This is a genomic window from Pseudomonas sp. SORT22 (assembly GCF_018417635.1).
Lineage (GTDB): Bacteria > Pseudomonadota > Gammaproteobacteria > Pseudomonadales > Pseudomonadaceae > Aquipseudomonas.
This window is the reverse complement of sequence record NZ_CP071007.1, coordinates 618,835-675,966: the sequence shown is the minus strand read 5'-3', so window position 1 is coordinate 675,966 and position 57,132 is coordinate 618,835. Positions and strand designations below refer to the sequence as shown.

Here is a 57,132-nt window from a genome sequence, read left to right as displayed (position 1 = left end):
AACAATGCATCGGCCAAAAGGCCGCGTTCACTGTCGTATAATGCGACGCCGGTTTCGTCGCAGGATGTTTCCAATCCCAGTACTAGCATGGGTCCGTGCCTTGTTGAGGCTGAATTCGAAGGCGCGCATGATAGTCCCCGCTCCCGACGCCGACCAGCGGTTTTCGATCAGAGGCTTTGCATTCCGGTCGGCTAAGGGTTAACATCCGCAACCCTTAAAAACCGACGTTCTCCAGCGCACATTTTTGCCACGAGTTCGTTGACCCCGGTAATGAATGAAGGTAGCTCTGGATGCCAGCCGTCAAAGTTAAAGAGAATGAACCCTTCGACGTAGCTCTGCGTCGTTTCAAGCGCTCCTGCGAAAAAGCCGGTGTTCTGGCTGAAGTTCGTAGCCGCGAATTTTACGAGAAGCCGACTTCTGAGCGTAAGCGCAAAGCAGCAGCCGCTGTTAAACGTCACGCCAAGAAAGTTCAGCGCGAACAGCGCCGCGCCGTTCGTCTGTACTAATACAGACGTCCGTCGCAAGCTTCTGCCTCGCCCGGCCCACAGCCGGGCTGCCGGCAGTTGTTGCTTGATCCTTTGGCCTTCGGGCCCAAGGCGTCCTGTTGCCCTGCAGCATGGACAACCTGCCTGAATCGTCAGAACTGGCCGCAACGCCAGCTGTGCACGTCCTTCCTGACGAGCCTTTACCGGCTGCAGACGAGCACGTCTTTCCGTATTTTGTGTTACGCCATTCGACATCGCTCGAACGCGCAGCCGTTCCCGCCGCATTAGCGATTACACTTGCTTATCGCCTGATGATGAGAGTGCCATGGCCGGGCTGATTCCCCAGAGTTTTATCGACGACCTGCTCAACCGTACCGACATCGTCGATGTGGTGAGTTCGCGCGTGCAGCTGAAAAAAGCTGGCAAGAACCTCACGGCCTGCTGCCCGTTCCACAAAGAAAAGACCCCGTCCTTCAGCGTCAGCCCCGACAAACAGTTCTATTACTGCTTTGGCTGCGGCGCGGGCGGCAACGCCCTTGGCTTCATCATGGACCACGACAACCTGGATTTCCCCCAGGCCGTCGAGGAACTGGCCAAGGCCGCCGGCATGGAGATCCCCCGCGAAGAAAGCGGGCGTGGTCACAAACCCCGGCAACCAGTCGATTCACCGCTGTACCCGCTGCTTGAAGCCGCCGCCGAATTTTATCGCCAGGCGCTGCGCAGCCATCCGACGCGCAAATCCGCGGTCGACTACCTCAAGGGCCGCGGCCTGTCCGGCGAGATCGCCCGCGACTTCGGCCTGGGCTTTGCCCCGCCCGGCTGGGACAACCTGTTCAAACACTTGAGCAGCGATACCTTGCAGCAAAAGGCCATGATTGATGCCGGCCTGCTGATCGAGAACGCCGAGTCCGGCAAGCGCTACGACCGCTTCCGTGACCGGGTGATGTTTCCGATCCGCGACAGCCGTGGCCGGGTCATCGCCTTCGGCGGCCGGGTTCTGGGCGACGACAAGCCCAAGTACCTCAACTCCCCGGAAACCCCGGTGTTCCACAAGGGCCAGGAGCTGTACGGGCTGTACGAGGCGCGCAAGTTCAACCGCAACCTCGACGAGATCATCGTGGTCGAAGGCTACATGGACGTCATAGCCCTCGCGCAGCAAGGCTTGCGCAACGCGGTGGCAACCCTGGGCACGGCCACCAGCGAAGAGCACCTCAAGCGTCTGTTTCGCGTGGTGCCGAGCGTGCTGTTCTGTTTTGACGGCGACCAGGCCGGCCGCAATGCTGCCTGGCGCGCCCTGGAAGCAACGCTTTCGAGCCTGCAGGACGGGCGCAAGGCGCGCTTTCTGTTTTTGCCCGAAGGCGAAGACCCCGACACCCTGGTACGCGCCGAAGGCACCGATGCCTTCCGCGCGCGCATCAATCAGCATGCGCAGCCGCTGGCCGATTATTTTTTCCAGCAGTTGACCGAGGAAGCTGACCCGCGCTCGCTCGAGGGCAAGGCACACATGGCCACCCTCGCTGCACCGTTGATCGAAAAAGTGCCCGGGGCGAATCTTCGCGCCTTGATGCGCAATCGCCTCAAGGAAATCACCGGCCTGGACAACCAGCAGGTCGAACAACTGGCGCACACTGCACCGGCGGAAGCTCCACCCAGTTACGACCCGGGCATCGATTACGACGCGATTCCCGACTACACACCGGATTACGCTGATTTTCACCAGCCCGAGTACGCCGCGCCACAACAGCAGTGGACACCGAACAAGGGCGGCAAGAAAAAGTGGGACGGCAAACCCTGGGACAAGAAGGGCAAGCCCTGGGAGCGCAATGGCCAGCGCCAGGATGCGCCACCACGGGTGCCGACCTCGGTAGAACCGCCGACCTTGAGCGCCCTGCGCACCTTGCTGCATCACCCGCAACTGGCGAAAAAGGTCGAAGATGCCAGCCAGCTGGCGGCCGAAGAACACGTCTATGCCCAGCTGCTGGTAGCCCTGCTCGAGGCGTTGCAAAAGAATCCTGAGCTACGCTCACTACAGCTGATCGCCCGCTGGCATGGCACTGAACAGGGCCGCCTGCTAAGGGCATTGGCAGAAAAGGAATGGCTGATCGATGCCGATAACCTTGAACAACAGTTTTTCGACACCATAACTAGCTTGTCCGCTCGCCAACGCGAGCGCAGCCTGGAACATCTGCTCAGGAAAGCACGTCAAAGTGACTTGAGCGCAGAGGAAAAAAATCAGCTGCGTGACCTGTTAAGCCGTAATGTTCCCGCACAAACCCCGACCTCAACTGGCGCGTGAGGTCCTAGCTCGGGTATAATCCTCGGCTTGTTTTTTGCCCGCCAAGACCTTCAGTGGATAGGGTGTTATGTCCGGAAAAGCGCAACAGCAGTCTCGCATCAAAGAGTTGATCACCCGCGGTCGTGAGCAGGGCTACCTGACTTACGCGGAGGTCAACGACCACCTGCCAGAGGATATTTCAGATCCGGAGCAGGTGGAAGACATCATCCGCATGATCAACGACATGGGGATCAACGTATTCGAGAGTGCTCCGGATGCGGATGCCCTTTTGTTGGCCGAAGCCGACACCGACGAAGCCGCAGCTGAAGAAGCCGCCGCAGCGTTGGCGGCTGTGGAAACCGATATTGGTCGCACGACTGACCCGGTGCGCATGTACATGCGTGAAATGGGTACCGTCGAGCTTCTGACCCGCGAAGGCGAAATCGAAATCGCCAAGCGGATCGAAGAAGGTATTCGTGAAGTCATGGGTGCTATCGCCCACTTCCCGGGTACGGTCGAGCACATCCTCTCCGAGTACGATCGCGTCACCACCGAAGGTGGCCGCCTGTCCGACGTTCTCAGCGGTTACATCGACCCGGACGACGGCATCGCGCCGCCGGCCGAAGTGCCGCCGCCGATCGACCCGAAAGCCCCGGCCAAGGCCGATGCTGACGACGACGAGGAAGAGAAAGAGGAAAGCAGCGACGAAGAGGAAGAAGTCGAAAGCGGTCCGGATCCGGTCGTCGCGCAACAGCGCTTCGGTGCCGTCCAGGATCAGCTCAACGCTACCCTCAAGGTGCTGAAGAAGAACGGCCGCAGCCACAAGGACAGCCTCAAGGCGATGCTTGATCTGGCCGAGCTGTTCATGCCGATCAAGCTGGTACCGAAGCAGTTCGAAGCCCTGGTTGAGCGCGTTCGTAGCGCCCTGGACCGCCTGCGTCAGCAAGAACGCGCCATCATGCAACTGTGCGTCCGTGACGCGCGCATGCCACGTGCCGACTTCCTGCGCCTGTTCCCGAGCAACGAAATCGACCAGACCTGGGCCAGCGACCTGGCCAAGCGCAGCACCAAATGGGCGGCTGCCCTGGGTGAGAAAAGCGACGCCATCGTGGCCTGCCAGCAGAAGCTGATCGACCTCGAAAGCGAAACCGGCCTGACCATCGCCGAGATCAAGGACATCAACCGTCGCATGTCGATCGGTGAAGCCAAGGCTCGTCGCGCCAAGAAAGAAATGGTCGAGGCCAACCTGCGTCTGGTTATCTCGATCGCCAAGAAGTACACCAACCGCGGCCTGCAGTTCCTCGACCTGATCCAGGAAGGCAACATCGGCCTGATGAAGGCGGTGGACAAGTTCGAATACCGTCGTGGTTACAAGTTCTCGACCTATGCCACCTGGTGGATTCGCCAGGCGATCACCCGTTCGATCGCCGACCAGGCCCGCACCATCCGTATTCCGGTGCACATGATCGAGACGATCAACAAGCTCAACCGTATTTCCCGGCAGATGTTGCAGGAAATGGGTCGCGAACCGACCCCGGAAGAGCTGGGTGAGCGCATGGAAATGCCTGAGGACAAGATCCGCAAGGTATTGAAGATCGCCAAAGAGCCGATCTCCATGGAAACCCCGATCGGTGACGACGAAGATTCGCACCTGGGTGACTTCATCGAAGACTCGACCATGCAGTCGCCAATCGATGTGGCCACGGTCGAAAGCCTCAAGGAAGCGACCCGTGACGTGCTCTCCGGTCTGACCGCACGCGAAGCCAAGGTGCTGCGCATGCGTTTCGGTATCGACATGAACACCGATCACACCCTCGAAGAGGTCGGCAAACAATTCGACGTGACCCGCGAGCGGATCCGTCAGATTGAAGCCAAGGCGCTGCGCAAGCTGCGCCATCCGACACGAAGCGAGCATCTGCGCTCCTTCCTCGACGAGTGATGACAAACCCCGGCCCAGGCCGGGGTTTTTCTTTTCCGGCGAACGGCGCTTTTCAGCCTTTGCCCACTACCCCGCCGCTGAAATGCCCGTCTACACTCGAATCAATCCACCTGTGTGACGAGGCCGTTATGCCCCGAATGCCGGCCCTTCTGTTGGCTCTCCTGCTCGTCTGGAGTGCAACTGCCGGCGCCTTGACCCTGACTGAGGAAGAACAAGCCTGGCTCAGCGCACACCCGCAGCTGCGCCTGGGCGTCGATGCATCCTGGCCACCTTTTGAATACCGGGACCAGGACGGTCGCTACCAGGGATTGGCCGCCGACTACATTGCCCTTATCCAGGACCGCCTGGACGTGCAGTTCAAGCCGATCGAGCCGATCAGCTGGACTGCCGTGCTCGAGCAGGCCCGGCAGAACAAGCTCGACCTGCTGCCCGGTATCATGTCCACCCCAGAGCGCCAGAGCTTTCTGGCCTTCACCCGCCCGTACCTGGATTTTCCGATCGTCATCCTCGCCCATGATGGCGGGCCGCAGCCACGGACCATCAAGGATCTCTACGGCCTGAAGATCGCCGTGGTGGAAAACTACGCGCCCCACGAGCTGTTGCGCACCCACCACCCGGACCTCAACCTGGTGGCCCTGCCCAATGTCAGCTCGGCGCTGCAGGCCCTGGCCACCGATGAAGTGGACGCCGTGGTGGGCGACCTTGCCTCGAGCATCTGGAGCCTGCGTCAGCTCAAGCTCGAAGGCCTGTACGTCAGCGGCGAAACGCCCTACCGCTATCAGCTGGCCATGGCAGTGCCACGGGAACAGAAGATCCTCGTCGGCATTCTCGACAAGGTCATGGCCGACATGAGCCCCGGCGAAATCAGCAATATCCAGGAGCGCTGGGTCGGCAAAGTGCTTGACCACCGCACGCTGTGGTACGACCTGCTGATCTACGGCCTGCCCGCCCTGCTGCTGATGATCGCCATCCTTGCTGCGGTGATCCGCGTCAACCGCCGCCTGAGCTCGGAGATTTCCCGGCGCATCGCCCTTGAGCAGGAACTGCGCAGCAGCGAATACCACTACCGCGGCCTGGTCGAAAGCCTTTCGGCCATTGCCTGGGAAGCCGACGCCAACGACTTCACCTACAGCTACGTCTCGCCCCATGCCGAAGACCTGCTCGGCTACCCGTTGAACCAGTGGCTGCGCCCGGGCTTCTGGCGCAGCATCATCCACCCCGACGACGCCCTCTGGGCCCAGGCCTATTGCGACAGCGAAACCGCCGCCGGCCGCGATCACAGCCTTGATTACCGCGTAATCCGCGCCGACGGCCGCAGCCTGTGGGTGCGCGATATCGTCAGCCTCATCGAACACGGGCACAAACCAGTGATGCGTGGGCTGATGATCGACATCAGCGAAACCAAGAACGCCGAAGAAGCCCTGCGCCTGTCGGAGCAGAAGTTCGCCTCGGTGTTTCAGCAGTGCCCGGATATCCTGGTGATCGCCCGGATGAGCGACGGCTGCCTGCTGGAAGTCAATGAGGCCTTTGAAGAACAGATCGGCCTGAGCCCGGCGCAAGTGCTGGGCCGCACCGCCACCGAGCTGAACATCTGGGGCATCGACGGCGTTGGCCCGGACCTGCTCAAGCGCTTGCAGGCAGGCAGCATCCGCAACCTGGAAATGCTCTTCCGGCGCAGCAACGGCCAGCTGTTCACCGGCCTGACTTCCGCCGAGACCTTCCAGCTCGACAGCACGCCGGCGCTGGTAGTGGCAGTACGCGACATCAGCCAGCTGAAAGAAACCCAGGAGCAGCTGCAGACCTCCGAAGAGAAGTTCGCCAAGGCCTTCCACGCCTCCCCCGACGGCCTGTTGCTGTCGCGCCAGAGTGACGGTTTGCTGATCGAAGTAAACGAAGGCTTCTGCCGCCTGACCGGCTACGACACCCACATGTCGCTGGACCACACCTCGCTGGACCTGGGTATCTGGGTCGACCTCAACGAGCGCCGGCGGCTGCTGGACATGCTCCAGCGCGACGGCTTCGTGCGTGATTTCAGCTGCCATATCCGCCGCAGCGACGGCCAGATCCGCCTCTGCGAACTGTCAGCCAGGCCGCTGCCGATTGCCGGGGTCGATTGCATGCTGACCATCGCCCGCGACATCACCGAGCGCCATCTGATGCAGGAAAAACTGCAACTGGCCGCCACCGTATTCGAGAACACCGCCGAAGGCGTGTTGATCACCGACATCGACCAGCGCATCAGTGCGGTCAACCGCGCCTTCAGCGAAATCACCGGCTACAGCGAGTTTGAAGCGCTGGGTCAGACCCCACGGCTGCTCGCCTCCGGCCAGCACGATAGCGCCTTCTATGTCGCCATGTGGCACCAACTGACGGCTGAGGGCCATTGGCAGGGCGAAATCCACAACCGGCGCAAGAACGGCGAGGTTTACCCCAGTTGGCTGACCATCAGCGCGGTGCGCAACAGCGAGCGCGCCATCACCCACTTTGTCGCGGTGTTCGCCGATATCTCCAGCCTCAAGCACGCCCAGGCCAAGCTCGATTACCAGGCCCATCACGACCCGCTGACCGGCCTGCCCAATCGCACCCTGTTCGAAAGCCGCCTTCAGGCCGCGCTCAACTGTTCCCAGGCCTCCAAGCGCCAAGGCGCGGTGCTGTTTCTCGATCTCGATCGCTTCAAGCACATCAACGACAGCCTCGGCCATCCGGTCGGCGACCTGTTGCTTAAAGGCATCGCCCAGCGGCTCAAGGAACAGGTGCGCGACATCGATACCGTCGCACGCCTGGGCGGCGACGAGTTCATCATCCTGCTGCCCGGCCTGCACCAGCCCAGTGATGCCGAGCACATCGCGCACAAACTGCTGGCCTGCTTCGGCGCACCGTTCCAGGCTGGCGAACATGAGTTCTTTACCAGCGCCAGCATCGGCACCAGCCTTTATCCACAGGACGGCACCGACGTCGCCTCGCTGATCCGCAACGCCGACGCCGCCATGTACCGCTCCAAGGCCAAGGGGCGCAACCGGGTCGAGTCCTACACCCGCGACCTCACCGCCCAGGCCAGCGAGCGCATCGCCCTGGAGCACGAACTGCGCCGGGCCATCGAGCGCAATGAACTGAGCCTGTGCTACCAGCCCAAGTTCAGCCTCAAGACCCAGAGCCTGGTCGGCGCCGAAGCGCTGATCCGCTGGACCAACCCGACGTTCGGCGACGTCCCGCCGGAGCACTTCATTGCACTGGCCGAAGAGAACGGCATGATCCTGCAACTGGGCGACTGGGTACTGGAACAAGCCTGCCGGCAAATGCAGGTCTGGAAGCATAACTACCTGGCGTTCGGCCCGCTGTCGGTCAACCTCGCCGGCGCTCAGTTGCGCCAGCCAAGCCTGGTCAAACGCATCGAACAACTGCTCAAGACCCACCAGCTCAAGGCCGGTGACCTGCAGTTGGAAATCACCGAGAACTTCATCATGAGCCAGGCCGAAGAAGCCCTGGCCATCCTCCATCAACTCAAGCACCTGGGCGTGCAACTGGCGATCGACGACTTCGGCACCGGCTACTCGTCGCTGAGCTACCTCAAGCGCCTGCCGCTGGATATCCTCAAGATCGACCAGTCGTTCATCCGCGGCCTGCCCGACGATCCTCATGATGCGGCCATTGCCCGCGCCATCATCGCCCTGGGCCGCAGCATGCAACTGACCATCATCGCCGAAGGGGTGGAAAGCCAGGCTCAGCAGCAGTTCCTCGCTGCCGAAGGCTGCGAGCAGATCCAGGGCTACATCGTCAGCCTGCCGCTGCCGCCCGAAGAATTTGCCGCGAGTTTCCTTCGCATAGCACTTTCAGATCTTTCGGATAGCACAGCCCGGAAACCCTCGTTATAATCCGCGTCCACTGGGGCCTATAGCTCAGTTGGTTAGAGCAGGGGACTCATAATCCCTTGGTCGCAGGTTCGAGTCCTGCTGGGCCCACCAAATAAAAAACCGCGCATGGCGCGGTTTTTTTGTGCCCGCTGTCAGCTGCGCAATTCTGCCGCCCACAAGCCCGGGGTCTTGCCGTAGTGGCGCTGGAACAAGGCGATGAACGCCGACACCGAGTCGTAGCCCAGCTCATTGGCCAGCGCCGTGACGCTCATGCCTTGCGCCAGCAACGGCAAGGCCGCCAACAGGCGCAAGCGTTGGCGCCATTCCCTGAACGACAACTGCGTCTGGGCCTGGAACAACCGCACCAGGGTGCGCCGCGAAGCCCCCACCTGCTGCGCCCAGTCTTCAATGCTGCGGTTGTCGGCCGGGTTGGCCTGCAAGGCTTCGCTGATTCGGCGCAGGCGCGGATCACTGGGCAGCGGCAGGCCGAACGGCGCTTCGGGCAGTTCGCGCAACTCATCGACCAGCACCTGCAACAGCCGCGCCTGGGCGCCTTGGGCAGGGTATTGCGGTGCAAAGCTGTTGGCCTTGGCGATCAGCTCGCGTACCAGCGGCGTGACTTGCACCACACCGCAAGGACGCTGGTAGCCATTGAGCAGCGAGTCATCCAGGTACAGCCCGCGAAACTCGATGGTCTGGTCGCTGTAGGCGGTGTGCTCGACCCCCGCCGGTATCCACAACGCACATTGCGGCGGCAGCAGGTAGCTGTGCTGCTCGGTGACCACTTGCATGATCCCGGCGCTGGCGTAGGTGAACTGCACCCAGGGGTGTCTGTGCAATTGCACGCGATGGCCGGCCGGAATGGCAAACATGCGCCGGTAAACCGGCCCCGGCAGTTGCTGGAAGTCCGGCAACGGCGGTACTTCACTGCTTTGTCTCATTGGCGGCAATGCCTGTCTCCTTTGCTCAAGTGAGCCGACGAAGGCCGATGGTAGCCTGCGCCCGGCTTCGTTGAACAACCCAAGGAGAGACCGATGAGCAGCCATGTGCGTGAAAACCGTTTGAGCGTGCCCGCCATCCAGCAACGCAAGGGCGCTGGCAACCTGGTGGTGCTGACCGCCTACAGCATGCCGATGGCGCGTTGGGTAGATGCCGAAGCCGACGTGATTATCGTCGGCGACTCGGTGGGCATGGTGCTATATGGCCTGCCCAGCACTTTGGGAGTCAGCCTGGAGATGATGATTGCCCATGGCCAGGCAGTGATGCGCGGCTCCCAGCGCGCTTGCGTGGTCATCGACCTGCCCTTTGGCAGCTATCAGGCCTCACCCGAACAGGCCTTCCTCAGCGCCGCCCGGCTGCTGCGCGAGACAGGTGCCCAGGGCGTCAAGCTTGAGGGCGGTGAAGAGCTGGCCGAGACCGTGGAATTCCTCACCCGCCGTGGGATTCCGGTCATGGCCCATGTCGGCCTGATGCCGCAACAGGTCAACTGCCTGGGAGGTTTCAAGGCCCAGGGCCGCGACGACCAGGGCGCCGCCAAAGTGCGCCAGGACGCCCTGGCCATGCAGGCCGCCGGTGCCTTTTCGGTGGTGCTCGAAGGCATCGCCGAACCCCTGGCACGCCGCGTGAGCGAAGAGCTGACAATCCCCACCATCGGCATCGGCGCTTCGCCTGCCTGCGATGGCCAGGTGCTGGTCACCGAGGACCTGCTGGGTTTGTTCGGTGAATACCAACCGCGCTTCGTCAAACGCTTTGCCGACCTTCAGCCGCAGATTGCCCAGGCATTGGCCGCCTATGCCCGGGAAGTACGCGACGGCAGCTTCCCCCAGGCCGAGCACTGCTTCAAGGCGCGCTGAGCACAGACGCCTTGCCCCAGGGTGAGGGCAATGGATAGGCTATCGCGCTTATTCCATGAGCCGCGCAAAGCGGCTCTTGCCAGAGAGTGCCCATGTCCGACAGCCGCCCCGTCGCCCTCGACGAAATCGATCGCCAGCTGATCTCGCTGCTGCAGATCAACGCCCGTGAAAGCGTCGCCACGCTCGCCCGGCAACTGGGTATCGCGCGCACCACGGTAACTTCGCGCCTGGCCCGTCTGGAAAAGACCAAGGTCATCAGCGGCTACGGCGTGCGCCTGGGTCAGCGCCTGATCGATGGTGGCCTGCAGGCCTATGTCGGGATCAAGGTACAACCGCGTTCGGGCAAGGACGTGGTGCGGCGCCTGAGCGCCATGGGCCAGGTGCAGCAGTTGTGCGCGGTCAGCGGCGAATTCGACTACGTCGCCTGGCTGCGCAGCGACTCGCCCGAGCAACTGGACCAGTTGCTCGACCAGATCGGCAGCGTTGAAGGCGTGGAAAAAACCACCACCTCGATCATCCTCAGCAGCAAGGTGGATCGCGGGCAGCCGGTTTGAAGCCGGCGCCCACAGAAGTCAATATGAATGACAGATACGTCATATCGACCAACAAGCCGACCAAACGACGACACTCTGCATCTTAATTACGTAACCCCCGCCCCCTAAAATGACCGCCAGTGTTTTTTCTATACTCAAGCTCCGCACCCCGCGCAGCGCCTGGCAAGGTCACTTATGAACAAGAACAATCGTCACCCCGCCGACGGCAAGAAACCCATCACCATTTTCGGCCCGGATTTTCCTTTTGCCTTTGACGACTGGATCGAGCACCCGGCCGGCTTGGGTAGCATCCCGGCGGCGCGCCATGGAGAGGAAGTGGCGATTGTCGGTGCCGGTATCGCCGGGCTGGTGGCGGCCTACGAGTTGATGAAGCTGGGCCTCAAGCCTGTGGTCTACGAAGCTTCGAAAATGGGTGGGCGCCTGCGCTCGCAAGCCTTCGAAGGCAGTGACGGGATCATCGCCGAGCTGGGTGGCATGCGCTTTCCGGTGTCGTCGACGGCGTTCTACCACTATGTCGACAAGCTCGGCCTTGAAACCAAGCCCTTCCCCAACCCGCTGACCCCGGCCTCGGGCAGCACAGTGATCGACCTCGAAGGCCAGACCCACTACGCGGAAAAACTCTCCGATTTGCCCAAGTTGTTCCAGGAGGTTGCCGACGCCTGGGCCGATGCCCTGGAAGACGGCGCCCGCTTCGGCGACATCCAGCAAGCCATCCGCGACCGCGATGTGCCGCGCCTCAAGGAGCTGTGGAACACCCTGGTACCGCTGTGGGACGACCGCACCTTCTACGACTTCGTCGCCACCTCAAAAGCCTTCGCCAAACTCAGCTTCCTGCACCGCGAGGTGTTCGGCCAGGTCGGTTTCGGCACCGGTGGCTGGGACTCGGACTTCCCCAATTCGATGCTGGAAATCTTCCGCGTGGTGATGACCAACTGCGACGATCACCAGCACCTGGTAGTTGGCGGCGTCGAGCAAGTGCCGCTGGGCATCTGGCGCCATGTGCCGGAGCGTTGCGCGCACTGGCCGGCCGGCACCAGCCTCAGCTCGCTACACCGCGGCGCGCCACGTGCCGGGGTGAAAAGCATTGCCCGCGACAGCGACGGGCGCCTGGCGGTAACCGACACCTGGGGCGACACCCGCCACTACGCCGCGGTGCTGACCACCTGCCAGAGCTGGCTGCTGACCACCCAGATCGAGTGCGAAGAATCGCTGTTCTCGCAGAAGATGTGGATGGCCCTGGACCGTACCCGCTACATGCAGTCGTCGAAGACCTTCGTCATGGTCGACCGGCCGTTCTGGAAGGACAAGGATCCAGATACCGGCCGCGACCTGATGAGCATGACCCTGACCGACCGCCTGACCCGCGGCACCTACCTGTTCGACAACGGCGACGACAAGCCGGGGGTGATCTGCCTGTCGTACTCGTGGATGAGCGATGCGCTGAAAATGCTCCCGCACCCAGTGGAAAAGCGCGTCAAGCTGGCCCTCGATGCGCTGAAGAAGATCTACCCGAAAGTCGATATCGCCGGGCACATCATCGGCGACCCGATCACCGTGTCGTGGGAAGCCGATCCGCACTTCCTCGGCGCCTTCAAGGGCGCCCTGCCCGGCCATTACCGCTACAACCAGCGCATGTACGCGCACTTCATGCAGCAGGACATGCCGGCCGAGCAGCGCGGCATCTTCATTGCCGGTGACGATGTGTCGTGGACCCCGGCCTGGGTCGAAGGCGCGGTGCAAACGTCGCTCAATGCGGTGTGGGGTATCATCAATCACTTCGGTGGCCAGACCCACCCGGACAACCCAGGCCCGGGCGACGTGTTCAATGAAATCGGCCCGATCGCCCTGGCCGACTGACGGGAGAATCGCCATGCGCATCGCCCTGTTCCAAGGCGAACCGCAACCGCTGGACCTGTCCGGCAACCTCGAGCGCCTGCACCAGCAGGCGCAACTGGCCACTGCCCGCGGCGCCGAACTGCTGGTATGCCCGGAGATGTTCCTGAGCGGCTACAACATCGGCAGCGAAGCCGTCGCGCGCCTGGCCGAAGCCGAAGACGGCCCCTCGGCCATGGCCGTGGTGGAGATCGCCCAGAGCAACCGCATCGCCATTGCCTACGGCTACCCGGAGCTGGCCGAGGACGGGCAGATCTTCAACAGCGTGCAGTTGATCGACGCCCACGGCAGCAGCCTGTGCAACTACCGCAAGACCCACCTGTTCGGTGGCCTCGACCGGGCGATGTTCAGCCCGGGGCCCGATCACTTTCCGGTGGTCGAGCTCAACGGCTGGCGCCTGGGCTTTTTGATCTGCTACGACATCGAGTTCCCGGAAAACGCCCGGCGCCTGGCCCTGGCCGGTGCCGAACTGATCCTGGTGCCGACGGCGAACATGGTGCCCTTCGACTTCATTGCCCAGGTCACCGTGCGCGCCCGCGCCTACGAGAACCAGTGCTACCTGGCGTACGCCAACTACTGCGGCAGCGAAGGCGAAATCCACTACTGCGGGCAGAGCAGCATCGTCGGCCCGGATGGCAGCATCCTGGCCATGGCCGGTCGTGACAGCGCGCTGCTGAGCGCCGACCTCGACCTGCAGCGAGTGCAGCAAGGGCGGGCCAACAACCCTTACCTGCACGACCTGCGCCCCGAGCTCTACAGCACGCCGCGGCAATAATCCGCTAGCATGACGGTTCGCCTGTACCCGGAGTCGTCATGCCCAGCGCCCTGCACAACCTGACCCTCGCCAATGGCCTGCAGGTCACCCTGCGCCATGCACCGCAGCTAAAACGCTGCGCGGCGGCTGTGCGGGTAGCGGCCGGCAGCCATGACGCGCCACCGGCGTGGCCGGGGCTGGCACACTTTCTCGAGCATCTGTTCTTCCTCGGCAATCAACGCTTCGCCCTGGACGACGGCCTGATGCGCTATGTGCAGCACCACGGCGGGCAGGTCAACGCCAGCACCCGTGAACGCAGCACCGAGTTCTTTTTCGAAGTACCGCCCGCGGCTTTTGCCGGGGGGCTTGAGCGACTGTGCCAGATGCTCGCACAGCCGCAGTTCGACCTTGAGCGGCAAGTGCGCGAACGGGAAGTGATCCATGCCGAGTTCATTGCCTGGTCGCGCAATCCACAAGCGCAGCACCAGTTTGCCTTGCTTCAGGCTGCGGGCAGCGAACATCCGCTGAGCGCGTTCCAGGCTGGCAACCGCTACAGCCTGCAGGTTCAAAATCCGGCGTTCCAGGCGGCGTTGCGCGGCTTTCACCAGCGCTTCTACCAGGCCGGGCAAATCACCTTGAGCCTGAGCGGGCCACAAAGCCTCGACGAACTGCAGGCGTTGGCGAATCGCTTCGGCCAGGTGTTCAGTCGCGGGGCAAAAGTGCAGCAATCGCTACCACCGAGCTTCTATAGCCGGGCTGCGCTGTTGATGCACAACGAACGGCAACTGGATGTGCTGTACCCGTGCGAGCAACTCCCCACAGGTTTTGAGCAGGCAGTCGATTTTCTCGCTACCTGGCTGAGCGACATCCGGCCCGGCGGCTTGCCGGCGACCTTGCGCGCGCGGGGCTGGCTGGCGCACTTCGCGTTTTCCTCGCTGTACAGCTTTGCCGGCCAGACGCTGCTGCATGCGGGCTTCAAACTCAACGACACGGCTGATGCCACGCAGGTCCAGGCGCTGTTGACTGACTGGCTGGGGTTTTTCCGCACGGCGGACCTGAGCAGCATCAATCAGGAATACGCCCGCTTGCAGCGTTGTCGCGAACTTGCCGCCAGCGCGCTGGAGCTGGCACGCCAGGACAGCACCGGGCAACGCTTCGACGCGCTGGACGCGCAAGGCTTGGCTGCGCTTGAACAGTTGCTCGAAACAATGCTCGCCGGCCAGGTAAAACCGCCTACCCACGCCTGGCAGTTGCCCGCTGCAAATCCGTTGCTGAGCGTGAAGGCGCAGACCCTCTCGGTCAGCGCCGTTCCCGAAGGCCTGACTGTCTCTCCCCTGCTACCGCCGTCGCGCGAGCATGGTGTGGTCTACCTGCGCTGGCAGCTCACCTCAGCCTTGCGTGGGCGCCTGTGGCAGGTACTTGATCGGGCGCTGCAAGCCCTGAGTGAACAGGCTGCGCAGGCTGGGGTGCAAGTGCAATTGAGCGCCTGCGACAAATACTGGCAGTTGCGCTGCGCCGGCAATGGCACCGTGGTGGGCGCAGTGATTGAACAGGCATTGGCCATCCTGCGGCAGCCGCCCAGCCAGAGCTGGACAACTGGCGCTGCCGAGCGGCCTGATACCATGCCGATCCGCGCGCTGCTCAGGCAGTTGCCGGAGCAACTACTAGGCCGCCGCGTCGACGAGCCCTTGCCGGCCTGCATAATCAGCCAGAGCGATCTGGATGCGTTGTGGGAGCATTCAACCTGGACTGGACTTTCGACCGGCTTCAGTGCCAGCCAGCAATCGGCGCTGAACCAGGCCCTAAGCGCAATGCCAGGGTGCGCTGGCAGGCATCTGCCGACCACAATCGAACCTGTGCGGCGCTGGCAAACGCTACCGCCAGCGGCCAGTGAACAGGCCTTGCTGCTGTTCTGCCCGATCGAGGACCAAGCCGCAGGCCGGCTGTTTGCCCAGCAGCTACAAGGGCCTTTCTATCAGCGCCTGCGGGTCGAACTGAACCTGGGCTACGCGGTATTCAGCGCCTTCCGACAGATCGAGGGCTGCAACGGCCTGTTGCTTGGCGTGCAGTCGCCATCGGCCAGCCATACCGAGATCATCGGGCACATCCAGGCATTGCTCGATAACCTGCCCGCCACACTGAGCTGCAACCCTGCAGATAAACAGGCCCTCGCCGCCCAGTTCGACGAAGCGGCGATGACCAACAACGAGGTTGCCGAATGGGCCTGGCAGGCGCATCTGGCCGGCCATCGCCAGCCGCGGCTGAGCGATCTGCAAGCGGCGATCCTGGCGGTCGAAACGCCGCAGCTGAAGCACCTGGCCCGCCAGGTAAGCCAGGCCGAACACGGCTGGCTGTGCCTGGCCAACGGCCCGGCGCCCAGCGAAAACTGGCACTGATGCAGGCGATCCTTACCGTCCCGGTAACGGCGTTTATCTTAGATTTAACCATTCGGTCCGTATTTTTTTAGTAAGATAGCGCAATCTTGGCTATGGAACCCCTCACCTGGAGGGTGGACTAAATAAGTAGCTGACAACCCCCAGACCTATCCGGAAGGAGTAATCCCATGTGGACCAAACCTGCTTACACTGACCTGCGTATCGGCTTTGAAGTGACCATGTATTTCGCAAGCCGCTGAACCTGCTTGCGGTACAACGCCTCGGCCCGCCGGGGCGTTTTTATTTCAGGACGCGGCAGGAGTGGCCATGTACATCCAGATTCTAGGTTCCGCCGCCGGTGGCGGTTTTCCCCAGTGGAACTGCAACTGCGCCAACTGCAAAGGCTTTCGCGACGGCAGCCTGCGCGCCACGGCGCGCACCCAGTCATCGATTGCCCTGTCTGACGACGGCATCCACTGGGTGCTGTGCAACGCCTCGCCGGACATCCGCGCACAGCTGCAAAGCTTTGCCCCGATGCAGCCGGCCCGGGCCCTGCGCGACACCGGCATCAATGCCATCGTCCTGCTCGACAGCCAGATCGACCACACCACCGGCCTGCTCAGCCTGCGCGAAGGCTGCCCGCACCAGGTCTGGTGCACCGACATGGTCCATCAGGACCTGAGCACTGGTTTCCCGCTGTTCACCATGCTCAGCCACTGGAACGGTGGCCTGCAGTGGCAGCGCATCGAGCTCGAAGGCAGCTTCGTCATCGATGCCTGCCCGAACCTGCGCTTCACCCCCTTCCCGCTGCGTAGCGCCGCACCGCCCTACTCACCGCACCGCTTCGACCCACACCCGGGTGACAACCTCGGGCTGATGGTCGAAGACCTGCGCACCGGCGGCAAGCTGTTCTACGCCCCGGGCCTGGGCCAGGTCGACGGCAAATTGTTGCAGATGATGAGCGACGCCGACTGCCTGCTGGTCGACGGCACCCTCTGGGAGGATGATGAAATGCAGCGCCGCGGTGTCGGCACCCGCACCGGCCGCGAGATGGGCCACCTGGCGCAGAACGGCCCGGGCGGCATGCTCGAGGTACTGGAAGGCTTCCCGCGTCAGCGCAAGGTGCTTATCCACATCAACAACACCAACCCGATTCTCGATGAGGATTCGGCCGAACGCGCCGAATGCGTACGCCGCGGCGTCGAAGTGGCCTTCGACGGCATGAGCATCACCCTCTAGGAGCCGACATGAGCGACGCCAAACCGCTGTCCCCCGCCGAATTCGAACAGGCCCTGCGCGCCAAGGGCGCCTATTACCACATTCATCACCCCTACCATGTGGCGATGTATGAAGGCCGCGCGAGCCGCGAGCAGATCCAGGGCTGGGTGGCCAACCGTTTCTATTACCAGGTCAACATCCCGATGAAAGACGCCGCGATCCTGGCCAACTGCCCGGACCGCGAAATCCGCCGCGAGTGGATTCAGCGCCTGCTCGACCATGACGGCGCCCCTGGCGAAGACGGCGGCATCGAAGCCTGGCTGCGCCTGGGCCAGGCGGTCGGCCTCGATCCGCAGCAGCTGCGTTCCCAGGAACTGGTGCTGCCTGGCGTGCGTTTTGCCGTGGATGCCTACGTCAACTTCGCCCGCCGCGCCAGTTGGCAAGAGGCCGCCAGCAGCTCGCTGACCGAGCTGTTCGCCCCGCAGATCCATCAGTCGCGGCTCGACAGCTGGCCGCAGCACTACCCATGGATCGACCCGGCCGGCTATGAGTACTTCCGCACTCGCCTGGGCCAGGCCCGGCGTGACGTCGAGCATGGGCTGGCGATTACCCTGCAGCACTACACTACAGTTGAAGGCCAGCAGCGCATGCTGGAGATCCTGCAGTTCAAGCTGGACATCCTCTGGAGCATGCTCGATGCCATGAGCATGGCTTACGAACTGAACCGCCCGCCCTATCACAGTGTCACCAGCGAAAGGGTCTGGCACAAAGGAATCGCCCTATGAGTTTTAATCGCGCGCAAGTTCCGGCCTGGCGCCCGGGCTATCGCTTCCAGTACGAGCCGGCGCAAAAGGGCCATGTGCTGTTGTACCCGGAAGGGATGATCAAGCTCAACGACAGCGCTGCGCTGATCGGCGGGCTGATCGACGGCCAGCGCGATGTCGCTGCGATCATCGCCGAGCTGGACAAGCAGTTCCCTGGCGTACCTGAGCTCGGTGACGACATCGAGCAGTTCATGGAGGTGGCCCGTGCCGAACACTGGATCAGCCTTGCCTGAATTGCCGGCAAAACCTGACGTCGGCCTGCCGCTGTGGCTGCTCGCCGAGCTGACCTACCGTTGCCCGCTGCAGTGCCCGTACTGCTCCAACCCCCTGGACTTCGCCGCCCAGGGCCAGGAGCTGAGCACCGCGCAGTGGTTCAAGGTGATGGCCGAAGCGCGGGAGATGGGCGCCGCGCAACTGGGCTTTTCCGGCGGTGAGCCGCTGGTGCGCCAGGACCTGGCCGAACTGATCGGCGAGGGCCGGCGCCTGGGTTACTACACCAACCTGATCACCTCCGGCATCGGCCTCACCGAACAGAAGATCGCCACCTTCAAAGAGGCCGGGCTGGACCATATCCAGATCAGCTTCCAGGCCAGCGACGAGCAGGTGAACAACCTGCTGGCCGGCTCGAAGAAGGCCTTCGCGCAAAAGCTGGAAATGGCCCGCGCGGTAAAAGCCCATGGCTACCCGATGGTGCTGAACTTCGTCACCCATCGGCACAATATCGACAAGATCGACCGCATCATCGAGCTGTGCGTGGCCCTGGAAGCCGACTTCGTCGAGCTGGCCACTTGTCAGTTCTATGGCTGGGCGCACCTGAACCGCGTCGGCCTGCTGCCGACCCGCGCCCAGCTCGAACGCGCCGAGCGCATCACCAACGAGTACCGGGCCAAACTGCAAGCCGCCGGCAACCCGTGCAAGCTGATCTTCGTCACCCCGGACTATTACGAAGAGCGCCCCAAGGCCTGCATGAACGGCTGGGGCAGCGTGTTTCTCACCGTCACCCCGGACGGCACCGCCCTGCCCTGCCATGGCGCCCGGCAGTTACCGGTGCAGTTTCCCAATGTGCGCGACCACAGCATGCAGCACATCTGGTACGACTCGTTCGGGTTCAATCGCTTTCGCGGTTATGACTGGATGCCCGAGCCGTGCCGTTCCTGCGACGAAAAGGAGAAAGACTTCGGCGGCTGCCGCTGCCAGGCCTTCATGCTCACCGGCGACGCCAGCAATGCCGACCCGGTTTGCGCCAAGTCGGCCGAGCACGGCATCATCCTCAAGGCGCGTGAAGACGCCGAGCATGCCCATCAGACCATCGACGAGCTGACCTTCCGTAATGAGCGAAACTCCCGTGTCATTGTCCGCGGCTGAGCGCTTCAGCGCCGAACAGGCGGTCGCCGCCGGTACCGACTTTGCCGAGCTGCGGGTTGCCGCCCAAGGCCTGTTCTGGAACGAGTTTCGCCCCAGCGACGGCGCCTGCCGGATCTGGCTCTGGCGCGATGGCCAGGCCCGCTGCCTGACGCCCAATGGCTTCAGCGTGCGCAGCCGGGTGTATGAGTACGGTGGCGGCAGCTTCTGCCTGAGCGACGATGGCTTGGTGTTCGTCAACGAGGCCGACCAGCAGCTCTATTGCCAGGACCTTGACGGCGGATTACCGCAACCTCTAACTGCGGGCGTGAAACGTTACGGCGACCTGCGCTGGGCCAATGGCCAGGTGCTGGCAGTGGAAGAAAGCCATGGCCCCGGAGCGGTCGAGCATCGCCTGGTGGCCATCGTCAAGGGTAGCCGTGAAGTACTGGCCGAAGGCGCCGACTTCTACGCCGCGCCCACCCTCAGCGCCGATGGCTCGCGCCTGGCCTGGATAGAATGGAGCCGCCCCGAGCAACCATGGACCGCAACCCGCTTGCTGTGTTGCCAGCGCCAGGCCGATGGCCGCTGGAGCACACCGCGCTGTATCGCCGGTGAACAAGGCCCGCAACAATCCCTGCAGCAACCGCACTTTGATACCGGCGGCCGCCTGTATTGCCTGTCCGACCGCAACGGCTACTGGCAGCCCTGGGGCGAAACCGTCGCAGGCTGGAGCGCATTGCCGGCCGCCGCTGCCGACCACGCCGGCGCGCCCTGGCAACTGGGCGCCAGCACCTGGCTGGCGCTGGATCAGCAACACTACCTGGCCAGCTGGTTCGAAAACGGCTTCAGTCGTTTAGGCATCTGTCATGCCGACGGTTCGGTAGAAGACTACAGCGCGAACTACAACCGCTTCCGCTGCCTAGACCTCGACGAGCAGCACATCTATGCCATTGCCGCGTCGGCCATCAGCCCACCTGCGGTTATCGCCATCAACCGCCAGAGTCATCAGGTGCAGGTGTTGGCAGGCGGTGCCTTGCCGCTGCCGGCCGAACGCATCAGCCGCCCGCAGGCCCTGCGCTACCCCAGTGGCGATGGTTTCGCTCATGGTTTCTTCTACCCGGCCATGAACGGTGAGGCGCAGCCGCCACTGCTGGTGTTCATCCATGGCGGGCCGACCTCGGCCTGCTACCCGGTGCTCGACCCGCGCATCCAGTACTGGGCCCAGCGCGGTTTTGCCGTGGCCGACCTCAATTACCGAGGCAGCAGCAGCTATGGCCGCGACTATCGCCAGGCCCTGCACCTGCGCTGGGGCGAGATTGACGTCGAAGATGCCTGCGCCGTGGTCAGGCACCTGGCCGAACGCAAGCTGATCGACCCGCAGCGCGCGTTCATCCGTGGCGGCAGCGCTGGCGGCTACACCACCCTCTGCGCCCTGGCGTTCCATGATGTATTCCGCGCCGGTGCCAGCCTCTACGGCGTCAGCGACCCGCAGGCGCTGGCCCGCGCCACGCACAAATTCGAAGGCGATTACCTGGACTGGCTGATCGGCGACCCGGTAGCCGACGCCGAACGTTACCAGCAGCGCACGCCGTTGCTGCACGCCGCCAACATCAAGGTGCCGGTGATCTTCTTCCAGGGTGAGCTGGATGCCGTGGTGGTGCCGGAACAGACCCGTTCGATGCTGGATGCATTGAAAGCCAACGGCATTCGCGCCGAAGGGCATTTCTACCCATCGGAGCGTCACGGTTTTCGTACCGCGAGCAACCTGGCGCATGCGCTGGAAGAGGAATGGAAGTTCTATCGGCGGGTGCTGGAGGGCAGTTAGATCGCTATCGCGACCCGACTTGACCCGCGATTGGCCTCACCGCTTGGCGATGATATACACCGCATGCACGATGCCCGGAATGTACCCCAGCAACGTCAGCAGGATGTTCAGCCAGAAGGCGCCGCCGAAGCCGACCTGCAGGAACACACCCAGCGGCGGCAGGAGAATGGCGATGATGATGCGAATAAAATCCATTGGGCAGCTCCCTTCAAAGATGTACTAGAACTGACTCTAGCGCGGCACCAGGGTTCCACTCGTTGGCAGCAGACAAAAAAACGCCCCAAGCCAAAAACAACAGGCCCGGGGCGATGCGCAGGAACGCGAGACGGTTCGGAAAATTCGTTAACGCGATGTATTGATCAGGCCGTGGCCTCGCGTCGCTGGTTCTGCTGCGCGGCATGCACGCGGGCAAAGGCCCGGGCCAGGCGCAACAGCATTTCGTCGATGTTGCCCTTGCTCACCGTCAGTGCCGGCGAAAAGCGCAACACGTCGGCTTGCGGGGCATTGAGCAGCAGGCCTTCGTGCAAGGCAGCCTGGACCAGCTCGCCCGCATTGTCTTCACTCAGTTGCAGCGCCCAGAGCAGCCCCTGGCCACGCACCTCGACCTGGCCATAGCGGCCGGCCAACCGGCTCAGGCCATCGCGCAGGTGCCGCCCGGAATCCTGCACATGCTCGAAGAAGCCCGCCTCCAGCACGGTCTGCAGTACCGCCAGGCCTGCCGCAGTCATCAGTGCATTGCCATGGTGGCTGCCCTCCAGCTCGCCGGGCGCGGCGCAGCAGGCACTGCCACGGGCCAGCAGGGCCGCCAAGGGCACGCCGCCACCCAGGCCCTTGCCGAGGGTGAGGATATCGGCACGTACGCCGTACAGCTGTTCGGCGAGCATCGCCCCGCAGCGGCCGACGCCGGTCTGCACTTCATCGAGAATCAGCAGGATGCCCAGCTCGCGGCACAGCCGCTCGACGCCCTGCAGGTACGCCTGGGTCGCCGGAATCACCCCGGCTTCGCCCTGGATCGGTTCGAGCATGATCGCCACGGTGCGCGAGTCGACCGCCGCGTGCAGCGCTTCAAGGTCGTTGAACGGCACCTTGCTGAAGCCCGGCAACCCCGGCTCGCAGCGATTGCACGGCGACGGGTCGGAAGCCGACAGCGCGCCCAGGCTGCGGCCATGGCAGCTCTGGCTGGCGGTGATGATGTGGAAGGCGCCGTTGCGATGCAACTGGCCCCATTTGCGCGCCAGCTTGATCGCCCCTTCACAGGCTTCGGCACCGCTGTTGAGAAGATAGGCCTGATCGCTGCCGGTGCTTTCGCACAGTTGGTTGACCAGATTCAACAGGCCGCGGTTATGAAAACCGGCACCCGGATTGATCAGCGCCTGGGCCTGGCTGCCCAAGGCTTTGACCAGCACACTGGGGCTGTGGCCGAGGCTGTTGACTGCACAGCCCTGGGTGAAGTCCAGGTAAGCGTGGCCTTCACTGTCCCATAACCACGAACCCTGGCCGCGAACGAACACCTGGGGCGCTCGCGCTACCGCCGGCATCAGGCATTCCCGCGACAGATCTTCTACCGGTTGCGCAGCGAGCTTGCGCTCGGCCACGGCCGGAGCCGGGCGGCGCAGGTTGAACAGGTTCATGCGCGCAGCCCCTCGAGCGGCAGACCAAGCAAACGCGCGCTCCAGTCTTCGACCTGACCGGTGCGCATGCGCTTGATGGCGATATCGCGCCAGCGAGACGAGAGGGCCGGACAATCCACCAGCTTTTTCAAACCTGCATGCTCCAGAGGTTCACGGTAAAAAGTGCGTAGCGCCCAAGCCACGGTCAGGCCCGGATAACTGCGTTGAATCAGTTCAAAAGGCTCGTCGGCGCTGACGAAACCAGGCCTGAGCACCCGGTAGAACCAGCCACAGCGGCCACTGTCCTGGGCCTGTTGCGGCAGGTTCGGCAAACCCCAGCGATGGCTCAGGCGATAGCACGGCGAACGCGGCTGGCTGATCTGCAACAGCGCCCCGCCCCAGCGGAACATGTCGCCCAGGCAGACCTGATGTTCATCCAGGCCGTGGGTCGAGAGGTTTTCGCCAAAACCCGGGGCGCGCCAGTCGATCTGTGGATAACGTTGCCGCCACCAGGCGTAATGCTCGGCCGGGTAGTGGTGCAAGGCCCGTTCGGGGCCGGTATGAAAGCGTGGGTCGCCGTGTTCGTCGCTACCCAACCCTTGCGGCCATAACCACAAGCGTCTTGCAACCTCCTGCTTATCGATATCAGTCAACAAGCCATGCCCGAGGTTTTTTGCCTTGCCTATGTAAACGCCATCCACATACACGGTATTCATCGCGCCTTCTGGCCCTGTAAACCTTGTGAATACGGGATAGACTAGGCTTCCTGGCGGCTAACGGCCATTTGGTTTTTCGAGCATTTTTGATAAGTATCAGTTATGGATTTTCGCCAACTGCGTTATTTCGTCGCGGTGTATGAAGAGGGCCACGTCGGCCGGGCCGCCGAGCGCCTGTCGCTGTCGCAACCGGCGCTGTCACAGCAGATCCGCCAGCTTGAACAGAACCTCGATGTCAGCCTGTTCGAGCGCGGCAACAAGCGCCTGCTGCCGACCCTGGCCGCGCACACCCTGTACAACCACGCCCTGCCCTTGCTCGATGGCCTGCAGCGGGCCCGTGAGGCCCTGCGCAATTTCAAGGGCCAGTCGTTGCGCACCTTGGCCATCGGCGTGCTGCAAACCGTGCGGCCAAGCCTGGTGCCGCAACTGCTAGACCGGGTGCGCAAGGCGCAGCCGCACCTGGTGGTGCAGATCTATGAGCTGTCGGGGCTGGAGATCGAGCGGCGCCTGCTCAATGGCAGCCTGGACATCGGCATCAGCTACCTGCCGCCGCGCCAGCCCGGCCTGCATGGGCTGTTACTGTACGAAGACGAGCTGCAACTGGTCATCCCCAACACCCACCCCTTGCGCGAATTCAAGAAGGTATCGCTCAAGCAGGCCGCCGAATTGCCGATGCTGCTGCTCGGCGAAGAATTTCAGGTGCGGCAGATCTGGCAGTCGCAACTGGCCAACCTCGGCCGGCGCCCGCAAGTGCAGGCGGAAATGAACAACATGGGCGGGATTCTCGACAGCCTCGCGCACACCTCGCTGGCAACGGTACTGCCCGGGCGCGCCAAGGAAGTGGTCGAAGATGACCAGGACTTGTTGTGGAAGCCATTGAGCGAACCACGGGTGCCGCTGAAGATCGGCCTGGTGTTTCGCGATGCGCAGCGCCAGCAAGCCTCGGTGGAGTTGCTGCGCAACCTGCTGGAAGAAGAAGCCGACCCGCGCCAGATCGGCGTGTCGCCGCTGGATGTACTGGGCTGAGGTCAAATCGCAGGCAAAAGAAAACCCCGCCGAAGCGGGGCTTTGCAGACTGTTTCCCTGACATCCTTTTCGCCCCGCCATCCTGGCAGGAATCCTTCGTGTCCGTGTTCTGTACTTTGCGCTTCCTGCGCTACGTCCATGTGAGAAGATTAACTGTGGATCCAATCTTCCGATAGAGGCGAAAAGTCACCACGTCATGTAAGAGAATGCTTACAAACAACTATTACGCTTAAAACTGCGCCGCATCCAGCAGGTACAGCGACTCGCTACCGGCTTTGACCGAAGCGCTCAGCGAGTGAATCCGCGGCAGCAGACGGGCGAAATAGAAGCGTGCGGTGCCCAGCTTGCTGGCGTAAAAATCGTCCTCGCCTTGCTTGGCCAGGGCGGTCCGGGCCATCAACGCCCACATGTAGGCATAAGCGGTATAGCCAAACGCCTGCAGGTATTCAACAGACGCCGCGCCGATTTCATTCGGGTTGCTCTTGGCCCGGTCGAGTACCCAGGCGGTCAGGTCGTCGAGGTTGTCGAGGGCGGCATTCAGCGGTTTGACGAATTCGCCCAGCTCGCTGCCAGCACTGGCGGTGAAGTGGCGGATCTCGTCGGCGAACAACTTGTACAGCGCGCCGCCGCTACCAACCACCTTACGCCCCATCAGGTCGAGGGCCTGGATGCCGTTGGTGCCTTCGTAGATCTGGGTGATGCGCACATCGCGCACCAGTTGCTCCTGGCCCCATTCACGAATGTAACCGTGGCCACCGAACACTTGCTGGCCATGCACCGCCGACTCCAGGCCGAGGTCGGTGAGAAATGCCTTGGCCACCGGCGTCAGCAAGGCCACCAGATCTTCACCGCGCTTGCGGGTCTGGGCGTCTTCGCTGAACTTGGCGGTATCGAGCTGCATCGCCACATAGGTGGAGAACGCACGCCCCCCTTCGTTGAGGGCCTTCATGGTCAGCAGCATGCGCCGCACATCAGGGTGGACGATGATCGGGTCGGCGACCTTGTCCTTGGCTTGCGGGCCGGTTGGCGAGCGGCTCTGCAGGCGGTCGCGGGCATATTCGATGGCGTTCTGGTAGGAGCGCTCGGCCGAGGCCAGGCCCTGGATACCAACGCCCAGGCGCTCGTAGTTCATCATGGTGAACATCGCCGCCAGGCCCTTGTTCGGCTCGCCGACCAGGTAACCGACCGCTTCATCGAAGTTCATCACACAGGTGGCCGAGGCCTGGATGCCCATCTTGTGCTCGATCGAGCCGCAAGTGGCCGGGTTGCGCGCGCCCAGGCTGCCATCGGCATTGACCAGGACCTTCGGTACCAGGAACAGGGAAATGCCCTTCGGCCCGGCAGGGGCGTCCGGCAACTTGGCCAGCACCAGGTGGATGATGTTCTCGGTGAGGTCGTGCTCGCCACCGGTGATGAAGATCTTCGTGCCGCTGACCTTGTAGCTGCCGTCCGCCTGAGGCTCGGCCTTGGTGCGGATGATGCCCAGGTCGGTGCCGGCGTGCGGCTCGGTCAGGCACATGGAGCCGGCCCAGATACCGGCGTACATGTTCGGCAGGTACTTTTCCTTGAGCTCTTCACTGGCGTGGGCGTTGATCGACAGGCAGGCACCGGCAGTCAGCATCGGGTACAGGCCGAACGCCAGGCTGGACGAGTTGACCATCTCCTCGACCTGGGCCGAGATCACCTTGGGCATGCCCATGCCGCCGTAGGCCGGGTCGCCACCGACGCCCACCCAGCCGCCTTCGGCGTAGGTCTGGTAGGCCTCGATGAAACCGGCCGGGGTGCTCACCGCACCGTTGTCCCAGTGGCAGCCTTCTTCATCGGCGCTGCGGCTCAGCGGCGCGATGCTCTTGCTGGTGACCTTGCCGGCTTCTTCGAGCACTGCCAGCGCGGTTTCTTCGTCGACCACTTCGGCCAGGCCCGGCAACTGCGCCCAAAGCTTGGACACCTCGAAGACTTCATTGAGGACGAAGCGCATATCGCGCAGGGGCGCTTTATAGTCAGCCATGGCTACCTCTCACACTAGAGTCGGGGACGGCCCGCAGGCCGCATCACTGTTATGCAAGCAGTGTAACCGAACAACTTTTGTGACACATAGGGTCATCTGGCGACTGTATAGTCTATTTCGGTCACACCATGCGTACGGCACCACGCTTGGCCTGTACACCGTAGGCGACGACACAGTTACGCCCGGCACCTTTGGCGCTGTACAAGGCCTGGTCGGCGGACTTGAGCACTTCGTCGGGTGAGCGATGATCGGCCAGACGCTCGCTGACGCCGATACTGATGGTCACCGAAACGCTTGAGGCCGCCGACGCACCACGGCGCTGGCGCCCTTGCTGGTCGTCCTGGGGGCGGCTGTCCTGATTGCGCAACTGGATGTTGTAGTTAGCGATCACCTCGCGCACGGCCTCAAGGTGCGGCATGCACTCCTCGATGCTCTTGCCGGCGAACACCACGGCAAATTCCTCACCGCCATAGCGATAGGCCCGACCACCGCCGGTAACTTTGGACAGCTTGCTGGCCACCAGGCGCAACACCTGGTCACCGACGTCGTGGCCATGGGTGTCGTTGAATTTCTTGAAGTGGTCGACGTCGGTCATCGCCAGCACATAGTTGCGCCCCAGGCGCTGCATGCGTTCGTTGAGCGCGCGGCGGCCGGGCAAGCCGGTCAGCTCATCGCGGAAGGCCATCTGATAAGCCTCGTGGGACACCGCTGCGGCAATCATCAGCATCACCTGGCTGCACATGATGTTCAGGGTGAACGGCAGGATGAAAGTCTTGGGCAGCATCCAGAAGATACCGATCAGGCCGATCAACTGCGCGGCATGCAACGGCCGTGGCTGGCGCAGGTACTGCACCACCAACAGGATGAAGGCGCAGAAGAACACCGGGTAGGCCAGCTGGATCAGGCTCATCCACTGGCCGTGCAGCGATGGCCAGCGGATCTCCGCCAGCCAGCTCAGCAGCGCCTGCGGGAAACTCTGCTCCAGGCCCAGGGCGACGCTGCCCACGGCCAGCAGTACGGCGAAGCGCGCGACCATGTCCTGGAACAGGTGGGTACGCTCCTGCCAGGCGCCATACAGGGCAAACATCAGCGGCAACAGCAGGCAAACCAGGTGGAACACCACCGCCGCGTCTTCGCGCACGCGACCGTTGTCGCGGTAGAAGTCGGTCTGGGTGTCGAGGAGAAAGTAGGCGATGTACACCGTGAGCATCAGAAACAGTTCGCGCTGACGACGGTACACGGCGCAATAGGCGCCGCCGAGCAACAGGACCAGAGTAGGCAGGACATTGAACAGTGAGGTGAAAAAGACGCTGAGGTCTCTCACATAAGCGGCCGCGAGCCCCGACACCAGCAAACAGACTGATGGCAGGAAGTGGCTCAGGCGTACAGCGGATAAACGAAACAAGGGTAATCTCCGACCCGGCAGATCAATAATGGCATTGTGCCTTAATGTATCGGCAGCGCACATGAATAGATGAATGCACTTGGTCGGTGGGAGCAGGCTTGCCTCGCGATAGCATTCTGTCAGCTACCTCACATCGCGGGGCAAGCCCGCTCCCACAGAAAACAAAAGGCAAAAAAAACGCCTGCCGGTGAGGGCAGGCGTTTTTCCTTACAGCCTTTGAATCAGTACGAGAGACCGAAGTGCTCTTCGTTCATGTCCATCAGGTTGTTGGCGCCCGACAGCATGGTTGCGACATGCGTGCGGGTACGCGGCAGAATGCGCTGGAAGTAGAAACGCGCGGTCTGCAGCTTGGCGGTGTAGAAGGCTTCTTCAGTGGTGCCGGCAGCCAGCTTCTCGGTAGCCAGGCGCGCCATGTCGGCCCAGAAGTAGGCAAGGCAGGCGTAACCGGAGTACATCAGGTAGTCCACCGAAGCGGCGCCGACTTCTTCGCGGTCTTTCATTGCAGCCATACCGACCTTCATGGTCAGCTCGCCCCACTCTTTGTTCAGCTGGGCCAGCGGTGCGACGAACTCGCTGATCGCCTCGTTGCCTTCGTTGCCCTGGCAGAACTTGTGCACGATCTTGGTGAAGCCCTTGAGCGCTTCGCCCTGGGTCATCAGTACTTTACGGCCGAGCAGGTCCAGCGCCTGGATGCCGGTGGTGCCTTCGTACAGCATCGAGATGCGGCTGTCGCGAACGTTCTGCTCCATGCCCCACTCGGCGATGAAGCCGTGGCCGCCGTAGATCTGTACGCCGTGGTTGGCTGCTTCGAAGCCGACTTCAGTCATGAACGCCTTGGCGATCGGCGTCATGAAGGCCAGCAGTGCGTCGGCTTTCTTCTTCTCTTCTTCGTCCTGGCTGTACTTGACGATGTCCACCTGCTTGGCGGTGAAGTAGACCATGGCGCGGTTGCCTTCGGCGAACGCCTTCATGGTCAGCAGCATGCGACGTACGTCCGGGTGGACGATGATCGGGTCAGCGGCTTTGTCCGGCGCTTTCGGGCCAGTCAGCGAGCGCATTTGCAGGCGGTCGCGAGCGTATTTCAGGCCGCCCTGGAACGCCACTTCAGCGTGGGCCAGGCCTTGCAGCGCGGTACCCAGGCGAGCAGTGTTCATGAAGGTGAACATGCAGTTCAGGCCTTTGTTGGCCGGGCCGATCAGGTAGCCGGTAGCGGCGTCGAAGTTCATCACGCAGGTGGCGTTGCCGTGGATGCCCATCTTGTGTTCGATCGAGCCACAGGAAACGGCGTTGCGCTCACCGACAGTGCCTTCGGCGGTCGGCAGGAACTTCGGCACGATGAACAGCGAAATGCCTTTGGTGCCAGCAGGAGCATCGGGCAGGCGGGCCAGGACGATGTGGACGATGTTGTCGGCCATGTCGTGCTCACCGGCCGAGATGAAGATCTTGGTGCCGGTAACTTTGTAGGAACCATCAGCCTGAGGTTCGGCCTTGGTGCGCAGCATGCCCAGGTCGGTACCGCAGTGTGGCTCGGTCAGGCACATGGTGCCGGTCCATTCGCCGGATACCAGCTTGGTCAGGTAGGTCTCCTGCTGCTCGGCGGTGCCGTGCTCGGAGATGGTGTTCATCGCGCCGTGGGACAGGCCAGGGTACATGCCCCACGACCAGTTCGACTCGCCAACCATTTCGCTGACCGCCAGGCCCAGCGACTCAGGCAGGCCCTGACCGCCGTGCTCGACGTCATGGGCCAGGCTCGGCCAGCCACCTTCGACGAACTGCTTGTAGGCTTCCTTGAAGCCGGATGGGGTTTTTACGCCCGACTCGCTCCAGGTGCAGCCTTCAAGGTCACCGACACGGTTCAGCGGGGCCAGTACCTGTTCACAAAACTTGGCGCCTTCCTCGAGGATGGCGTCAACCATGTCCGGGGTGGCGTCCTGGCAAGCCGGCAGGCTCTGATAATGCGCTTCGTAGCCGAGCAGCTCGTCACGAACGAAGCGAATATCACGCAAGGGGGCTTTGTAATCAGGCATAGCGATGAACCTCTGCTGATGAATCCTGGATAGGGAGACCGCGATATACCGACCAGCTCTAGGCGGCTTTCGGTCAAACAGTTGTTTGAAACATACGTTTACGCCGAAAACTTGTCAAGCATCAAGCAAAGGGCAGTTCGGCCATGCCAGACTGCGCGATTGCCCTGGCCAAATACCCCGCAAACGCGCAGCCGAGCGCCGGCCTGCAAGGCCAAGGCGCTGATACATAAAGACTAGTTGAAGGCGCGCAGAGGGCGAGCCGCAGGGGGTCAGGCGTAGGTATCGATCAGGGTGCCGAGCATTTCGTCCGATGCTTTGGCCACTTTGACACCAAGTTCGACCTGATGCTTGCCCAGCGCCATCTCGACGCTGCTGGTGGCCAGGTCCATCTGCTGGCTGCGATCGACCGCACGCAGGCGCTCGGCCTGATAGTCGCTGGACTGGCTGGTGGCGGCACGCTCGACGGTGGTGTTGGCGATCTGGCTGGCGGCCTGATCGACGCGGTTCTGCCCGGCCTGAATGGCGCCGAGCCCTGCGTAGTAGACTGAGTTGCCCGAGATTTCCATGTCGAAACTCCATGACGCTGACGGCGAACAGCCTCTATTGAAGCAGACTTGCCAACAAAAGGCCCGTTGAAAACACTAATGGCACTGTGCCTTACGATAGACGAGCGTCAGTCCAGCAGGTCCAGTTGCAAGTGCGCGGCCACCGCTTCAGCGCTGACCTGCTTGAGCTTCGGCACCCGCCCGAGGCACGGCGCCGGTAAACGTTCGGCGAGGCTGGCGAGGTTTTCCTCCAGGCGCGAGGTGCGCGGGTCGACAATGTTGGCCACCCAGCCAGCCAGTTGCAGGCCGTCGCGGGCAATGGCTTCAGCCGTCAGCAAGGCGTGGTTAATGCAGCCCAGACGTACGCCGACCACAAGGATCACCGGCAGCTTCAGGGCCACGGCCAGGTCCGACAGATTGGCCTGGTCGGACAGCGGCACGCGCCAGCCGCCAGCACCTTCGATCAGGGTGAAATCAGCGCCTTGGGCCAGCACCTCGCGCATCGGCGTCAACAAGGCCTGCACGCTCAGGGCGATACCGGCCTCGCGCGCCGCCAGGTGCGGGGCAATGGCCGGCGCGAAGGCGAACGGGTTGACCTGCTCGTAGGGCAGCTTGAGCGAACTTTCGGCGATCAGCGCCATGGCATCGGCGTTGCGCAGGCCCTGGCTGCTGGCCTCGCAACCGGACGCCACCGGCTTGGCACCGAGGGTGCTCAGGCCGGCCAGGTGCGCGGCGTGCAGCAGGCCGGCGGCGATGGTGGTCTTGCCGACGTCGGTGTCGGTCCCTGCAATGAAATAGGCCGGGTTCATCTCAATCCCCTTCTACCGGCGGCTTTTGCAGTACACCGTAGACCACCTGGTAGGTCGCCGGTAGTCCTTGCGGCTGGCGGAAGCGCTCATAGGCCTGCAATAGCCCCTGCATGCGCGCGCGTCCGGTCAGGCCTGCCGGACGGCCGGGGTTGAGGTTGTGGGCGCCGAGGGCCTTGAGTTCGTGGGTCAGGCTGCGTACATCCGGGTAGTGCAACACATGGGGCCGGGCCTGCAGGCTCAGCACCTGCAGCTCACTTTCGCCGCACAGGCGCTGATAGTCCTCAAGGCGCCGGAAGCGATTGACGTGCACCAGGCCATCGACCGCCTGCCAGCTTTCGCGCAGTTCATGCAGGGTGCCGACGCAGAGGCTGGCGAACGCCAGTACGCCACCCGGTTGCAGCACGCGCCGGGCCTCGCTGAGCACGGCACGAAAATCGCCGCACCATTGCACCGCCAGGCTGGTGAAAATCAACTCGACACTGGCGTCGCGCAGCGGCAAGCGCTCGGCATCGCCAGCTACATAATGATGCGCCCCGCCCTGCTCGCGGGCGTGCTCGAGCATGCCTTTGGCGATGTCCACGGCGATACCGGCGGCTTGGGGAAAACGGCTGTTCAGGGCGCGACTGAAGTAGCCGGTGCCACTGCCCAGGTCCAGCCAGCGTTGCGGTTCAAGTGCACCCGGCAACTGCTCAAGCAGCGCAGTACCTACCGCGCGCTGCAGTTCGGCGACGCTGTCGTAGCTGGCGGCGGCGCGGGAGAACGACGCAGCAACCTGGCGTTTATCGGGCAAGGCGCCGGGCAGGCCCGGCAGGGAAAGATCAGTCATCGCCACTCTCATGTACAAAGGCCTTGATTGCTGCCGCCAACTCATGAGGTGTTTCCATCACAAAACCATGAGCACTGTCTTCCAGCAGCCCGACTTCCACGTCGGGCAGAATCTCCAGCAACTCGCCGGCGACCTCCGCCGGCACCAGCTCGTCACGCCCGGCAAACAGGTGCAACTGCGGGCCGCCATAAGCTTGCACAGCCTTCCGGGTATCGAGCTGGCCGAGCACCTGCAACCCCGCCACCAGTTCCTCGGGGGCCGGCGCGGGCATGCAGGCGCTGAGCAACCGGGCCAGGCTGCGCGGCTCTTGCGCGCCCTGGCTGCACAGCGAAACAAAGCGCTTGAGGGTGACCTGGGTGTGATAACGGCAGCCTTCGAGGAAGGTCTGGAAGGTATCCACCGCCATACCGTGCGGCCAGCCTGGGCGCGAAACAAAACTGAGGTTGCTGCCCAGGGTGATCAAGCCATGGCAGTCATCGCCTCGGCGAGCAGCGAGCTCTGCGGCGAGCATGCCGCCCAGCGACCAGCCACCCAGCCAGGCATGGCGTGGCAGTTGCCGGTCGAGCTTGTCGAGCCAGTCTTCGGGGTTGCTCGACACTTGGCTGGGCAAGGCCTGGATCTCGACCCGCAAACCGGGGTCGATGGCCCGTAGGGTCGCCACCAGCGGTTGCAAGGCGGAGCTGCCCAGGCCCCAGCCCGGCAACAGGATCAGATGATTACGCATCAGCAAGCTCCAGCAGCGGATAACAGTCAGCCAATGCATTCAACAATAGCTGCACCTGCGCCGCGCTGTGCGCCGCACTCAGGGTCACGCGCAGCCGCGCACTGCCGGTAGGCACCGTGGGTGGGCGGATCGCGGTCACCAGCAAGCCGCGCTCGCGCAGCAGCTGCGACAGGCGCAAAGCGCGCGCGCTGTCGCCGATCAGGATCGGCTGGATTGGCGTGAAGCTGTCCATCAACTGCAGGCCAATCTGCTCGGCGCCGCGGCGAAACTGCTGGATCAACGCCGCCAGGTGCTCACGTCGCCAGTGTTCGCTGCGCAGCAGTTCCAGGCTGCGCAGGGTGGCGCAGGCCAGCGCCGGTGGCTGGCTGGTGGTATAGATGTAGGGCCGGGCGAACTGGATCAGGCATTCGATCAGCTCTTCGCTGCCCGCCACGAAAGCACCTGCGGTACCGCAAGCCTTGCCCAGCGTACCGATCAGCACCGGCACCTGTTCAAGACCCAGGCCGAAATGCTCGACGATGCCGCCGCCGTTGCGTCCCAAGGTACCCAGGCCATGGGCGTCGTCGACCATCAGCCAGGCGTCGCGGGCATTGGCCGCTGCAGCCAGGGCGGGCAGATCGGCCAGGTCGCCGTCCATGCTGAACACCCCGTCAGTCACCACCAGGGTGTTGCCGACGGCCTTGTCCAGGCGGCTGGCCAGGCTCTGGGCATCGTTGTGCAGGTAGCGGTTGAAGCGCGCGCCGCTGAGCAGCCCGGCATCGAGCAGCGAGGCGTGATTGAGGCGGTCTTGCAGCACCGTATCGCCCTGCCCGACCAACGCGGTCAGAGCACCGAGGTTGGCCATGTAGCCGGTGGTAAACAGCAGTGCCCGCGGCCGCCCGGTAAGTTCGGCCAGGGCTTCTTCGACCGCGTGATGCGGACTGCTGTGGCCGATCACCAGGTGCGAAGCGCCGCCGCCGACACCCCAGCGCTCGGCACCGGCGCGCCAGGCGGCGATTACTTCCGGGTGATTGGCCAGGCCCAGGTAGTCGTTGCTGCAGAACGCCAGCAACGGCTGGCCGTCGACCACCACTTCAGGGCCCTGCGGGCTTTGCAGCAGCGGGCGCTGACGGTACAGGTCAGCCGCGCGGCGTTGCTCGAGCCGCGCGCGAAGATCAAAAGCCATGCGCGCCTCAGGCCGAGGCAGCGTTGTAGAACAGCTCGCTGCTCTTGTGCTCGACCAAGGCCTGCTCGATGGCCGCTTGATGGACTTCGTCGGCGTGTTCTTCACCGGCTTCGGGTTGGATGCCCAGGCGCGCGAACAGTTGCATGTCCTTGTCGGCTTGCGGGTTGGCGGTGGTCAGCAGTTTCTCGCCGTAGAAGATCGAGTTGGCACCGGCAAAGAAGGCCAGGGCCTGCATCTGCTCGTTCATCGCTTCGCGGCCGGCGGACAGCCGCACGTGGGATTTGGGCATGAGGATGCGGGCCACGGCGAGCATGCGGATGAAATCGAACGGGTCAACGTCTTCGGCGTTTTCCAGCGGAGTGCCGGCGACCTTTACCAACATGTTGATCGGGACCGACTCCGGGTGCTCCGGCAGGTTGGCCAGCTGGATCAGCAACCCGGCGCGGTCGTCCAGCGACTCGCCCATGCCGAGGATGCCACCCGAACAGATTTTCATCCCGGCGTCGCGCACATAGGCCAGGGTCTGCAGGCGATCGCTGTAAGTGCGGGTGGTGATGATGCTGGCGTAAAACTCCGGCGAGGTGTCGAGGTTGTGGTTGTAGTAGTCCAGCCCGGCCTCGGCCAGCGCCTGGGTTTGCTCAAGGTCGAGCTTGCCGAGGGTCATGCAGGTTTCCAGGCCCATGGCCTTGACCCCTTTGACCATCTGCAGCACGTAGGGCATGTCCTTGGCCGACGGATGCTTCCAGGCCGCGCCCATGCAGAAGCGGGTCGAACCAATGGCTTTGGCGCGGGCGGCCTCTTCGAGGACCTTCTGCACTTCCATCAGCTTCTGTTTTTCCAGCCCGGTGTTGTAGTGGCCGGACTGCGGACAATATTTGCAATCTTCCGGGCAGGCGCCGGTCTTGATCGACAACAGGGTCGAGACCTGCACGCGGTTGGCGTCGAAATGCGCGCGGTGCACGGTTTGCGCCTGGAACAGCAAGTCATTGAACGGCTGCTGGAACAGGGCTTTGACCTCGGCCAGGGACCAGTCGTGACGTGTTGTTGCAGTTGTGCTGGCGCTCATCGGCGGTTCCTTGTTTAGGCTTGTACAAGCGCCGGCACAGGAAACCCCGCCAGCGCATCACGGATAGCTCGCATAGTTAAGGAAGGCTGATGCACTGTCAACCACAAGTCAAAAACAAGGTTTACAACTGGCTATTTAATAACCATACCTGTCTGCTCTGCAATGAAGCGGCCGAGCAGCCCTACCCTTTGTGTGTCGCCTGCGAAAGCGAACTGCCCTGGCTCGATGAGCATTGCCAGGTCTGTGCCCTGCCGCTGCCCATGCACGGTCTGGTTTGCGGCCAGTGCAGCCGGCGCCCGCCGGCTTTCTATCGGGTCGAGGCGCCCTGGCACTACGGCTTTCCGGTCGATGCGCTGGTCACCCGCTTCAAGCACAACAGCCAGTGGCCGCTGGGCCGCCTGCTGGCGCAACTGCTCGGGCGCTGGTTGATCCATCGCTTTGAAGAAGGGCTGCCGCGCCCGGCCTTGTTGCTGCCGGTGCCGTTGGCAAAGCGGCGTTTGCGCCAACGTGGCTACAACCAGGCGGGCATGCTCGGTCACTGGCTGGCGCAGCAACTGGGCATAAGCTGCAGCGAACAGGTGCTTATCCGCACCCTCGATACCCCGGCCCAGCAAGGTCTCAAGGCGCAGGCGCGCAAACGCAACCTGCGCCAGGCCTTCGCCATCCACGACAGCAAGCTGATTGCCGGGCGTCATGTGGCACTGGTGGATGACGTGCTGACCACTGGCGCTACTGCCCAGGCCTTGGCCAGCCTGCTGCTCAAGGCGGGTGCCCGGCGGGTCGATGTCTACTGCCTGGCACGCACCGCCAAGCCCGGCAGCGCTTGACTTGCACGCGGGGTGCGGGCACTTTCGGGCTGTTTCCTTTCAGGTGCCCGTTACCGCTTATGTCTCTGCCTGCCCTGCTCACCCAGCACATCGTCCGCCGTCCGCAGCGTATTGCCTTGCTGCAACACATTGCCGAACAAGGCTCGATCACCCGTGCGGCGAAAAGCGCCGGCATGAGTTACAAGGCCGCCTGGGATGCCATCGACGAGCTCAACAACCTGGCGGCCAGCCCGCTGGTCGAGCGCAGTGTCGGCGGCCGTGGCGGCGGTGGGGCCAAACTGTCCACCGAAGGCCAGCGGGTGCTGCGCCTGTACCAGCGTTTGCAGGCGCTGCAGGCGCAGATCCTCGAAGCCGCCGAAGACGCCAGCGATCTCGACCTGCTCGGCCGCCTGATGCTGCGCACCAGCGCGCGCAACCAACTGCACGGGCGTATCAGTTCGATCGAGACCCAGGGCCGCTATGACCGCATCAGCCTGACCCTGGCGGGTGATCTGCGCATCGACGCCGAGATCACCCACGACAGCACCGCTCGCCTGGAACTGAGCCCCGGTACCGCCGTCGTCGCCCTGATCAAGGCCGGCTGGCTGGAGTTGCTCGGCCTCGATGAACAACCTGCGCAGGGCTACAACTGCTTGCCGGTCAAGGTCGATGCCTTGCTTGACGACGCCGAGGGCCCCACCGAAGTGCGCCTGGCCCTGGCCAGCGGGCAAACCCTGTGTGCCTTTGCCGAAGCTCACTGGCTTAAGGGTCACCGGGTCGTTGTAGGTAGCGACCTGCAGGTGCAGTTCCAGCCTTCCTACGTACTTCTCGGAACGCCGCTGTAAAACTGCCACAAAACCGTCATGCGCCCTGACTAAGGTGACTGCCAAACCCGCAGGAAGCCTGTCATGCACCTATTAGAAGAACACCAGCCAACCGACCTCGAACAGCTCACCCGTCTCAGCCGCCGGCGCTTTATCGGTGCCGGGGCCCTGTGCGGCGCAGCGTTGTTTCTCGGTGGCAATCTGCTCAGCCGCAGCGTTCTGGCCGCCAGCGTCAGCGCCGGCAACAGCAGCCTGCTGGGCTTTGCCAGCATTCCCGCCGCCAGCGCCGACAGCATCAGCCTGCCACCAGGCTACAAGGCCCGGGTGCTGATCAGCTGGGGCCAGCCGCTGCACGCCGACGCGCCAGCCTTTGACCCTTCCGGCAATGGCAGTGCCCAGGCCCAGGAACTGCAGTTCGGTGACCACAACGACGGCATGAGCCTGTTCCCCTTCCCCGGCGACGACAACCGCGCGCTGATGGCGATCAACAACGAGTACACCAACTACCGCTACCTGTTCAGCCACGGCGGCAAACCGGCCTCTGCCGAAGAGGTGCACAAGGCCCAGGCCGCTGAAGGGGTGTCGGTAATCGAAGTGCGACGCGCCGACGGCCAGTGGCAATTCATCCAGGATTCGCCCTACAACCGACGCATCCATGGCAACACGCCCATCAGCCTCAGCGGCCCCGCCGCCGGCGATGCCCTGCTCAGAACCGCGGCCGACAACAGCGGGCGCAAGGTGCTGGGTACCTTCCAGAACTGCGCCAACGGCAAAACCCCGTGGGGCACCTACCTGACCTGCGAAGAGAACTTCACCGACTGTTTCGGCAGCAGCGATCCGGCCCAGGCCTTCGATACCGCGCAGAAGCGTTATGGCGCTTCGGTCAGCGGCAAGGACGTCGACTGGCACCCGCACGACCCGCGCTTTGACCTGGCGAAAAACCCCAACGAACTCAACCGCCATGGCTGGGTGGTCGAGATCGACCCGTTCGATCCGCAATCAACACCGCTCAAGCGCACCGCCCTGGGCCGCTTCAAGCACGAAAATGCCGCCCTCGCCGAGACCGCCGACGGCCGCGCCGTGGTGTACATGGGCGACGACGAGCGAGGCGAGTTCATCTACAAGTTCATCAGCCGCGAGCGCATCGACCACAAGAACGCCAGCGCCAACCGCAACCTGCTGGACCACGGCACCTTGTATGTGGCGCGCTTCGACGATGGCGACCGTACCCCTGACCATCCGCGCGGCAAAGGCCAATGGCTGGAGCTGACCCACGGCAAGCACGGCCTCAACGCCGCCAACGGTTTTGCCAGCCAGGCCCAGGTGTTGATCCATGCACGCCTGGCCGCCAGCCACCTGCAGGCCACGCGCATGGACCGCCCGGAGTGGATCGTGGTCAGCCCCACGGACGGCCAGGTCTATTGCACCCTGACCAATAACGTCAAACGCGGTGAAGACGGCCAGCCGGTCGGCGGCCCCAACCCGCGCGAGAAGAATGTCTACGGGCAGATCCTGCGCTGGCGCGAAAGCGCCGATGACCATGGCGCGATGAGCTTCGACTGGGACCTGTTCGTGGTGGCCGGCAATCCATCCGTGCATGCCGGTGATGCCAAGGCAGGTTCCGCCAACATCACCCCGCAAAACATGTTCAATAGCCCCGATGGCCTGGGCTTCGATGCCGATGGCCGCTTGTGGATACTGACTGACGGCGACTACAGCAACAGCGGTGACTTCGCCGGCATGGGCAACAACCAGATGCTCTGTGCAGATCCTGCCAGTGGCGAGATCCGCCGCTTCATGGTCGGCCCGGTGGCCTGCGAAGTGACCGGCATCGCCTTTGCCCCGGACCAGCGCACGCTGTTCGTCGGTATCCAGCATCCGGGCGAAACCGGCGGTTCGACCTTCCCCGAGCACCTGCCCAATGGCAAGCCGCGCTCGTCGGTGATGGCAATCAGCAGGGAGGATGGTGGGATCGTTGGCGCCCATCTGTAGGAGCGGCGGTGCGACAACTCGACTTGACCCGCGATGACGCCAGTGCAGACGGCACATCAGTTGGTGTCTGCATCGCGGGGCAAGCCCGCTCCCACACGAGCCGGCGATGTGCGATACCATGCAGGAACCTTGCGGCCACCTGCCGCATAGCAGGAGCGAGCATGTCCCACCCCTTTGAAACACTCACCCCCGACCTGGTCCTGGACGCCGTGGAAAGCATTGGCTTTCTCAGCGACGCCCGGGTGCTGGCACTCAACAGCTACGAGAACCGGGTCTACCAGGTGGGCATCGAAGGGGCTGAACCACTGATCGCCAAGTTCTACCGCCCGGACCGCTGGAGCGACGCGGCGATCCTCGAAGAACACAGCTTTACCGCGGAACTCGCCGAATGCGAAGTGCCGGTGGTGGCGCCACTGGTGCACAACGGCGAGACCCTGTTCGAGCACAGCGGCTTTCGCTTCACCCTGTTCCCGCGCCGCGGTGGTCGCGCGCCGGAGCCAGGCAATCTTGATCAGCTGTATCGCCTCGGGCAATTGCTCGGCCGCCTGCACGGGGTTGGCGCTACCCGCCCGTTCGAGCACCGCGAAGCGCTGGCGGTGGATAACTTCGGCCACGCCTCGCTGAACACCCTGCTCGAAGGCAACTTCATCCCTAAAAGCCTGCTGCCGGCTTTCGAATCGGTAGCCCGCGACCTGCTCAAGCGGGTCGAAGCGATCTACGCCAGCACTCCGCACCAGGTCATCCGCCTGCACGGCGACTGCCACCCGGGCAACATGATGTGCCGCGACGAAGTGTTCCACATCGTCGATCTCGACGACTGCCGCACCGGCCCGGCCGTGCAGGACCTGTGGATGATGCTTGCCGGCGAACGCCACGAGCGTCTTGGCCAACTCGCCGAGCTGATGGATGGCTACAACGAGTTCCACGATTTCGACCCGCGCGAGCTGGCGCTGATCGAGCCTCTGCGCGCCCTGCGCCTGTTGCATTACAGTGCCTGGCTGGCCCGGCGCTGGGACGATCCGGCGTTCCCGCGCAGCTTCCCCTGGTTCGGCCAGGAGCGCTACTGGGGCGACCAGATCCTCGCCCTGCGCGAACAAATGGCGGCGCTGGATGAAGAACCGCTGAAATTGTTCTGAAGCGCGTGCGAGTCTGTCTACAATAGCCCCCTGCTTTTAGATAGCTGCCTAAGCAAGGAATCTGCATGCACGCCGCCAACCCGCGCCGCGGGTACATCCTGGGCCTGAGCGCCTACATCATCTGGGGTTTGTTCCCGCTTTACTTCAAAGCGCTGCAAAGCGTCCCCGCGGTAGAAATCATCGTCCACCGGGTGCTCTGGTCGGCGCTGTTCGGCTCGTTGCTGCTGCTGGTCTGGAAACATCCGGGCTGGTTGCGCGAACTGCGCGAAAACCCCAAGCGCCTGGCAATCCTGGCCCTGAGCGGCTCGCTGATCGCCGGCAACTGGCTGACTTACGTGTGGTCGGTGAACAACGGGCGCATGCTTGAAGCCAGCCTGGGCTACTACATCAACCCGCTGGTCAACGTGCTGCTGGGCATGCTTTTACTCGGTGAACGCCTGCGCCGTTTGCAGTGGGTCGCAGTAGGGCTGGCCGCGCTTGGGGTAGCGCAACAAGTTTGGCAGGTCGGTAGCCTGCCCTGGGTATCCCTGGTACTGGCGCTGAGCTTTGGTTTCTATGGCTTGATCCGCAAACAGGCGCCGGTCGCCGCCCTGCCCGGGCTGGTGGTGGAAACCTGGATGCTGGTGCCGCTGGCCATCGGCTGGATGCTGCTCAACCCCATGGCTCACAGCGCCCAGGCCAGTTTCTATACCAGTAGCGAAGCCTTGTGGCTGATAGCCGCAGGTCCGGTCACCCTGGTGCCGCTGGTGTGCTTCAACGCCGCCGCCCGGCACCTGCCCTACACCACCCTGGGCTTCTTGCAGTACCTGGCGCCAACCCTGGTCCTGCTGCAGGCGGTGTGGCTGTTCGGCGAGCACCTGTCGAGCAGCACCTTGGTGGCCTTCATGTTCATCTGGGCGGGCCTGGCGCTGTACAGCGTCGACGCCTGGCTGAGCCTGCGCCGGCGCAGCTGATCAAAAAACACACAACCACCTGCAGGCCACGCCAATCGTGGCCTGCAGCGACATCTCCCAAGCTTATCCACAGGCGCATCCCCGATAAACCGGGATAACTAATCCTCGGGGCGCAGGTTCAATTCGACCATCAGGTCGTCGGCCAATGCCTCCAGCTTGCCCTGCAACACCTCCAGCGACAGCGTCAGCGGCACCGCCAGCAAGGCATCGGCATGGAACAGCGGTTCGCTGCTCATCGGCGCCGGTCGCACCTCGGTGGTCAGGCGCTCGACGTTGACGCCCTGCTCGGCCAGCAGCCGGGTAATGTCGCGAACGATACCCGGGCGGTCATTGCCCACCAGCTCCATGGCGATCGGCTTCCAGGTGCAGGACGGCTCAATGCCGCTCTCGGCGATCAGCACACGAATGTCGTGCTTGATCAGGGCCTTCAGCGCCTCGACCAGTTCATCGTAGGACTCGGCCGGCACCGCTACCTTGAGAATGCCGGCAAATTGCCCGGCCATGCGCGACATGCGGCTCTCCAACCAGTTACCGTTATGCTCGGTAATGCATTGAGCGATCCGCTCGACCTGCCCGGCCTTGTCGGGGGCGATCACTGTCAATACGAGATGATCCACGCGCTAACCCTCTGCTTTTGACGTTCAGCCCCCGAAATCAAAGGGCGCGCAGAAAGTATAGGCAAGGCGCGGCAACCTGCCGCAGGAGCAGCGATTGACTAATCGTGTACTGTTTCAAGATTTATCTGGAACAATCTGCCGCTTTTTTGAGAACATACGCACTCCCAGCGTGACCCTATGCGACCAATTGGTCGCAGAACGACGTATTTAGTCTGATTTTCACAACCGCAGCGCATCATGTAGTATGCCGCAGCGTGGACTACAAAACGTTGGATCGATGTCTGCCAAGGCGCCTGTGAAAATACGCCAACGCCTGCCAGCCTGTCTGGCAGGCCGCACCCAGCCGCCCACAAGGGCATGTTCTGGTGCCGTGTTTAGAGAAGCGCGCAAGGCTTAAATAGAAGAGCTGAATAGCTGAGCAGAGTGAGGCAAGCAATGACTGAACACGTTCAAGTCGGTGGCCTTCAGGTCGCCAAAGTCCTGTTCGACTTCGTGAACAACGAAGCCATTCCCGGAACCGGCGTCAACGCCGAACAATTCTGGGTGGGTGCGGAAAAGATCATCAACGACCTCGCTCCAAAGAACAAAGCACTGCTGGCCAAACGTGACGCACTGCAGGCGCAGATTGACGCCTGGCACCAGGCGCGCAAAGGCCAGGCTCACGATGCCGTGGCTTACAAGGCCTTCCTTCAGGACATCGGTTACCTGCTGCCAGAAGCTGCAGACTTCCAGGCCTCGACCCAGAACGTCGACGACGAAATCGCCCGCATGGCCGGCCCTCAGCTGGTCGTGCCGGTCATGAATGCCCGCTTTGCCCTGAACGCCTCCAACGCCCGTTGGGGTTCGCTGTACGACGCGCTGTATGGCACTGATGCCATCAGCGAAGCCGGCGGCGCAGAAAAAGGCAAAGGCTACAACAAGGTTCGCGGCGACAAGGTGATTGCCTTCGCCCGCGCCTTCCTCGACGAATCGGCGCCACTGGCTGCCGGCTCCCATGTCGACTCCACTGCCTACCGCATTGAAGGCGGCAAGCTGGTGGTCGCCCTCAAGGGTGGCAGCAACAGCGGCCTGCGCGACGATGCCCAGCTGATCGGCTATCAGGGCGACGCTTCGGCGCCGACTGCGATCCTGCTCAAGCACAACGGCCTGCACTTCGAAATCCAGATCGACGCCAGCACCCCGGTCGGCCAGACCGACGCCGCCGGGGTCAAGGACGTGCTGATGGAAGCCGCCCTGACCACCATCATGGACTGCGAAGACTCGGTTGCCGCCGTCGATGCCGACGATAAAGTGGTGATCTACCGCAACTGGCTGGGCCTGATGAAAGGCGACCTGGCCGAAAGCGTCAGCAAAGCTGGCCAGACCTTCACCCGGACCATGAACCCGGACCGCGAATACACCGCGCCTAACGGTGGTTCGGTCAGCCTGCACGGCCGTTCGCTGCTGTTCGTGCGTAACGTCGGGCACCTGATGACCATCGACGCCATCCTCGACAAGGACGGCAACGAAGTGCCGGAAGGCATCCTCGATGGCCTGGTTACCAGCCTCGCCTCGATGCACAACCTCAATGGCAACACCAGCCGCAAGAACAGCCGCACCGGCTCCATGTACATCGTCAAACCGAAGATGCATGGCCCGGAAGAAGCTGCGTTCACCAACGAGCTGTTCGGCCGCATCGAAGATGCCCTGGGCCTCAAGCGCAACACCCTGAAAGTCGGGATCATGGACGAGGAGCGCCGCACCACGGTCAACCTCAAGGCCTGTATCCAGGCGGCCAGCGAGCGCGTGGTGTTCATCAACACCGGCTTCCTCGACCGTACCGGTGACGAAATCCACACCTCCATGGAAGCCGGCGCCGTGGTGCGCAAAGGCGCCATGAAGACCCAGAAGTGGATCGGCGCCTACGAAAACTCCAACGTCGATATCGGCCTGGCCACCGGCCTGCAAGGCCGCGCCCAGATCGGTAAAGGCATGTGGGCCATGCCGGACCTGATGGCCGACATGCTCGAGCAGAAGATCGCCCACCCGCTGGCCGGTGCCAACACCGCCTGGGTACCGTCGCCGACTGCTGCGGCCCTGCACGCCCTGCACTACCACAAGGTTGATGTGTTCGCCCGTCAGGCGGAACTGGCCAAGCGTACACCGGCTTCGGTCGATGACATCCTGACCATCCCGCTGGCGACCGATACCAACTGGTCGGACGAAGAAAAGCGCAACGAACTGGACAACAACGCTCAGGGCATCCTCGGTTACGTGGTGCGCTGGATCGACCAGGGTGTCGGTTGTTCGAAGGTGCCGGACATCAACGATGTCGGCCTGATGGAAGACCGCGCCACCCTGCGGATTTCCGCACAGTTGCTGGCCAACTGGCTGCGTCACGGCGTGGTCAGCGAAGCGCAGGTTCTGGAGAGCCTCAAGCGCATGGCGCCGGTGGTCGACAAGCAGAACGCCAACGACCCGCTGTACCGCCCGCTGGCTCCGGACTTCGACAACAACATCGCCTTCCAGGCGGCGGTCGAGCTGGTCGTCGAAGGCAGCAAGCAACCGAATGGTTACACCGAGCCGGTGCTGCATCGTCGTCGTCGCGAGTTCAAGGCCCGGAACGGCCTGTAATCGCGTTGTCTTCATCGCGGGTCAAGTCGGAGCGGCGGTGCGCCGATCCGACTTGACCCGTGATGGCTTCAGCCTATCCCCAGTTCCCTGCGCACCAACCCCACCAGCTTGTCCAGATCGATCGGCTTGAGCAGAAAGTCGACGACGCTCAAGTGCATCGCCTCGATGGCGTCTTTCACATCCGCAGCCCCTGAGACGATGATGATCGGCATCGCCGCGCGCTCCGATTCGCGAATCTGACGTATCAGCTCAAGCCCACCGAACGAGCCCATGCGCAGGTCGGTAATCACCAGACCGATACCGCGCTCCTTGGCCAGGCACTCCAGCGCCTGCTTGCCGCTGTTGGCGGTCAGGCATTTGATGCGTTTTGAACTCAGGTACCTGGCCAGGGCATCGCGAGCCACACGGTTGTCGTCGACGATCAAAACCTTGGGCGGCGCAGCCTCAGGCGCAATCACCGATGCCAGGGCTTTGCGCTCGGCTTCGCTCAGTATGTCTTCGTGGTCGGACATGGCTGTCTCATCATCAATGACCTGCAAAATGTCCTGTGAATCAAGTTCAGACCGCATTGAGATTACTTGCAAACTGCCTTTCGTCGGCAAATTGACACATGACGCAACGCTTCAACAGCCTGACGCAGTTTATAGACTTACGTCCAATGGGCACTGAGCAGCCCGCGGCCGACCATGAACAACGAAAACAACAAGGTCGATGGTCACAGCTCGACACAAAGACGCGGTAATGCTCATGAGCAAAAAGGACGCCTTCGCCCAGGCAGGAAAGACTGCAGTCATGCAGAACATCCAGGGGACCATGCAGTTTCTGCAACGCTTTCCACCCTTCAATCAGATGGAGAACGCCCACCTGGCGTTTCTCGTCGAACAGTGCCAACTGCGCTTCTATGCGGCCAATGACAGCATCATCAAGCCCAGCGACGGCCCGGTCGAGCACTTCTACATCGTCAAGCAGGGCCGGGTGGTCGGTGAGCGTCAGCACGTAAGCCGCCCGGGCACCGAAACCACCTTCGAGATCACCAGCGGCGAGTGTTTCCCGCTCGCCGCCCTGCTCGGCGAACGGGCGACCCGTACCGAACACCTGGCCGGCGAAGATACCTTTTGCCTGCAATTGAACAAGGCCGCGTTCATCCGCCTGTTCACCCTGTCCGAAGCCTTCCGCGACTTCGCCCTGCGCGGGGTCAGCAGCCTGCTCGACCAGGTCAACCAGCAGGTCCAGCGCCGCGCGGTGGAAACCCTCGGCAACCAGTATTCACTGAACACCCGCCTGGGCGAGCTGGCCATGCGTCACCCGGTAGTCTGCGACCCGGCCACGCCGTTGCGTGAAGCGGTGCGGCTGATGCACGAGCAACAGGTCGGCAGCATTGTCATCGTCGACGAGCAGCGCTTTCCCATCGGCATCTTCACCCTGCGCGACCTGCGCCAGGTGGTGGCCGATGCCAGCGCCGACTTCGCTCAGCCAATCAGCCGGCACATGACCGCCGCGCCGTTCTACCTGAGCCCGCAAGCCAGCGCCTTCGACGCCGCCATCGCCATGACCGAGCGGCATATCGCCCACGTCTGCCTGGTCGAAGAGCGGCGCTTGTGCGGCGTGGTGTCCGAGCGGGACCTGTTCTCCCTGCAACGGGTCGACCTGGTGCACCTGGCGCGCACCATCCGCCACGCCAGCCGGGTCGAAAACCTGGTATCGCTACGCGGCGAAATCAGCCAGCTGGTTGAACGCATGCTCGCCCATGGCGCGTCTTCGACGCAGATCACCCAGATCATCACCCTGCTCAACGACCACACCGTGTGCCGGGTGATCGAGCTGGCCATCGAAGACAAGGGCGACCCGGGCGTGCCCTTCAGCTGGCTGTGCTTCGGCAGCGAAGGCCGCCGCGAACAGACCCTGCACACCGATCAGGACAACGGCATCCTCTTCGAAGCCCGCGATGCCGCCCATGCCGCCGAACTACGCGGGCGCCTGTTGCCGCTGGCCCAGCACATCAATCAGGGCCTGGCGCAATGCGGCTTCAGCCTGTGCAAGGGCAACATCATGGCCGGCAACCCCGAGCTGTGCCTGTCCCGCGCCGAATGGGCACGGCGCTTTGCCGCTTTCATTCGCGAAGCCACGCCCCAAAACCTGCTGGCGTCGAGCATTTACTTCGACCTGCGGGTGGTCTGGGGCGACGAACAGGCCTGTGAGCAACTGCGCCAGAGCATCCTCGAGCAGGTAGCCGACAACCGCCTGTTCCAGCGCATGATGGCCGATAATGCCCTGCGCCAGCGCCCGCCGGTGGGACGTTTCCGGGAGTTCGTGCTGACCCGCCAGGGTAACGACAAGGCCGCCACTCTCGACCTCAAGGTCCAGGGCCTGACGCCGTTCGTCGATGGCGCACGGTTACTGGCCCTGGCCAACGGCATCGGCGCCAACAACACCCTGGAGCGCCTGCGCCAACTGGTGGCCAGGCAAGTGATCGACCCGCTCGACGGCGCCGCCTATGAAGAGGCCTACCACTTCATTCAGCAAACCCGCATGCAGCAACATCAATTGCAAAGCCGGCAGAACCTGCCCTACTCCAACCGGGTCGACCCCGACAGCCTCAACCACCTGGACCGGCGCATCCTGCGCGAGTCGCTACGCCAGGCCCAGCGCCTGCAAAGCAGCCTGGCCCTGCGGTACCAGCTATGAGCCTGTTTGCCTGGCTGCGCCCCAGCCAACCGCGGCTCGACGAGCACCTGCGCCAGCGCGTGGAGCAACTGACAGCCCCCGCGCCGCTGGCCGAACACAGCCTGCGCCAGCAGCGCTGGGTGGTGCTCGACCTGGAAACCAGCGGCCTGAACCTCAACCGCGACCAGGTGCTGTCGATTGGCGCGGTGGTGATCGAAGACGGTGCCATCGACTTCAGCCAGCAGTTCGAACGCACCCTGCACCAGCGGGACCACAAGCTCACCTCCAGTGTGCTGATCCACGGCCTGGGCCCCAGCGCCATCGCCGCTGGCAGTGATCCAGCCCAGGCGCTGCTGGAGCTGATGGATTTTATCGGCGACAGCCCGCTGCTGGCGTTTCATGCACCGTTCGATCAACGCATGCTTAGCCGTGCGCTGAAGGACCACCTGGGCTATCGCCTGCAGCATCCGTTCTTCGATGTCGCCGAGCTGGCACCGCTGCTCAACCCGCAGATCACCCTGCGTGAAGCCGGGCTGGATGACTGGACCGCCTACTTTGGTCTGGAGGCCGCCGAACGGCACAACGCCAGCGCCGATGCCATGGTCACCGCCGAGCTGGCGCTGATTCTGTTCAGCCAGGCCCGCCGCCAGCAGCTGGACAGCCCGGCCTTGCTCGACCAGCAGTTGCACCGCCTGCGCAGACGGCGGCAACAAAGTCATGGCTTTTAAGCATCATCCGATGAGCGTGAATTGCGTCTAATGGGGAGCTTCTGCGACAATCGCGAATAATTCTCGTTAGTTAACGCATCTTTTCGGGGAACGCCTTGTCGTCTGTGCAAAGCCCACACACTGAGCTGGTCGGTACGCTTTACCGCGACCATCGCAGTTGGCTGCTCGCCTGGCTGCGGCGCAACATCGCCTGCGCCGAGCGCGCCGAAGACCTGAGCCAGGACACCTTCGTGCGCCTGCTCGGGCGCGAGCAATTGCCGGCGCCACGCGAACCCCGGGCGTTCCTCCTGGCCATTGCCAAGGGCCTGCTGTTCGACCACTTTCGCCGCGCGGCACTGGAACAGGCGTACCTGGCCGAACTGATGCTCATCCCCGAAGCCGAACAGCCCTCTGCGGAAGAACAGCACCTGATCCTCGAAGACCTCAAGGCCATCGACCGCCTGCTCGGCAAGTTGTCGAGCAAAGCCCGGGCGGCGTTCCTGTACAACCGCCTGGACGGCCTGGGCCATGGCGAGATCGCCGAGCGTCTGGGGGTTTCCGTGTCGCGGGTGCGCCAGTACCTGGCCCAGGGCATGCGCCAGTGCTACGTGGCGCTGTACGGTGAGCCGACATGAACAGCAAGCCGGTTTCGGCGCGGGTACTGGATGCCGCGATCGCCTGGCAGCTGTGCCTGGACTCGGGCAGCGGCAGCGCCGATGAGCGCGCCGAGTTCGCCCGCTGGCACGCCGCCAGCGAAGAGCACGCCCGTGCCTGGCTGCAACTGGGCATGCTCGACCAGCGCTTCAGCGCCGCTGCCGGCCCTGCGCGCCAGGCCCTGCTGCAATCACGCGCCGGCCTGCGCCAGCGGGTGCGCAAGCTGGGCAGCGGCCTGGCCAGCCTGGTGCTGGTGGTCGGCCTGCTGAGCTGGGTCAGTGCCCATCAATCGCTGGGCTATTGGTTGGCCGACCAGCGCACCGGCACCGGCGAGCAGCGTACCTTGCGCCTCACCGACGGCACCCTGATCAGCCTCAACACCCATTCGGCGGTGGATATCCGCTTCGACGAGAAACAGCGCCTGATCGTCCTGCACGAAGGCGAAATCTCCATCGAGACCGGCCACAAGGACGATCGTCCGTTTGTAGTCACCACCGAAGACGGTCGCCTGCGTGCCCTGGGAACGCGCTTCCTGGTCAAGCTCGAAGATCAGGGCACACGCCTGAGCGTGCTGCAGTCGGCAGTAGCGGCGCGCCCGCAAGACAGCGGCGACGAGCAGATTTTCAAGGAAGGCCAGCAGGTGCTGATGAACCACGACCGCCTGGGCCGCGCCGACGGCCTGGCCGCCGGAGCCGATGCCTGGACCCGCGGCATGCTGGTGGTCGACAACGTGCGCCTGGCCGATCTGGTCGAGGAGCTGGGGCGTTACCGCAGCGGGCACCTGGGGGTTGCTACGGATGTGGCCGACCTGCGCATTACCGGCAGCTTCCCGCTCAATGATATCGACCTGGCACTGACCTCGTTGCTACCGACCTTGCCGGTGCAGATCGAGCAGCGCACGCCGTGGTGGGTGACGGTGGTGGCTAAAAGCGATACGCCGGCGAGCAGCGTGAAATAAAAATCAAAATTATTTTCACTAACCCCTGACACTTTTTCCAACTCACTCGGCAAGGAAGCTAGTTAGCACTTACTTCCGTCGAGGAGCCGCTGTATGTCCCGCGCTTTTGAGAACTTCCTGCGTCCCGGTCTGCTGGCCGTGGCCATTGCCCTGACAGCACCTCTGGCGAGCAGCCCGCTGATCGCTGCCGAGCAATCGGCCACCCTGCGCAGCTACAACCTGCCTGCCGCGCCGCTGTCGACCACGCTCAACCAGATCGCCAGCCAGGCTGGCATCGCCCTGGCCCTGGACCCGAGCCTGGCCAGCGGCCGCACCTCGGCGCCGGTCAACGGCCAGTACGATGGCGTCGGCGCCCTGCAAGCGGCCCTGCGCGGCACCGGCCTGCAACTGCAGCAGAGCAGCGCCGGCACCTACAGCCTGATCGCCACCCCCGAGGGCACCCTGGCGCTGCCGGAAACCAGCGTCAACGCGCGCAGCGACTACGAAAGCGCCTGGGGCCCGGCCACCGGTTTTACCGCCACGCGCACCGCCGCTGGAACCAAAACCGACACCCCGATCGTTGAAGCACCCCGCTCGATGAGCGTGATCACCCGTGAACAACTGGACGACCGCCAGGTTCTCAACCTCAACGACGCCCTGCGCTACACCGCTGGCGTACAAAGCAGCGGCTATGGCTCCGACCCCCGCGCCGACTGGCTGCGGGTACGCGGTTTCGACCCGACCCAGTTCCTCGACGGCCTGCCTTTGCCCAAAGGCTCGTTCGCCAACCCGAAGGTCGAGCCGTGGAACCTTGAGCGCATTGCCGTGCTGCGCGGCCCGGCCTCGTCGGTGTATGGCCAGACCCCGCCCGGCGGCATGCTCGACATGGTCAGCCGTCGCCCCCAGGCTGAAAGCGCCCACCAGGTCGAAGCCCAGGTTGGCAGCAACAACCACCGCCAGATCAACTTCGACAGCACCGGCAAGATCGATGACGACGGCCAGTTCCTGTATCGCGTCAGCGGCGTGGTACGCGACAGCGGCGCACCGACCGACCACGTTCCAGACAAGCGCTACAACCTCGCGCCCAGCCTGACCTGGAACGTGGATGAAGACACCAGCCTGACCTTCATCACCCAGTTCACCCGTGACGATACCGGTATCAGCGGCCAGTTCCTGCCGCTGCAGGGCACCAAACTGGGCTCGCCGGCTGGCGACATCTCCCACCACAAGAACCTCGGTGACCCGGACTGGGAGTTCTACGATCGCACCTACTACGCCCTGGGCTATGCCTTCGAGCACCGTCTGAACGATGTCTGGCAGTTCCGTCAGAACCTGCGCTATACCAAGAGCGACCTGTCGTTCCAGGGCATCAACGTCGCGACCATGAACAACGGCCTGGTCGAAGCAGACGGCAGCGTCCCGCGTGAAACCGGCATCGTCAACGAAGACATCAGCCAGTTCGCCGTCGACAACAACTTCCAGGCCGACTTCCAGACCGGCGCCCTGAGCCACACCCTGCTGATCGGCCTCGATCACCAGCGCTCGAACACCAATTACCGTTGGGATTACGGCCTGGCCTTCAGCGTGCCGCCAGGCAACGTGATCAACCCGCCGTACGGCCAGGACTTCTCCAAGGTGTCGTACTTCACCATGTACGACTACGGCCAGAAAACCCGCCAGACCGGCTTCTACATTCAGGACCAGATCGCCCTCGACAACTGGCGCCTGACCCTGGGCGGGCGTGAAGACTGGGTGCACACCGGCACCACCTTCCACAACCAGAACGATGCCACCAGCACCGAGCGCGACAAGGCCTTCACCGGCAACATCGGCCTGAGCTACGTGTTCGACAATGGCGTAACCCCGTACATCTCCTACACCGAGTCGTTCCAGCCGACCACCGGCGCCGCCGTCGCCTCCACTGACTCGTTCAAACCCACCGAAGGCCGCCAGTACGAAGTCGGCATCAAGTACCAGCCGGTGGGCAGCAAGAACCTCTACACCGCTGCCGTGTATGACTTGCGCCAGGACAACGTGAAAGTTACCGAAGGCAACATTACCCAGCAGGTTGGCCAGTTGCAGGTCCGCGGCCTGGAACTGGAAGCCACCACCCAGGTGACAGAGAACCTCAAGGTGATCGGTTCCTACAGCTACACCGATACCGAGATCCTCAAGGGTGCGGCCAACGAGCAAGGCAACCGCATGGCCCTGATCCCGCGCAACCAGGCGACCCTGTGGGCCGACTACACCTGGCACAACGGCCTGCTCGACGGCTTCGGCGTCGGCGGTGGCGTGCGCTATGTGGGTGACAACTACGGCAACACCAGCAACACCGATCTGGGCTATGTCGGCTCCTACACCGTCTACGACGCCTCGGTGCACTACGACCTGGGCCGCAAGGTCAGCACGCTCAAAGGCATGACCGTCGCCGTCGAGGCCAAGAACCTGTTCAACAAGGACTACCTGGCCAACTGCGACGGTTACTGGTGCTACTACGGTGACGAGCGCAACGTGGTTGCCAGCGTCAACTACAAGTTCTAAGGCCGCGGATGAACAGCCGAACCATCCGCCGCTGGTCCTTCGTGCATACCTGGACCAGCCTGATCTGCACCCTGTTCCTGCTGATGCTGGCAGTTACTGGCTTGCCGCTGATCTTTCATCACGAGATCGACCACCTGCTGGGCGATGCCCCCGAGCTCAAGGAGATGCCGGCCGACACGCCCAGGCTCGACTTGCAGGAACTGGTGCTCAAGGCCCAGGCCCATCGCCCCGGTGAAGTGATGCAGTACTTCGGCTGGGATGAAGACGACCGCAACGGCGTGGTCGCGATCATGGCCGCTACCGCAGGTACCGAGCCGAACTCGTCGCACACCTTCATGCTCGATGCACGCAGCGGCGAAGCGGTGGAAATGCCTTCGGCCAACGGCGGTTTCATGATGACCATGCTGCGCCTGCACGTGGACATGTTTGCCGGCCTGCCCGGCAAACTGCTGCTGGCGTTCATGGGGCTGTTGTTCGTGGTGGCGATCATCTCTGGCGTGGTGCTCTATGCGCCGTTCATGCGCCGACTGAAGTTCGCTACGGTGCGCCACGACAAATCCACGCGTCTGCGCTGGCTCGACCTGCACAACCTGATCGGCATCGTCACCCTGACCTGGGCGCTGGTGGTGAGCGTCACCGGGGTGATCAGCGCGCTGTCGGACCTGGTCATCGCCGCCTGGCGCAACGACAGCCTGACGGCGATGGTTGCGCCCTACCGCGATGCACCACCGCTGACCGAACTGGCACCGGTCAGCCGTGTGCTGGATATCGCCGCCGACGCCGCACCGGGCATGCAGCCGGACTTCATCGCCTTCCCCGGTACGCGTTTCTCCAGCGAGCACCACTATGCGGTGTTCATGAAAGGCAGCACCCACCTGACCGCGCACCTGCTGACGCCGGTGCTGATCGACGCCAGCAACCTGCAAGTCACCGCCATCGGCGACCGCCCCTGGTACATGGACGCCATGGGCCTGTCGCAGCCGCTGCACTTTGGTGACTACGGCGGCCGGCCAATGCAGATCCTCTGGGCAGTGCTGGATGTGCTGACCATCATCGTCCTGGGTAGCGGCGTGTACCTTTGGGTGGTGCGCCGGCGGGCCAGCAAGCCGCTGGTTGCGGCGCAGATGGAGACGCTGCAATGAAGCGCAAGACGTCAGGTTTCTGGAGCGTATTCGCCATACCGACAGTCATTGCCCTGCTGGGCGCGCTAGGGCTGTTTGCTGCCCTGCTCGGCGATGGCTGGTGGGATGCACTGGCCTGGGTAGGGCTGGGGCTGCCGGCCCTTTACAGTTTGCGAGGCTTGGCGAGATAGCTATCGCGGGTCAAGCCCGCTCCCACAGCATGGGTCCTGTAGGAGCGGCGGTGCGACGACTCGACTTGACCCGCGAAGCGCTTGATTAGCTCACCAGCTTCGGCAGGCACTCATCCAGCCGCTTGTACAGCGCACTGCCAGCGGGCCAGTTACGCAACAGCCGCGCGCGGTCGCGGGCGAAAGCCTGGGCGAAGCTCATCTGGGTGGCGTGCTGGCACATGGCATCGAGGTCAATCAACGACCATTGGCCGTCCTGCCAGAACAGGTTGTGGCCTTTCATGTCGCCATGGCTGATGCGCTCGTGGATCAGTTGCCCAAGCAGCTGTTGCAGGGCCTGCAACTGCTCCTCTGGCACCTCGCCAGACTCGACATAAGGCGCAAAACAGGCCAGCAAATCCGGGCCATCGGCATACTCGGTAACCAGGTAGGCGCGGCTGCGCAAGCCCATGAAGCGCAGCTCCTGCACCGCCAGCGGCTTGGGCGTGGCAATGCCGAGAAACTCCAGGCGATGCCCTTCGATCCACGAATGCCAGGCCCGGCTCGGACGCCAGAAGCGCTTGAACCAGTGGGCGGTGTTCTTGATGTTGTAGCGCTTGAGCACCAGCGGCCGGCCATCGACCTCGACTTTCGCGACACTGGCAGCGCCGCCGGTCTTGTACAGGTGGCCCTGGTCGATCAGCGCATCGGCCTGCTCCAGCACTGGCAGCATGGCGGCCACTTCGTTGCGGCGGATCGAACGCAGGCCCGACGGGCCGCGCTCGACGCTGAACAGCGTGCACTCGCGCCCGGCCTTGTCGAGGTAGTCCTTCAGGCGCCAGCTGCGCACCTTGTCGATCTGCTTTTGCAGTGCTTCGAGCGGCAAGGCGTGCTCGGCGTTGGCCAGCAGGTAATGCACCAGCAGCTCTTCGATAAAAGGCTCCAGGCGCTTGGGCAACTGGGCGAACAGCACCCCGAGGTTGTGTAGCACTTGTTGGCGCGACAGGGGCTGGCCGAGGGTTTCGGCCTTGATCCCGGCGCCATCGATCAGATACAGCTGGCCGTCGTGACGCAGCAGGTTGTCCAGGTGCAGGTCGTCCTGCCACAGGCCCTTGGCGTGCATCTGCGCCACGGCGGTCAGCGCCTCGCCAAGTACCAGGTGCTGTTCATCGGCCAGCGGCGGCAGGGCTTCGACCTGCGCCCAGGCATCGGCCAGGCTTTGCGCGTTTTCGAGAAACTCGAACAGCAGCCAGCCACCCTCGCCTTCGCGCAAGCCATCGGCCAGCAGCAACGGCGTGGTCAGGCCCTGCGCGGCCAGCAGCCGTGCGCCGTACAACTCGCGTTGAAAATGCCGGGCGGCGCTGCTGCCAACCAGCAACTTGGCCAAAACCGGCTTGCCGCGCCAGATCCCGGCGCCGACGTATCGCTGGCCGGGCAACACCCGCAACAGGCTGAGCAATTGCAGCTCGGCGCTGCCAGCGGCGTCGGCCAGGCTGATGTTCAGTGGCAGGTCCGGGCTGCGCCCGGCATCCTTGAGTTCAGACAAACGCATCAGCGAGCCTCTTTCTCACGGCGGCGGCGCGTCAGGCGCTGCAGCCAGGTATCGACCAGCGGGCTGTCGCTGGGCTGGTCCAGGTAGGACGAGAGCATCACCCGCACTTCGGCCTCACTCCAGATCGGCGCCCGGCGTAACAGCGGCTCAAGGTCTTTGAGGCGGTCGCGCATGCCCAGCAGCAACGGCCGGGTTTTCTCCAGGTCGATCAGTTGCGCCAACCAGCCGTCGCTGCGGGTGCGCAGGAAGATATGCTTGGGATAAAAGCAGCCATGCACCTGGTTGGCCGCGTGCAGGGTGCGCGCCAGCTGCCCGCAGGCGCGCAGGATGCCCTGGCGCTGGCCGATGTCCAGTTGTGGCCACTGCGCCAGCAGGCTGTCGAGGTCGCTCCACTCATCCAGGGCGCGGGTCATGAGGATCGCCCGGCGCTCGCCTTCAACCTTGCGCTCGCCGTAATACACCGCCTGCAATGCGGGAATGCCGAGCTTCTGGTAGCGGCTGATATTGCGAAACTCGCGGGCGAAGGTCGGCTCGCCAAACGGCTTGTGCAACGTGCGGGTCAGGTAGTCGCTCTGGCGCTTGAGGTAGTAGCCCTTGCCTTCAAGTTCCAGGCGATAGACGCTGCTCCAGCCGCCACGGCCGGTGTTGGGCTCATCCACCGCATCGAGCTGCAGGGCCCAGAGCTGGTCGAAGCCGTTGAGGCCATGGCGCTCAAGCAGTGCCTTATCGGCACCGGCAAGAAAATCAGTCATTCGCGTCCCTCGAAAAACGTCACCACATGACGAATGCGGCGCTTGTCCGATTCATTCAGACGCTCGCGCCCGCGGTACTGCAGGTAAAAGCGCAGGCGCTGGGTGTTGGACAAGTGATACTTGGCCACTTTGTCCAGGCACGCCAGGTCTTTGGTGATGCGGTAACGCAGCATGAAGCCCCACCAGAAATCGCCGGTCGGGCAGTCGATGAAGAATAGCGTGGCCTGGTCGTCCACCAGCAGGTTGCGCCACTTCAGGTCGTTATGGGTGAAGTGATGGTCATGCATGATCCGCGTATGGCGGGCCAGCTGACGGCTGATGTGATCGACCCAGGCGCGATCGGCCAGGCGCGCATCGTTGCGCTCGGCCAGGGCCGAAAGGTCTTCGGTGCGCGGCAGCTCGCGGGTGATCATCGCCCCGCGGCCGAACGCCAGGCCATTGCGCTCATGACCGAAGGCGACCACTTCGGCGGTGGGAATGTCCCACTTGGCGAACTGCTTGAGGTTCTGCCATTCAGCCTTGATCCGCGGCCGCCCGAGGTAGCGGCGCAAGCCTTTGCCGGCGCCGGTATAGCGTTTGACGTAATAGTTGACCCCGTCGCGCTCGACCCGGATCACTTCGCTCAGCGGGTCGTGGGTCAGGCGCTCGCCCTTGAGGGCGAATACCGCGTCGATACTGCCAAAATCCGTCGCCAGGGCCTGATACGCAGGCTCCAGTTTCCAACCCGCCATCAGAGCGCGTCTCCGTACCGTTGTTTACGCTCGTAGAGCTTGCGCGCCTTGCCTTCCAGCCAGGCCAGCAGCCCCGCTTCTTCGGCCAGGATCTGGCGTAGCGGCTGCTGGAAGTAGCCCCGCAAGAAGCGCAACTTGTCGCGCCGGGTCAGGCCGATGTCCAGCGCCGAGAAATACAGCGCGGCCAGGTCCTTGTCACGCCAGCGGCGAGAGATTTTCGCCCGGGTCTGGGCGCGGTGCAGGTCGATGACCGACAACTTGAAGTCATCGGCCGTCACCGGCCGGTCGGTGTGCAGCAAGAAGTGGCAGATGTAGCAGTCGCGGTGGTTGACCCCGGCGCGGTGCATCATGCCGGTCATGCGCGCCACTTCAGCGATCAGCGCACGCTTGAGGCGTGGCTGCGGCGGTTGCTTGAGCCAGTCGATGCTGAAGTCTTCAAGGCTGACGGTCGGTGCCAGCTCTTCAGTGACGATAAACGAATGCTGGGTCGCCGGGTTGTCGCCACGTTCGCCATAGGCAACCGCGGTCATGGTCGGCACGCCCACCTGGTGCAGGCGCTGGATAGCCTGCCATTCCTGGCCGGCACCGAGCACCGGCAGCTTGGCGGTGAACAGGTTCTTGAAGATCTCGCCCCAGCCGATGCCGCGGTGAATCTTGACGAAATAGCCACGGCCTTCGACCTCGGTGCGCAGGGTACGGCGGCCTTCCAGCTCGCGGTACACCTCGCCCTGCAAGGCCTCGACGGCCTCGAAGGCATCGCGCCCGGCCCACAGGCGCTTGAACGGCTCAGCCAATATCAGTTTCATGCGCGCTCCTGCGCCAGGATCACGTCGGCGGCATGCTCGGGCATGCTGTAGAGGTCGGCGGTATCGGCAAATGCCAGGCCATTGCGCGCCCAGTCGACGCGGGCCGGGCCGTCTTCGAGCATGCGTTGCAGGTAGCGATTGAGCTGCTCCTGCGCGAACGGCTCATCGAGCACCAGGCCGCTGTCGGCCTCGGCGATGTAATGGGCATAGCCGCACACGGCCGAGACCAGCACCGGCAGCCCGGCGACCAGTGCTTCAAGCAGCACGGTGCCGGTGTTTTCGTTGTAGGCCGGGTGAATGAGCAGGTCGGCGCCGAGCAGGAATCGCGGAATATCGCTGCGGCCCTTGAGGAACTGCACCTGCTCGGTCAGGCCGAGGGTCGCGCTTTGCAACTGGAACACCTTGGGGTCGTCCTGGCCGATGACCATCAGCCGCGTGCGCT

Annotated in this window: 50 protein-coding genes and 1 tRNA gene (2 of these 51 cut by a window edge); 30 read left to right on the top strand and 21 right to left on the bottom strand. The window is 63.3% G+C overall.

Going from position 1 to position 57,132, the window contains the following annotated elements:
• Positions 1-89, bottom strand: partial view of a tRNA (adenosine(37)-N6)-threonylcarbamoyltransferase complex transferase subunit TsaD gene (gene tsaD, locus JYG36_RS03115; RefSeq protein WP_038998431.1) — the beginning only. The gene continues 937 nt to the left of window position 1, outside the view; only the first 89 of its 1,026 coding nucleotides appear in the window; its start codon is at positions 87-89; its stop codon lies beyond the left edge, outside the window.
• Positions 90-290: 201 nt separating this feature from the next.
• On the opposite strand from tsaD, the gene rpsU reads away from it, so the two are divergent.
• The 5 genes from rpsU to JYG36_RS03090 all read left to right on the top strand — a co-directional run bounded on the left by rpsU (position 291) and on the right by JYG36_RS03090 (position 8,661).
• Positions 291-506 (top strand): 30S ribosomal protein S21, encoded by a 216-nt coding sequence (rpsU, locus tag JYG36_RS03110; RefSeq protein ID WP_002551877.1) that lies wholly within the window; start codon positions 291-293, stop codon positions 504-506.
• A gap of 304 nt (positions 507-810) precedes the next feature.
• Complete coding sequence (gene dnaG / locus JYG36_RS03105; RefSeq protein WP_093378936.1) at positions 811-2,781, top strand: DNA primase; 1,971 nt, start codon at positions 811-813, stop codon at positions 2,779-2,781.
• Positions 2,782-2,848: 67 nt separating this feature from the next.
• Positions 2,849-4,699 (top strand): RNA polymerase sigma factor RpoD, encoded by a 1,851-nt coding sequence (gene rpoD, locus JYG36_RS03100; protein WP_045199259.1) that lies wholly within the window; start codon positions 2,849-2,851, stop codon positions 4,697-4,699.
• A 128-nt stretch (positions 4,700-4,827) separates the two neighbouring features.
• Complete coding sequence (locus JYG36_RS03095) at positions 4,828-8,571, top strand: EAL domain-containing protein (protein WP_213603084.1); 3,744 nt, start codon at positions 4,828-4,830, stop codon at positions 8,569-8,571.
• Between the two features lie 13 nt (positions 8,572-8,584).
• A tRNA-Ile gene (locus tag JYG36_RS03090) sits at positions 8,585-8,661 on the top strand.
• Positions 8,662-8,702: 41 nt separating this feature from the next.
• Here the strand turns inward: JYG36_RS03090 and JYG36_RS03085 are convergent.
• A complete protein-coding gene (locus JYG36_RS03085) occupies positions 8,703-9,491 on the bottom strand; it encodes an AraC family transcriptional regulator (protein ID WP_176794208.1) in 789 nt (262 codons plus the stop codon).
• A gap of 93 nt (positions 9,492-9,584) precedes the next feature.
• Here JYG36_RS03085 and panB point away from each other — a divergent pair, with 93 nt between their 5' ends.
• The 11 genes from panB (at position 9,585) to JYG36_RS03030 (ending at position 21,190) form a co-directional block, all read left to right on the top strand.
• Entirely contained in the window at positions 9,585-10,403 is an 819-nt protein-coding gene (gene panB, locus JYG36_RS03080) for a 3-methyl-2-oxobutanoate hydroxymethyltransferase (RefSeq protein ID WP_045199252.1), read from the top strand.
• 92 nt (positions 10,404-10,495) lie between these two features.
• Complete coding sequence (locus JYG36_RS03075; RefSeq protein ID WP_038998420.1) at positions 10,496-10,957, top strand: Lrp/AsnC family transcriptional regulator; 462 nt, start codon at positions 10,496-10,498, stop codon at positions 10,955-10,957.
• A 174-nt stretch (positions 10,958-11,131) separates the two neighbouring features.
• Entirely contained in the window at positions 11,132-12,814 is a 1,683-nt protein-coding gene (locus JYG36_RS03070; RefSeq protein ID WP_045199243.1) for a flavin monoamine oxidase family protein, read from the top strand.
• A gap of 13 nt (positions 12,815-12,827) precedes the next feature.
• Positions 12,828-13,625: a carbon-nitrogen hydrolase family protein gene (locus tag JYG36_RS03065; RefSeq protein WP_213603082.1), complete on the top strand. Its 798-nt coding sequence runs from the start codon at positions 12,828-12,830 to the stop codon at positions 13,623-13,625.
• Between the two features lie 38 nt (positions 13,626-13,663).
• On the top strand, positions 13,664-16,000 hold the full coding sequence (gene pqqF, locus JYG36_RS03060) for a pyrroloquinoline quinone biosynthesis protein PqqF (RefSeq protein ID WP_213603080.1): 2,337 nt from the start codon (positions 13,664-13,666) through the stop codon (positions 15,998-16,000).
• 167 nt (positions 16,001-16,167) lie between these two features.
• A complete protein-coding gene (pqqA, locus tag JYG36_RS03055) occupies positions 16,168-16,239 on the top strand; it encodes a pyrroloquinoline quinone precursor peptide PqqA (protein WP_008365141.1) in 72 nt (23 codons plus the stop codon).
• A gap of 67 nt (positions 16,240-16,306) precedes the next feature.
• The gene (gene pqqB, locus JYG36_RS03050; protein WP_045199237.1) at positions 16,307-17,218 is read left to right on the top strand and encodes a pyrroloquinoline quinone biosynthesis protein PqqB; all 912 of its coding nucleotides are present in this window, start codon (positions 16,307-16,309) and stop codon (positions 17,216-17,218) included.
• 8 nt (positions 17,219-17,226) lie between these two features.
• Complete coding sequence (gene pqqC, locus JYG36_RS03045; protein WP_045199236.1) at positions 17,227-17,982, top strand: pyrroloquinoline-quinone synthase PqqC; 756 nt, start codon at positions 17,227-17,229, stop codon at positions 17,980-17,982.
• On the top strand, positions 17,979-18,254 hold the full coding sequence (gene pqqD, locus JYG36_RS03040; protein ID WP_045199234.1) for a pyrroloquinoline quinone biosynthesis peptide chaperone PqqD: 276 nt from the start codon (positions 17,979-17,981) through the stop codon (positions 18,252-18,254). The genes pqqC and pqqD overlap by 4 nt, the downstream gene beginning before the upstream one ends.
• Complete coding sequence (gene pqqE, locus JYG36_RS03035) at positions 18,226-19,386, top strand: pyrroloquinoline quinone biosynthesis protein PqqE (RefSeq protein ID WP_213603077.1); 1,161 nt, start codon at positions 18,226-18,228, stop codon at positions 19,384-19,386. The genes pqqD and pqqE overlap by 29 nt, the downstream gene beginning before the upstream one ends.
• On the top strand, positions 19,352-21,190 hold the full coding sequence (locus JYG36_RS03030) for a S9 family peptidase (RefSeq protein ID WP_213603075.1): 1,839 nt from the start codon (positions 19,352-19,354) through the stop codon (positions 21,188-21,190). Before pqqE ends, JYG36_RS03030 begins: the two co-directional genes overlap by 35 nt.
• 36 nt (positions 21,191-21,226) lie before the next feature.
• Here the strand turns inward: JYG36_RS03030 and JYG36_RS03025 are convergent, their stop codons facing one another.
• From JYG36_RS03025 to JYG36_RS03015, 3 genes are all read right to left on the bottom strand, one after another.
• The gene (locus tag JYG36_RS03025; RefSeq protein ID WP_003177654.1) at positions 21,227-21,385 is read right to left on the bottom strand and encodes a YqaE/Pmp3 family membrane protein; all 159 of its coding nucleotides are present in this window, start codon (positions 21,383-21,385) and stop codon (positions 21,227-21,229) included.
• A gap of 164 nt (positions 21,386-21,549) precedes the next feature.
• Positions 21,550-22,821, bottom strand: a complete 1,272-nt coding sequence (locus JYG36_RS03020) for an aspartate aminotransferase family protein (RefSeq protein ID WP_093378897.1) — start codon at positions 22,819-22,821, stop codon at positions 21,550-21,552.
• Complete coding sequence (locus tag JYG36_RS03015; protein ID WP_213603073.1) at positions 22,818-23,516, bottom strand: MOSC domain-containing protein; 699 nt, start codon at positions 23,514-23,516, stop codon at positions 22,818-22,820. Before JYG36_RS03015 ends, JYG36_RS03020 begins: the two co-directional genes overlap by 4 nt.
• A gap of 102 nt (positions 23,517-23,618) precedes the next feature.
• Here JYG36_RS03015 and JYG36_RS03010 point away from each other — a divergent pair, with 102 nt between their 5' ends.
• Positions 23,619-24,542 carry a LysR family transcriptional regulator gene (locus JYG36_RS03010; RefSeq protein ID WP_045199221.1) on the top strand — a complete coding sequence of 308 codons (924 nt, stop codon included), beginning with the start codon at positions 23,619-23,621 and terminating at the stop codon, positions 24,540-24,542.
• Positions 24,543-24,771: 229 nt separating this feature from the next.
• Here JYG36_RS03010 and JYG36_RS03005 read toward each other — a convergent pair whose 3' ends face one another.
• The 9 genes from JYG36_RS03005 to bioB form a co-directional block, all read right to left on the bottom strand.
• The gene (locus JYG36_RS03005) at positions 24,772-26,550 is read right to left on the bottom strand and encodes an acyl-CoA dehydrogenase C-terminal domain-containing protein (RefSeq protein WP_123565351.1); all 1,779 of its coding nucleotides are present in this window, start codon (positions 26,548-26,550) and stop codon (positions 24,772-24,774) included.
• Positions 26,551-26,671: 121 nt separating this feature from the next.
• Complete coding sequence (locus JYG36_RS03000; RefSeq protein WP_213603070.1) at positions 26,672-27,955, bottom strand: GGDEF domain-containing protein; 1,284 nt, start codon at positions 27,953-27,955, stop codon at positions 26,672-26,674.
• Positions 27,956-28,176: 221 nt separating this feature from the next.
• Complete coding sequence (locus JYG36_RS02995) at positions 28,177-29,982, bottom strand: phenylacyl-CoA dehydrogenase (RefSeq protein WP_093378885.1); 1,806 nt, start codon at positions 29,980-29,982, stop codon at positions 28,177-28,179.
• Positions 29,983-30,251: 269 nt separating this feature from the next.
• The gene (locus JYG36_RS02990; RefSeq protein WP_045199215.1) at positions 30,252-30,548 is read right to left on the bottom strand and encodes a hypothetical protein; all 297 of its coding nucleotides are present in this window, start codon (positions 30,546-30,548) and stop codon (positions 30,252-30,254) included.
• A gap of 107 nt (positions 30,549-30,655) precedes the next feature.
• The gene (gene bioD, locus JYG36_RS02985; protein WP_093378882.1) at positions 30,656-31,336 is read right to left on the bottom strand and encodes a dethiobiotin synthase; all 681 of its coding nucleotides are present in this window, start codon (positions 31,334-31,336) and stop codon (positions 30,656-30,658) included.
• A 1-nt stretch (position 31,337) separates the two neighbouring features.
• Positions 31,338-32,162 carry a malonyl-ACP O-methyltransferase BioC gene (gene bioC, locus JYG36_RS02980; protein ID WP_213603068.1) on the bottom strand — a complete coding sequence of 275 codons (825 nt, stop codon included), beginning with the start codon at positions 32,160-32,162 and terminating at the stop codon, positions 31,338-31,340.
• A complete protein-coding gene (locus tag JYG36_RS02975) occupies positions 32,155-32,886 on the bottom strand; it encodes an alpha/beta fold hydrolase (RefSeq protein WP_093378876.1) in 732 nt (243 codons plus the stop codon). Before JYG36_RS02975 ends, bioC begins: the two co-directional genes overlap by 8 nt.
• Positions 32,879-34,051: an 8-amino-7-oxononanoate synthase gene (gene bioF, locus JYG36_RS02970; RefSeq protein ID WP_213603066.1), complete on the bottom strand. Its 1,173-nt coding sequence runs from the start codon at positions 34,049-34,051 to the stop codon at positions 32,879-32,881. Before bioF ends, JYG36_RS02975 begins: the two co-directional genes overlap by 8 nt.
• 7 nt (positions 34,052-34,058) lie before the next feature.
• Positions 34,059-35,117 carry a biotin synthase BioB gene (gene bioB / locus JYG36_RS02965; protein WP_045199206.1) on the bottom strand — a complete coding sequence of 353 codons (1,059 nt, stop codon included), beginning with the start codon at positions 35,115-35,117 and terminating at the stop codon, positions 34,059-34,061.
• Positions 35,118-35,206: 89 nt separating this feature from the next.
• On the opposite strand from bioB, the gene JYG36_RS02960 reads away from it, so the two are divergent.
• The 5 genes from JYG36_RS02960 to rarD all read left to right on the top strand — a co-directional run bounded on the left by JYG36_RS02960 (position 35,207) and on the right by rarD (position 40,828).
• A complete protein-coding gene (locus JYG36_RS02960; RefSeq protein ID WP_093378871.1) occupies positions 35,207-35,944 on the top strand; it encodes a ComFC family protein in 738 nt (245 codons plus the stop codon).
• Between the two features lie 59 nt (positions 35,945-36,003).
• Positions 36,004-36,768 carry a TOBE domain-containing protein gene (locus JYG36_RS02955; protein ID WP_093378862.1) on the top strand — a complete coding sequence of 255 codons (765 nt, stop codon included), beginning with the start codon at positions 36,004-36,006 and terminating at the stop codon, positions 36,766-36,768.
• 63 nt (positions 36,769-36,831) lie between these two features.
• Positions 36,832-38,739 carry a PhoX family protein gene (locus tag JYG36_RS02950; protein WP_093378859.1) on the top strand — a complete coding sequence of 636 codons (1,908 nt, stop codon included), beginning with the start codon at positions 36,832-36,834 and terminating at the stop codon, positions 38,737-38,739.
• A gap of 161 nt (positions 38,740-38,900) precedes the next feature.
• A complete protein-coding gene (locus JYG36_RS02945; protein WP_093378854.1) occupies positions 38,901-39,875 on the top strand; it encodes a serine/threonine protein kinase in 975 nt (324 codons plus the stop codon).
• Between the two features lie 65 nt (positions 39,876-39,940).
• Positions 39,941-40,828 carry an EamA family transporter RarD gene (gene rarD / locus JYG36_RS02940; RefSeq protein WP_045199195.1) on the top strand — a complete coding sequence of 296 codons (888 nt, stop codon included), beginning with the start codon at positions 39,941-39,943 and terminating at the stop codon, positions 40,826-40,828.
• Between the two features lie 98 nt (positions 40,829-40,926).
• Here rarD and JYG36_RS02935 read toward each other — a convergent pair whose 3' ends face one another.
• Complete coding sequence (locus JYG36_RS02935; protein ID WP_213603064.1) at positions 40,927-41,445, bottom strand: glycine cleavage system transcriptional repressor; 519 nt, start codon at positions 41,443-41,445, stop codon at positions 40,927-40,929.
• 435 nt (positions 41,446-41,880) lie between these two features.
• On the opposite strand from JYG36_RS02935, the gene JYG36_RS02930 reads away from it, so the two are divergent.
• The gene (locus JYG36_RS02930) at positions 41,881-44,058 is read left to right on the top strand and encodes a malate synthase G (protein ID WP_093378849.1); all 2,178 of its coding nucleotides are present in this window, start codon (positions 41,881-41,883) and stop codon (positions 44,056-44,058) included.
• Between the two features lie 68 nt (positions 44,059-44,126).
• Here the strand turns inward: JYG36_RS02930 and JYG36_RS02925 are convergent, their stop codons facing one another.
• Positions 44,127-44,570 carry a response regulator gene (locus JYG36_RS02925; protein WP_093378845.1) on the bottom strand — a complete coding sequence of 148 codons (444 nt, stop codon included), beginning with the start codon at positions 44,568-44,570 and terminating at the stop codon, positions 44,127-44,129.
• Between the two features lie 235 nt (positions 44,571-44,805).
• Here JYG36_RS02925 and JYG36_RS02920 point away from each other — a divergent pair, with 235 nt between their 5' ends.
• The 7 genes from JYG36_RS02920 (at position 44,806) to JYG36_RS02890 (ending at position 52,873) form a co-directional block, all read left to right on the top strand.
• Positions 44,806-46,743 carry a DUF294 nucleotidyltransferase-like domain-containing protein gene (locus JYG36_RS02920; RefSeq protein ID WP_195885932.1) on the top strand — a complete coding sequence of 646 codons (1,938 nt, stop codon included), beginning with the start codon at positions 44,806-44,808 and terminating at the stop codon, positions 46,741-46,743.
• Positions 46,740-47,450, top strand: coding sequence for a 3'-5' exonuclease (locus JYG36_RS02915; RefSeq protein ID WP_093378840.1), 711 nt, complete (start codon positions 46,740-46,742; stop codon positions 47,448-47,450). Before JYG36_RS02920 ends, JYG36_RS02915 begins: the two co-directional genes overlap by 4 nt.
• A 95-nt stretch (positions 47,451-47,545) precedes the next feature.
• The gene (locus JYG36_RS02910) at positions 47,546-48,064 is read left to right on the top strand and encodes an RNA polymerase sigma factor (protein ID WP_093378835.1); all 519 of its coding nucleotides are present in this window, start codon (positions 47,546-47,548) and stop codon (positions 48,062-48,064) included.
• Positions 48,061-49,041 carry a FecR family protein gene (locus JYG36_RS02905; RefSeq protein ID WP_045199184.1) on the top strand — a complete coding sequence of 327 codons (981 nt, stop codon included), beginning with the start codon at positions 48,061-48,063 and terminating at the stop codon, positions 49,039-49,041. Before JYG36_RS02910 ends, JYG36_RS02905 begins: the two co-directional genes overlap by 4 nt.
• A 93-nt stretch (positions 49,042-49,134) precedes the next feature.
• Complete coding sequence (locus tag JYG36_RS02900) at positions 49,135-51,561, top strand: TonB-dependent siderophore receptor (RefSeq protein WP_213603062.1); 2,427 nt, start codon at positions 49,135-49,137, stop codon at positions 51,559-51,561.
• Positions 51,562-51,569: 8 nt separating this feature from the next.
• Entirely contained in the window at positions 51,570-52,703 is a 1,134-nt protein-coding gene (locus tag JYG36_RS02895; RefSeq protein ID WP_213603060.1) for a PepSY-associated TM helix domain-containing protein, read from the top strand.
• Positions 52,700-52,873, top strand: a complete 174-nt coding sequence (locus JYG36_RS02890) for a hypothetical protein (protein ID WP_176794207.1) — start codon at positions 52,700-52,702, stop codon at positions 52,871-52,873. Before JYG36_RS02895 ends, JYG36_RS02890 begins: the two co-directional genes overlap by 4 nt.
• A gap of 85 nt (positions 52,874-52,958) precedes the next feature.
• Here the strand turns inward: JYG36_RS02890 and JYG36_RS02885 are convergent, their stop codons facing one another.
• The 5 genes in view from JYG36_RS02885 to JYG36_RS02865 are tightly spaced (each overlapping or abutting the next) and all read right to left on the bottom strand, a layout consistent with a single transcriptional unit that may run on beyond the window.
• Positions 52,959-54,401, bottom strand: coding sequence for a lipopolysaccharide kinase InaA family protein (locus JYG36_RS02885; RefSeq protein WP_213603058.1), 1,443 nt, complete (start codon positions 54,399-54,401; stop codon positions 52,959-52,961).
• Positions 54,401-55,153 carry a lipopolysaccharide kinase InaA family protein gene (locus tag JYG36_RS02880; RefSeq protein WP_213603056.1) on the bottom strand — a complete coding sequence of 251 codons (753 nt, stop codon included), beginning with the start codon at positions 55,151-55,153 and terminating at the stop codon, positions 54,401-54,403. The genes JYG36_RS02885 and JYG36_RS02880 overlap by 1 nt, the downstream gene beginning before the upstream one ends.
• On the bottom strand, positions 55,150-55,884 hold the full coding sequence (locus JYG36_RS02875) for a lipopolysaccharide kinase InaA family protein (protein WP_045199173.1): 735 nt from the start codon (positions 55,882-55,884) through the stop codon (positions 55,150-55,152). The genes JYG36_RS02880 and JYG36_RS02875 overlap by 4 nt, the downstream gene beginning before the upstream one ends.
• Entirely contained in the window at positions 55,884-56,690 is an 807-nt protein-coding gene (gene rfaP, locus JYG36_RS02870) for a lipopolysaccharide core heptose(I) kinase RfaP (RefSeq protein ID WP_045199171.1), read from the bottom strand. Before rfaP ends, JYG36_RS02875 begins: the two co-directional genes overlap by 1 nt.
• Positions 56,687-57,132, bottom strand: partial view of a glycosyltransferase family 4 protein gene (locus JYG36_RS02865; RefSeq protein ID WP_213603054.1) — the 3' portion only. Its footprint extends 679 nt past the window's final position; the window shows 446 of its 1,125 coding nt (coding positions 680-1,125); its start codon lies beyond the right edge, outside the window — the gene reads right to left on this strand; its stop codon occupies positions 56,687-56,689. Before JYG36_RS02865 ends, rfaP begins: the two co-directional genes overlap by 4 nt.

What these genes read in the sequence shown, in the direction of transcription:
- JYG36_RS03095 (WP_213603084.1), top strand. Translation starts at nt 4,828, where the DNA reads ATGCCCCGAATGCCGGCCCTTCTGTTGGCTCTCCTGCTCGTCTGGAGT.
- JYG36_RS02920 (WP_195885932.1), top strand. Translation starts at nt 44,806, where the DNA reads ATGAGCAAAAAGGACGCCTTCGCCCAGGCAGGAAAGACTGCAGTCATG.
- dnaG (WP_093378936.1), top strand. Translation starts at nt 811, where the DNA reads ATGGCCGGGCTGATTCCCCAGAGTTTTATCGACGACCTGCTCAACCGT.
- JYG36_RS02895 (WP_213603060.1), top strand. Translation starts at nt 51,570, where the DNA reads ATGAACAGCCGAACCATCCGCCGCTGGTCCTTCGTGCATACCTGGACC.
- JYG36_RS03020 (WP_093378897.1), bottom strand. Translation starts at nt 22,821, where the DNA reads ATGAACCTGTTCAACCTGCGCCGCCCGGCTCCGGCCGTGGCCGAGCGC.
- JYG36_RS03005 (WP_123565351.1), bottom strand. Translation starts at nt 26,550, where the DNA reads ATGGCTGACTATAAAGCGCCCCTGCGCGATATGCGCTTCGTCCTCAAT.
- JYG36_RS02975 (WP_093378876.1), bottom strand. Translation starts at nt 32,886, where the DNA reads ATGCGTAATCATCTGATCCTGTTGCCGGGCTGGGGCCTGGGCAGCTCC.
- pqqC (WP_045199236.1), top strand. Translation starts at nt 17,227, where the DNA reads ATGAGCGACGCCAAACCGCTGTCCCCCGCCGAATTCGAACAGGCCCTG.
- JYG36_RS02950 (WP_093378859.1), top strand. Translation starts at nt 36,832, where the DNA reads ATGCACCTATTAGAAGAACACCAGCCAACCGACCTCGAACAGCTCACC.
- JYG36_RS02955 (WP_093378862.1), top strand. Translation starts at nt 36,004, where the DNA reads ATGTCTCTGCCTGCCCTGCTCACCCAGCACATCGTCCGCCGTCCGCAG.
- JYG36_RS02930 (WP_093378849.1), top strand. Translation starts at nt 41,881, where the DNA reads ATGACTGAACACGTTCAAGTCGGTGGCCTTCAGGTCGCCAAAGTCCTG.
- rpsU (WP_002551877.1), top strand. Translation starts at nt 291, where the DNA reads ATGCCAGCCGTCAAAGTTAAAGAGAATGAACCCTTCGACGTAGCTCTG.
- JYG36_RS03030 (WP_213603075.1), top strand. Translation starts at nt 19,352, where the DNA reads ATGAGCGAAACTCCCGTGTCATTGTCCGCGGCTGAGCGCTTCAGCGCC.
- JYG36_RS02875 (WP_045199173.1), bottom strand. Translation starts at nt 55,884, where the DNA reads ATGGCGGGTTGGAAACTGGAGCCTGCGTATCAGGCCCTGGCGACGGAT.
- JYG36_RS03075 (WP_038998420.1), top strand. Translation starts at nt 10,496, where the DNA reads ATGTCCGACAGCCGCCCCGTCGCCCTCGACGAAATCGATCGCCAGCTG.
- JYG36_RS02990 (WP_045199215.1), bottom strand. Translation starts at nt 30,548, where the DNA reads ATGGAAATCTCGGGCAACTCAGTCTACTACGCAGGGCTCGGCGCCATT.
- rpoD (WP_045199259.1), top strand. Translation starts at nt 2,849, where the DNA reads ATGTCCGGAAAAGCGCAACAGCAGTCTCGCATCAAAGAGTTGATCACC.
- JYG36_RS02890 (WP_176794207.1), top strand. Translation starts at nt 52,700, where the DNA reads ATGAAGCGCAAGACGTCAGGTTTCTGGAGCGTATTCGCCATACCGACA.
- panB (WP_045199252.1), top strand. Translation starts at nt 9,585, where the DNA reads ATGAGCAGCCATGTGCGTGAAAACCGTTTGAGCGTGCCCGCCATCCAG.
- JYG36_RS02995 (WP_093378885.1), bottom strand. Translation starts at nt 29,982, where the DNA reads ATGCCTGATTACAAAGCCCCCTTGCGTGATATTCGCTTCGTTCGTGAC.
- JYG36_RS03015 (WP_213603073.1), bottom strand. Translation starts at nt 23,516, where the DNA reads ATGAATACCGTGTATGTGGATGGCGTTTACATAGGCAAGGCAAAAAAC.
- rfaP (WP_045199171.1), bottom strand. Translation starts at nt 56,690, where the DNA reads ATGAAACTGATATTGGCTGAGCCGTTCAAGCGCCTGTGGGCCGGGCGC.
- pqqF (WP_213603080.1), top strand. Translation starts at nt 13,664, where the DNA reads ATGCCCAGCGCCCTGCACAACCTGACCCTCGCCAATGGCCTGCAGGTC.
- pqqB (WP_045199237.1), top strand. Translation starts at nt 16,307, where the DNA reads ATGTACATCCAGATTCTAGGTTCCGCCGCCGGTGGCGGTTTTCCCCAG.
- bioF (WP_213603066.1), bottom strand. Translation starts at nt 34,051, where the DNA reads ATGGCTTTTGATCTTCGCGCGCGGCTCGAGCAACGCCGCGCGGCTGAC.
- JYG36_RS02925 (WP_093378845.1), bottom strand. Translation starts at nt 44,570, where the DNA reads ATGTCCGACCACGAAGACATACTGAGCGAAGCCGAGCGCAAAGCCCTG.
- JYG36_RS03065 (WP_213603082.1), top strand. Translation starts at nt 12,828, where the DNA reads ATGCGCATCGCCCTGTTCCAAGGCGAACCGCAACCGCTGGACCTGTCC.
- JYG36_RS02945 (WP_093378854.1), top strand. Translation starts at nt 38,901, where the DNA reads ATGTCCCACCCCTTTGAAACACTCACCCCCGACCTGGTCCTGGACGCC.
- JYG36_RS03070 (WP_045199243.1), top strand. Translation starts at nt 11,132, where the DNA reads ATGAACAAGAACAATCGTCACCCCGCCGACGGCAAGAAACCCATCACC.
- bioB (WP_045199206.1), bottom strand. Translation starts at nt 35,117, where the DNA reads ATGAGCGCCAGCACAACTGCAACAACACGTCACGACTGGTCCCTGGCC.
- JYG36_RS02960 (WP_093378871.1), top strand. Translation starts at nt 35,207, where the DNA reads ATGCACTGTCAACCACAAGTCAAAAACAAGGTTTACAACTGGCTATTT.
- JYG36_RS02880 (WP_213603056.1), bottom strand. Translation starts at nt 55,153, where the DNA reads ATGACTGATTTTCTTGCCGGTGCCGATAAGGCACTGCTTGAGCGCCAT.
- JYG36_RS03085 (WP_176794208.1), bottom strand. Translation starts at nt 9,491, where the DNA reads ATGAGACAAAGCAGTGAAGTACCGCCGTTGCCGGACTTCCAGCAACTG.
- JYG36_RS02885 (WP_213603058.1), bottom strand. Translation starts at nt 54,401, where the DNA reads ATGCGTTTGTCTGAACTCAAGGATGCCGGGCGCAGCCCGGACCTGCCA.
- JYG36_RS03025 (WP_003177654.1), bottom strand. Translation starts at nt 21,385, where the DNA reads ATGGATTTTATTCGCATCATCATCGCCATTCTCCTGCCGCCGCTGGGT.
- JYG36_RS03010 (WP_045199221.1), top strand. Translation starts at nt 23,619, where the DNA reads ATGGATTTTCGCCAACTGCGTTATTTCGTCGCGGTGTATGAAGAGGGC.
- JYG36_RS02915 (WP_093378840.1), top strand. Translation starts at nt 46,740, where the DNA reads ATGAGCCTGTTTGCCTGGCTGCGCCCCAGCCAACCGCGGCTCGACGAG.
- JYG36_RS02900 (WP_213603062.1), top strand. Translation starts at nt 49,135, where the DNA reads ATGTCCCGCGCTTTTGAGAACTTCCTGCGTCCCGGTCTGCTGGCCGTG.
- pqqD (WP_045199234.1), top strand. Translation starts at nt 17,979, where the DNA reads ATGAGTTTTAATCGCGCGCAAGTTCCGGCCTGGCGCCCGGGCTATCGC.
- JYG36_RS02905 (WP_045199184.1), top strand. Translation starts at nt 48,061, where the DNA reads ATGAACAGCAAGCCGGTTTCGGCGCGGGTACTGGATGCCGCGATCGCC.
- rarD (WP_045199195.1), top strand. Translation starts at nt 39,941, where the DNA reads ATGCACGCCGCCAACCCGCGCCGCGGGTACATCCTGGGCCTGAGCGCC.
- bioC (WP_213603068.1), bottom strand. Translation starts at nt 32,162, where the DNA reads ATGACTGATCTTTCCCTGCCGGGCCTGCCCGGCGCCTTGCCCGATAAA.
- bioD (WP_093378882.1), bottom strand. Translation starts at nt 31,336, where the DNA reads ATGAACCCGGCCTATTTCATTGCAGGGACCGACACCGACGTCGGCAAG.